General features: G+C 41.3%; 50 protein-coding genes and 1 riboswitch (2 of these 51 cut by a window edge). Of the genes, 15 read left to right on the forward strand and 35 right to left on the reverse strand.

The annotated features are described in order from the left end of the window. On the reverse strand, positions 1 to 46 hold the start of the coding sequence (locus tag N0M92_RS07235) for a hypothetical protein (protein WP_260285126.1). 410 nt of this gene lie to the left of the window's left edge; only the first 46 of its 456 coding nucleotides appear in the window; the start codon lies at positions 44 to 46; its stop codon lies beyond the left edge, outside the window. A 336-nt stretch (positions 47 to 382) separates the two neighbouring features. Between N0M92_RS07235 and brnQ the strand changes: the two genes are divergently transcribed. Then, positions 383 to 1,723 carry a branched-chain amino acid transport system II carrier protein gene (gene brnQ / locus N0M92_RS07240; RefSeq protein ID WP_260285127.1) on the forward strand — a complete coding sequence of 447 codons (1,341 nt, stop codon included), beginning with the start codon at positions 383 to 385 and terminating at the stop codon, positions 1,721 to 1,723. A gap of 158 nt (positions 1,724 to 1,881) precedes the next feature. Here brnQ and N0M92_RS07245 read toward each other — a convergent pair whose 3' ends face one another. From N0M92_RS07245 to N0M92_RS07285, 9 genes are all read right to left on the reverse strand, one after another. Then, positions 1,882 to 2,403: a DinB family protein gene (locus N0M92_RS07245; RefSeq protein WP_260285128.1), complete on the reverse strand. Its 522-nt coding sequence runs from the start codon at positions 2,401 to 2,403 to the stop codon at positions 1,882 to 1,884. A gap of 603 nt (positions 2,404 to 3,006) precedes the next feature. Continuing rightward, complete coding sequence (gene sdaAA, locus N0M92_RS07250; protein ID WP_260285129.1) at positions 3,007 to 3,882, reverse strand: L-serine ammonia-lyase, iron-sulfur-dependent, subunit alpha; 876 nt, start codon at positions 3,880 to 3,882, stop codon at positions 3,007 to 3,009. 40 nt (positions 3,883 to 3,922) lie between these two features. After that, the gene (gene sdaAB / locus N0M92_RS07255) at positions 3,923 to 4,585 is read right to left on the reverse strand and encodes an L-serine ammonia-lyase, iron-sulfur-dependent subunit beta (RefSeq protein ID WP_260285130.1); all 663 of its coding nucleotides are present in this window, start codon (positions 4,583 to 4,585) and stop codon (positions 3,923 to 3,925) included. Positions 4,586 to 4,631: 46 nt separating this feature from the next. Further along, the gene (locus N0M92_RS07260; protein WP_260285131.1) at positions 4,632 to 5,666 is read right to left on the reverse strand and encodes a PTS sugar transporter subunit IIC; all 1,035 of its coding nucleotides are present in this window, start codon (positions 5,664 to 5,666) and stop codon (positions 4,632 to 4,634) included. 416 nt (positions 5,667 to 6,082) lie between these two features. After that, positions 6,083 to 10,414 carry an endonuclease gene (locus N0M92_RS07265; protein ID WP_260285132.1) on the reverse strand — a complete coding sequence of 1,444 codons (4,332 nt, stop codon included), beginning with the start codon at positions 10,412 to 10,414 and terminating at the stop codon, positions 6,083 to 6,085. A gap of 54 nt (positions 10,415 to 10,468) precedes the next feature. Continuing rightward, positions 10,469 to 13,279: a bifunctional metallophosphatase/5'-nucleotidase gene (locus tag N0M92_RS07270; protein ID WP_260285133.1), complete on the reverse strand. Its 2,811-nt coding sequence runs from the start codon at positions 13,277 to 13,279 to the stop codon at positions 10,469 to 10,471. Between the two features lie 607 nt (positions 13,280 to 13,886). Next, positions 13,887 to 14,738 (reverse strand): pirin family protein, encoded by an 852-nt coding sequence (locus N0M92_RS07275; RefSeq protein ID WP_260285134.1) that lies wholly within the window; start codon positions 14,736 to 14,738, stop codon positions 13,887 to 13,889. Positions 14,739 to 14,800: 62 nt separating this feature from the next. Further along, positions 14,801 to 15,274 carry a MarR family winged helix-turn-helix transcriptional regulator gene (locus N0M92_RS07280; RefSeq protein WP_260285135.1) on the reverse strand — a complete coding sequence of 158 codons (474 nt, stop codon included), beginning with the start codon at positions 15,272 to 15,274 and terminating at the stop codon, positions 14,801 to 14,803. A gap of 185 nt (positions 15,275 to 15,459) precedes the next feature. Continuing rightward, a complete protein-coding gene (locus tag N0M92_RS07285; protein WP_214793534.1) occupies positions 15,460 to 16,014 on the reverse strand; it encodes a helix-turn-helix domain-containing protein in 555 nt (184 codons plus the stop codon). 103 nt (positions 16,015 to 16,117) lie between these two features. Here N0M92_RS07285 and N0M92_RS07290 point away from each other — a divergent pair, with 103 nt between their 5' ends. After that, positions 16,118 to 16,702, forward strand: a complete 585-nt coding sequence (locus N0M92_RS07290) for a LysE family transporter (RefSeq protein WP_260285136.1) — start codon at positions 16,118 to 16,120, stop codon at positions 16,700 to 16,702. A 227-nt stretch (positions 16,703 to 16,929) separates the two neighbouring features. Here N0M92_RS07290 and N0M92_RS07295 read toward each other — a convergent pair whose 3' ends face one another. The 3 genes from N0M92_RS07295 to N0M92_RS07305 form a co-directional block, all read right to left on the reverse strand. Beyond that, the gene (locus N0M92_RS07295; RefSeq protein WP_260285137.1) at positions 16,930 to 17,715 is read right to left on the reverse strand and encodes a PhzF family phenazine biosynthesis protein; all 786 of its coding nucleotides are present in this window, start codon (positions 17,713 to 17,715) and stop codon (positions 16,930 to 16,932) included. Between the two features lie 350 nt (positions 17,716 to 18,065). After that, entirely contained in the window at positions 18,066 to 19,478 is a 1,413-nt protein-coding gene (locus N0M92_RS07300) for a LysM peptidoglycan-binding domain-containing protein (protein WP_260285138.1), read from the reverse strand. A 355-nt stretch (positions 19,479 to 19,833) separates the two neighbouring features. Beyond that, positions 19,834 to 20,019, reverse strand: a complete 186-nt coding sequence (locus N0M92_RS07305; RefSeq protein WP_260285139.1) for a hypothetical protein — start codon at positions 20,017 to 20,019, stop codon at positions 19,834 to 19,836. A gap of 270 nt (positions 20,020 to 20,289) precedes the next feature. Here N0M92_RS07305 and N0M92_RS07310 point away from each other — a divergent pair, with 270 nt between their 5' ends. Continuing rightward, positions 20,290 to 21,042 (forward strand): sulfite exporter TauE/SafE family protein, encoded by a 753-nt coding sequence (locus tag N0M92_RS07310; protein ID WP_260285140.1) that lies wholly within the window; start codon positions 20,290 to 20,292, stop codon positions 21,040 to 21,042. 81 nt (positions 21,043 to 21,123) lie between these two features. Here N0M92_RS07310 and N0M92_RS07315 read toward each other — a convergent pair whose 3' ends face one another. Continuing rightward, positions 21,124 to 22,728, reverse strand: a complete 1,605-nt coding sequence (locus N0M92_RS07315) for an ABC transporter permease (protein WP_260285141.1) — start codon at positions 22,726 to 22,728, stop codon at positions 21,124 to 21,126. Then, entirely contained in the window at positions 22,728 to 23,645 is a 918-nt protein-coding gene (locus N0M92_RS07320; RefSeq protein WP_260285142.1) for an ABC transporter ATP-binding protein, read from the reverse strand. Before N0M92_RS07320 ends, N0M92_RS07315 begins: the two co-directional genes overlap by 1 nt. A gap of 165 nt (positions 23,646 to 23,810) precedes the next feature. On the opposite strand from N0M92_RS07320, the gene N0M92_RS07325 reads away from it, so the two are divergent. After that, a complete protein-coding gene (locus tag N0M92_RS07325) occupies positions 23,811 to 24,398 on the forward strand; it encodes a TetR/AcrR family transcriptional regulator (protein WP_260285143.1) in 588 nt (195 codons plus the stop codon). A 60-nt stretch (positions 24,399 to 24,458) separates the two neighbouring features. Here N0M92_RS07325 and N0M92_RS07330 read toward each other — a convergent pair whose 3' ends face one another. The 4 genes from N0M92_RS07330 to N0M92_RS07345 form a co-directional block, all read right to left on the reverse strand. After that, complete coding sequence (locus N0M92_RS07330; protein WP_260285144.1) at positions 24,459 to 25,157, reverse strand: GntR family transcriptional regulator; 699 nt, start codon at positions 25,155 to 25,157, stop codon at positions 24,459 to 24,461. Between the two features lie 791 nt (positions 25,158 to 25,948). Next, a complete protein-coding gene (locus N0M92_RS07335; RefSeq protein WP_260285145.1) occupies positions 25,949 to 27,415 on the reverse strand; it encodes an aminoacyl-histidine dipeptidase in 1,467 nt (488 codons plus the stop codon). 39 nt (positions 27,416 to 27,454) lie between these two features. Then, positions 27,455 to 28,063: a VanZ family protein gene (locus tag N0M92_RS07340; protein ID WP_260285146.1), complete on the reverse strand. Its 609-nt coding sequence runs from the start codon at positions 28,061 to 28,063 to the stop codon at positions 27,455 to 27,457. 216 nt (positions 28,064 to 28,279) lie between these two features. After that, positions 28,280 to 29,098 carry a MerR family transcriptional regulator gene (locus N0M92_RS07345; RefSeq protein WP_260285147.1) on the reverse strand — a complete coding sequence of 273 codons (819 nt, stop codon included), beginning with the start codon at positions 29,096 to 29,098 and terminating at the stop codon, positions 28,280 to 28,282. Positions 29,099 to 29,204: 106 nt separating this feature from the next. On the opposite strand from N0M92_RS07345, the gene N0M92_RS07350 reads away from it, so the two are divergent. Then, positions 29,205 to 29,654, forward strand: a complete 450-nt coding sequence (locus N0M92_RS07350) for a GNAT family N-acetyltransferase (protein WP_260285268.1) — start codon at positions 29,205 to 29,207, stop codon at positions 29,652 to 29,654. A 104-nt stretch (positions 29,655 to 29,758) separates the two neighbouring features. Here N0M92_RS07350 and N0M92_RS07355 read toward each other — a convergent pair whose 3' ends face one another. Together N0M92_RS07355 and N0M92_RS07360 are read right to left on the reverse strand one after the other, a co-directional pair. Next, positions 29,759 to 30,775, reverse strand: a complete 1,017-nt coding sequence (locus tag N0M92_RS07355) for an ABC transporter permease (protein ID WP_260285148.1) — start codon at positions 30,773 to 30,775, stop codon at positions 29,759 to 29,761. Further along, positions 30,772 to 31,497: an ABC transporter ATP-binding protein gene (locus tag N0M92_RS07360; protein WP_260285149.1), complete on the reverse strand. Its 726-nt coding sequence runs from the start codon at positions 31,495 to 31,497 to the stop codon at positions 30,772 to 30,774. Before N0M92_RS07360 ends, N0M92_RS07355 begins: the two co-directional genes overlap by 4 nt. Positions 31,498 to 31,615: 118 nt before the next feature. Here N0M92_RS07360 and N0M92_RS07365 point away from each other — a divergent pair, with 118 nt between their 5' ends. Next, entirely contained in the window at positions 31,616 to 32,215 is a 600-nt protein-coding gene (locus tag N0M92_RS07365) for a TetR/AcrR family transcriptional regulator (protein ID WP_260285150.1), read from the forward strand. Positions 32,216 to 32,441: 226 nt separating this feature from the next. Here the strand turns inward: N0M92_RS07365 and N0M92_RS07370 are convergent, their stop codons facing one another. Continuing rightward, positions 32,442 to 32,633, reverse strand: coding sequence for a hypothetical protein (locus tag N0M92_RS07370; protein WP_076370632.1), 192 nt, complete (start codon positions 32,631 to 32,633; stop codon positions 32,442 to 32,444). A gap of 332 nt (positions 32,634 to 32,965) precedes the next feature. Beyond that, positions 32,966 to 33,108: riboswitch (cyclic di-AMP (ydaO/yuaA leader) on the forward strand. A gap of 174 nt (positions 33,109 to 33,282) precedes the next feature. Here N0M92_RS07370 and N0M92_RS07375 point away from each other — a divergent pair. Beyond that, the gene (locus N0M92_RS07375) at positions 33,283 to 34,614 is read left to right on the forward strand and encodes a TrkH family potassium uptake protein (RefSeq protein ID WP_260285269.1); all 1,332 of its coding nucleotides are present in this window, start codon (positions 33,283 to 33,285) and stop codon (positions 34,612 to 34,614) included. A gap of 23 nt (positions 34,615 to 34,637) precedes the next feature. Then, a complete protein-coding gene (locus N0M92_RS07380) occupies positions 34,638 to 35,294 on the forward strand; it encodes a potassium channel family protein (protein WP_260285152.1) in 657 nt (218 codons plus the stop codon). 141 nt (positions 35,295 to 35,435) lie between these two features. Here the strand turns inward: N0M92_RS07380 and N0M92_RS07385 are convergent, their stop codons facing one another. The 4 genes from N0M92_RS07385 to N0M92_RS07400 all read right to left on the reverse strand — a co-directional run bounded on the left by N0M92_RS07385 (position 35,436) and on the right by N0M92_RS07400 (position 38,276). After that, complete coding sequence (locus N0M92_RS07385; protein ID WP_260285153.1) at positions 35,436 to 36,269, reverse strand: STAS domain-containing protein; 834 nt, start codon at positions 36,267 to 36,269, stop codon at positions 35,436 to 35,438. Between the two features lie 423 nt (positions 36,270 to 36,692). Beyond that, a complete protein-coding gene (locus tag N0M92_RS07390) occupies positions 36,693 to 37,397 on the reverse strand; it encodes a class I SAM-dependent methyltransferase (protein ID WP_260285154.1) in 705 nt (234 codons plus the stop codon). 36 nt (positions 37,398 to 37,433) lie between these two features. Beyond that, positions 37,434 to 37,562, reverse strand: a complete 129-nt coding sequence (locus tag N0M92_RS07395; protein ID WP_260285155.1) for a hypothetical protein — start codon at positions 37,560 to 37,562, stop codon at positions 37,434 to 37,436. Positions 37,563 to 37,655: 93 nt separating this feature from the next. After that, entirely contained in the window at positions 37,656 to 38,276 is a 621-nt protein-coding gene (locus tag N0M92_RS07400; RefSeq protein ID WP_260285156.1) for a class I SAM-dependent methyltransferase, read from the reverse strand. A 248-nt stretch (positions 38,277 to 38,524) separates the two neighbouring features. Between N0M92_RS07400 and N0M92_RS07405 the strand changes: the two genes are divergently transcribed. Both N0M92_RS07405 and N0M92_RS07410 read left to right on the forward strand, forming a co-directional pair. Beyond that, positions 38,525 to 38,803, forward strand: a complete 279-nt coding sequence (locus N0M92_RS07405) for a PadR family transcriptional regulator (protein WP_370662603.1) — start codon at positions 38,525 to 38,527, stop codon at positions 38,801 to 38,803. Positions 38,804 to 38,819: 16 nt separating this feature from the next. Further along, complete coding sequence (locus N0M92_RS07410) at positions 38,820 to 39,539, forward strand: pentapeptide repeat-containing protein (protein WP_260285157.1); 720 nt, start codon at positions 38,820 to 38,822, stop codon at positions 39,537 to 39,539. Between the two features lie 207 nt (positions 39,540 to 39,746). Here N0M92_RS07410 and N0M92_RS07415 read toward each other — a convergent pair whose 3' ends face one another. The 7 genes from N0M92_RS07415 to N0M92_RS07445 form a co-directional block, all read right to left on the reverse strand. After that, entirely contained in the window at positions 39,747 to 40,637 is an 891-nt protein-coding gene (locus N0M92_RS07415) for a PhzF family phenazine biosynthesis protein (protein ID WP_260285158.1), read from the reverse strand. Between the two features lie 441 nt (positions 40,638 to 41,078). Continuing rightward, positions 41,079 to 42,050 carry a UDP-glucose 4-epimerase GalE gene (gene galE, locus N0M92_RS07420; protein ID WP_260285159.1) on the reverse strand — a complete coding sequence of 324 codons (972 nt, stop codon included), beginning with the start codon at positions 42,048 to 42,050 and terminating at the stop codon, positions 41,079 to 41,081. A 103-nt stretch (positions 42,051 to 42,153) separates the two neighbouring features. Beyond that, positions 42,154 to 45,756: a CDP-glycerol glycerophosphotransferase family protein gene (locus N0M92_RS07425; protein ID WP_260285160.1), complete on the reverse strand. Its 3,603-nt coding sequence runs from the start codon at positions 45,754 to 45,756 to the stop codon at positions 42,154 to 42,156. Between the two features lie 133 nt (positions 45,757 to 45,889). Further along, a complete protein-coding gene (gene galU / locus N0M92_RS07430) occupies positions 45,890 to 46,777 on the reverse strand; it encodes a UTP--glucose-1-phosphate uridylyltransferase GalU (protein WP_260285161.1) in 888 nt (295 codons plus the stop codon). A 394-nt stretch (positions 46,778 to 47,171) separates the two neighbouring features. Continuing rightward, positions 47,172 to 47,813 (reverse strand): NAD(P)-dependent oxidoreductase, encoded by a 642-nt coding sequence (locus N0M92_RS07435; RefSeq protein ID WP_260285162.1) that lies wholly within the window; start codon positions 47,811 to 47,813, stop codon positions 47,172 to 47,174. 779 nt (positions 47,814 to 48,592) lie between these two features. Continuing rightward, on the reverse strand, positions 48,593 to 49,000 hold the full coding sequence (locus N0M92_RS07440; RefSeq protein ID WP_260285163.1) for a disulfide oxidoreductase: 408 nt from the start codon (positions 48,998 to 49,000) through the stop codon (positions 48,593 to 48,595). Positions 49,001 to 49,002: 2 nt separating this feature from the next. After that, positions 49,003 to 49,692, reverse strand: a complete 690-nt coding sequence (locus tag N0M92_RS07445; RefSeq protein ID WP_260285164.1) for a DsbA family protein — start codon at positions 49,690 to 49,692, stop codon at positions 49,003 to 49,005. A 312-nt stretch (positions 49,693 to 50,004) separates the two neighbouring features. Between N0M92_RS07445 and N0M92_RS07450 the strand changes: the two genes are divergently transcribed. Further along, positions 50,005 to 50,439: an Rrf2 family transcriptional regulator gene (locus N0M92_RS07450; RefSeq protein ID WP_260285165.1), complete on the forward strand. Its 435-nt coding sequence runs from the start codon at positions 50,005 to 50,007 to the stop codon at positions 50,437 to 50,439. 45 nt (positions 50,440 to 50,484) lie between these two features. Here the strand turns inward: N0M92_RS07450 and N0M92_RS07455 are convergent, their stop codons facing one another. Then, entirely contained in the window at positions 50,485 to 53,346 is a 2,862-nt protein-coding gene (locus N0M92_RS07455; protein WP_260285166.1) for an SH3 domain-containing protein, read from the reverse strand. Positions 53,347 to 53,933: 587 nt separating this feature from the next. Between N0M92_RS07455 and N0M92_RS07460 the strand changes: the two genes are divergently transcribed. The 4 genes from N0M92_RS07460 (at position 53,934) to N0M92_RS07475 (ending at position 55,941) form a co-directional block, all read left to right on the forward strand. Then, positions 53,934 to 54,539: a protein kinase family protein gene (locus tag N0M92_RS07460; protein WP_214790017.1), complete on the forward strand. Its 606-nt coding sequence runs from the start codon at positions 53,934 to 53,936 to the stop codon at positions 54,537 to 54,539. 34 nt (positions 54,540 to 54,573) lie between these two features. Then, the gene (locus N0M92_RS07465; protein WP_260285167.1) at positions 54,574 to 55,017 is read left to right on the forward strand and encodes a DUF6376 family protein; all 444 of its coding nucleotides are present in this window, start codon (positions 54,574 to 54,576) and stop codon (positions 55,015 to 55,017) included. A gap of 123 nt (positions 55,018 to 55,140) precedes the next feature. Next, positions 55,141 to 55,569, forward strand: coding sequence for an SRPBCC family protein (locus N0M92_RS07470; protein WP_260285168.1), 429 nt, complete (start codon positions 55,141 to 55,143; stop codon positions 55,567 to 55,569). Continuing rightward, positions 55,570 to 55,941, forward strand: coding sequence for an ArsR/SmtB family transcription factor (locus N0M92_RS07475; RefSeq protein WP_260285169.1), 372 nt, complete (start codon positions 55,570 to 55,572; stop codon positions 55,939 to 55,941). A gap of 46 nt (positions 55,942 to 55,987) precedes the next feature. Here the strand turns inward: N0M92_RS07475 and N0M92_RS07480 are convergent, their stop codons facing one another. Next, on the reverse strand, positions 55,988 to 57,671 hold the 3' portion of the coding sequence (locus N0M92_RS07480) for a YhgE/Pip domain-containing protein (protein ID WP_260285270.1). The gene runs 1,166 nt beyond the window's last position; 1,684 of the gene's 2,850 nt are visible here — the last part of the coding sequence; the start codon falls outside the window, past its right edge; the stop codon is at positions 55,988 to 55,990.

Here is a 57,671-nt window from a genome sequence, read left to right on the forward strand (position 1 = left end):
CCAATTTGACCGCCTTTCCCTCTTTAACAGGGCTCCTCCCTATCATTTCAACGTTTTCCTTGACCACTTCTTGTTACATGCACCTGCACTGAATAACAACAAAAAGCTAAGAATTTTTTGAATGTCAGCTCCCTCATTTCCTTTTACCATTCATTTGTTCAAAAATGAATTTCATTAGTATGACCAGCCTTTAAATGTTCAAAATAATGTTAGGGCGGACCACTGATCATCAGGGGAAATAATAAAAAACAAAAAATATATTGAAATATTAATTTAATTTAGATATAATACGATACGGTCTTGAAATTAGTCTGTGTATAATTTTTAGAAAATTTAATAATTTTCTAAAATAGCAAATTTTGGTTTTTTCGGAGGGTTTATTTTGTCTAATAAGGTACCATTTTCATTTATAGTAGTGATTGGGTTAATGTTATTTGCCCTTTTCTTCGGGGCAGGTAATTTAATTTTCCCGCCAATGCTTGGTCAATCAGCAGGTACGAATATCTGGTCAGCCAATGCAGGGTTTTTGGCCACAGGAGTAGGATTACCGTTACTTGGTGTGCTGGCACTCGGTTTTTCTGGAAAGGATGACTTACAATCATTAGCGAGCCGCGTCCATCCAGTCTTTGGTATTGTATTCACAACTGTTCTTTATTTAGCCATTGGTCCATTATTCGCAATGCCTAGAACAGGAAACGTTTCTTTTGAGATCGGTGTAAAACCTTTTTTACCTGAAGAGTCAGGTCCACTGCCTTTACTTATTTTCACCGTCATCTTTTTCACGGTTTCGTGTCTTCTTTCGCTCAATCCCGCGAAAATTGTCGAAATTGTGGGGAAAGTTTTGACACCCATCAAGTTGACATTCATTGGAATCCTGGTAGTTGTCGCTTTCGTTAATCCAATTGGAGATTTCCAAGCACCTGCCGAGCACTATATGGTTCAACCATTTTTCAATGGGTTTAGAGAGGGATATTTAACGATGGATACTCTTGCATCTTTTGTTTTTGGCATCATCATCATTAATGCCATTAAAGAAAAGGGTGCTAAAACAAAGAAACAAATAATGATCGTTTGTGGAAAAGCAACTGCGATTGCGGCTGTTATCCTAGCTACCATTTACACAGCTCTTTCTTACATGGGTGCTTCAAGCGTCGAGAAACTTGGACACTTGGATAATGGAGGCGTTGTTTTGGCAAAAGTCTCGGATTATTACTTTGGAGCATATGGCGGGCTATTATTAGGATTAATGATCACAGTAGCTTGTATAACGACAAGTGTAGGACTCATTACATCTTGCTCGACGTACTTCCATAAGCTATTTCCAAATCTGCCTTACAAAACAATTGCCATAAGTTTATCCATATTCAGTGCAATAATTGCCAATATTGGACTAACCCAGTTAATTGCCATATCTGTCCCGGTAATGACAGCCATTTATCCATTAGCCATTGTTTTGATCTTCTTAACTTTTCTTCACCCTTTATTTAAAGGTAGACCTGAAGTATATCAAGGCAGCTTACTTTTAACATTCATCGTCAGTTTATTCGATGGATTAAATGGAGCAGGTGTACACATTTCATTCATCAATGATTTCTTCACCACAATACTTCCTATGTATGAGGCAGGACTAGGATGGATCATCCCTGCCATTGTTGGAGGATTCATTGGGTATGCCAGCAGCGTCTTGCGTGCGAAATTCGGTCATAATCACCAAATACATTAAATGATATAAAACCGGTCCAGGCATATTAACTGTAGACAAATTCGAAGAAAAGCGAGTTTGCCTACAGTTTTTTTCTTTGCAAAACGTTTCACTGGATTTCCCCATTCCGCCGACTGTCTGCCAAGGCTTCTCTTCGCAAGCCAGTTATTCGGCAAGAGTCATTCATTCCGTAATTTCCTTAGCAATTGAAAAATCTGCCCCCTATGATGTGCTTCATGTTCAATCAAATGGTAAACGACCCATTCAGGTGTGACGTCATATTGTTCAAGTACCCTCGGTTTACGCCAATCCGTTAGGTCCATTGTACGAAAGTTTGAAAGAAATACTTCACGTACCTTATTGAGGCGGTAGATATGTTCTTCCAATGTTTGTCCTGCAATGTGGCTTAGGGAGTCATCTTCAGTACGGCATCCAAATGGAAACAATGCGCGTATTTCCGAATCCCATTCCGTAACAAGAACCTCTTCGTATAACCAATCCGCCTCTATCAACGCTATGTGATATAACAGCGAGCCAATCGTTTGCCTTTCATCGATTTTCGTATCTAGTGAGTTTTGGCTGATTCCAGTCAATCCCGAAATGAGAGTACGGCGAACATCTTCTAAGCACCATAACCATCGCCCAATTTCCTCTTCATATCCCGGTAATGCAGATACCAGTAATGCTCTTCTCTCCATCATGATCCTCCTCCTCTTCATGAACGTACATTCTATTTAAATGTGTTGTTTCCTTCTTTTAAATGGAAAAATTATCTTTTAGGGCAGAACAAAAAGAGCAATCTTTTAGATTGCCCTTTCGCTTGTTCCTGATTGTATCGTTTATGTCATCGATATCGTAGACCGAAATTAACTCCCCAAAAAGAGATTGGCTCTCATCTCCTCTGTTATACGCCTGCTTTGTAGATAATCCTGTTCCCGTTCTTGTTCAACCATCATGCGTTGCTCCAGTTTTTGAGCATATAGTGCATAGCCGATTCCATGAGCCTGAAACATCGCTTTTTCCATTGCCGACGTGTACGTTAATTCGAGAAAATTAATGAAGAATCAATCCTTCCCATAGTAAATTTCGTACTCATCTTATCATGGTTAGTGCTAACTCACAAAGTTGCTACAGCTCCATATTCACTGATAATTCAGAATTTTAAACAGCTGTTTCTATCTCCGTGTACAGAAACGCCAAATCCCTCCATCTTCCTCTAATTTCCTTTTTCCATTTGCAAAATGACCATGTTGAAACAAATTAAAAGTCCCATTAACAACAGGTTTGTTAATGGGACTGAATGTTTATTTATATGAACCGAAAATTTCCTTTGCCAATCTGCGCCCAGTAGGAGTCGCAGCCAGGCCGCCCTCTGCCGTTTCGCGAAGTGCAACCGGCATGGTCAATCCTATTTTATACATGGCATCGATCACTTCGTCACATGGAATGCGGCTCGTAATGCCTGCAAGCGCCATATCAGCTGCTGTTATCGCGTTGGATGCCCCCATTGCGTTACGTTTCACGCAAGGAACTTCGACCAATCCAGCCACTGGATCACAAACCAGTCCTAGCATATTTTTCAATGTGATCGCCATCGCTTCTGCAGCTTGGCTTGGCGTACCGCCGGCCAGTTCTACTATCGCAGCAGCGGCCATTCCACTTGCCGAGCCCACTTCTGCTTGGCAGCCACCAGCCGCTCCAGAAATGGAAGCATTGTTTGCAACCACGAAACCGAAGGCAGCGGAAGTGAAAAGAAATTCAATCATCTCTGCTCGGGTCGGGTTTAATTTTTCTTTCACGGCAAATAATGTACCGGGAACAACGCCTGCCGAACCTGCAGTCGGAGTCGCACAAATCATTCCCATTGCTGCATTCACTTCGTTCGTCGCAACAGCTTTACTTACCGCATCCAATAATAAATCGCCTGCGAGCGCCTTGCCCGACTTGATATAATTTTGCAAAAGAACGGCATCCCCGCCCGTTAGGCCTGTAACGGATTGCACACCTTTCAGGCCTCTTTCCACCGCTTGTTCCATCACTGTCAAATTCCTGTCCATCTTTTTAATGATCTGTTCTCTCGACAGGCCTGAGAATTCCATTTCTTGTAAAATCATGATTTCCGCGATTTTTACTTTTTTACTTTCAGCAAGTTCAACCAACTCTGCTACATTTCGGAACATGTTTTTACCTCCATATCTATGCCAACACTTTTAATGTTTATCATTCAACCATCCTTATGACTTGCGACACGTTTTCCAATCCTTCAATTTCCTTCATGATATCGCTCTTGATTTTCTGATCGACTTCAATCACCATGAGGGCCATCTGACCTTTTTCTTTTCGTGAAACTTCCATATGTCCAATGTTAATTTCATGGTTCGCCAATACTGTCGAAACGGAAGATATGATTCCAAACACATCGTTATGCACGACTAAAATAGCTGGGTTTTCACCCGACAATTTAAGCTTGAACGTATTCAATTCCGTTATTTCTATCGTTCCGCCGCCAATCGAGATCCCAACAAGTTCCAATTCTTTATCTTCGTCGAACAGTTTGATCTTGACTGTATTAGGATGATCCATCACAGTATCCTCGATTGTAAAGGTAACTTCCATGCCGGCTTCTTCCGCAATCGTTAAAGAGGCAGGGATTCGTTCATCATCCGTATCAAAATCCAATATCCCGCCTACGACAGCGACATCCGTACCGTGTCCCCTGTATGTTTTTGCAAAAGAACCATATAAAGAAATGATGGCTTTCTTCGGTTGCTTTCCGAATAATGTCCTTGCTACTCTGCCAATTCTGGCAGCTCCTGCTGTATGTGAGCTTGAAGGTCCAATCATGACGGGACCGATTATATCGAATGCAGATCTGTATTTCATCGTGTAATGCCCCTTTTCTGGCAAAAGTTTTGTTTAACCGTCTTCATTATGCCGCTTTTTGTTCTTCATTCACCCTTATTTCCGAAACGGTCCTGATCTTATAATTCTTGAATACGATCGAACCAAGGAAACCTACCGTTGCCCCAACAACTGCACATATCCCAGCAGTGATCGTCACTTTTACTGGATCATTGAAACCGTACATAACTGCCAACCCTGCGATCGGTGTTGCCGTCCCTGTTGCATTATTCACTAAACCAAACATGGCCACAACCACTCCAGCAGCCGCTCCGCCAATGAAATTGGTGGAATACACCGGAATGGGATTGGCAGATATGATATCCGCTTGTGTCAATGGTTCAATCGCAACCGCAATTGTAGTACTTTTGTCTCCAAATTTCAAGCGATCGAACAAAACAAAGTTCATGAAAGATGATCCGAATACTGCAAGTGCCCCAATTGCCATAGGAAGTCCTGTCAATCCAAGCATTGCTGTCAAAGCCATCGAGCTTAATGGTGCAGTGGCGACGACCGTTATGACCCCTCCAAGAATGATTCCCATCAAGATTGGATTACTGTTTGCCGTTTCCTTAATGATTCCACCGATATTCAAAAGCGTTGCATTGACCAAAGGCGTTAAATTCTCACCAATAAACCGAACGAGCGGTGCTGCAATGATGATTGTAACGATTAAATCCAATCCAGCAGGAACTTTTTTCTCGATCACTTTCACAAGGAAAGCAACAAGATACCCTGCGAAAAATCCAGGCAACAAACCTAAACCTGCACATGAAACACCAAGTAATAGAGCATATACGGGAGAAACCCCTAGTGCTAATGCAACAAGTGAAGCCGCCGCAACGCCTCCCATGCTTCCTGCCGCATCCCCTACTTCACCAAGGAATTTAATATTAAATAAATCCCCTCCGACATACCTCTGAAATGCTTCCACTAGAAAAGCGGCAACCGCTGCATTGGCAAGAGCACCCATTGCTTTCATCCCTTTTGGGGCTTTAAAACTGAATAATGAAAATAAACCAAGTACCAATAATAATAAGGCCGTTCCTTTTAAAATTTCCATTAACGCATCTCTCCTCTTAGTGATTAGTAAGTATACTTTGACCTAATATTTAAATCGAACTACTAATTCATCTGCAATTTTCCGATAAAAGAACACTCATCGGTCCTTTGTTTTTGTTTCGTAGTTGGCTGTGTCTAGTTCTTCAATCAATTAAGAATTTCTTACGAAAAATAAGGAATAGAATTAAATTCACTATTATTATTTTAAGATAGTTTTATTTCATCTAACAATGTAAACCCTTTCATTTATTTTCTCATATTAACACATATCAGTACGCATACATACAAATATTTTAAATTTTTAAAGCGGAATAAATGTTTGATTTTTCAGTATATTACAATAATTAATAAAATTACTTACAACAATTAAACATAAAAAAAGCAGCCACCAGGCTGCTTTCCCTTTTATCTCCGCTTTTAACTCGCCTTTTTCTCATCGATGGATTTAGCGGCACCCCAAATTTCGGATGCCCATTCAGGATGGTCGATGAATGGATTGCGGTTATTTTGCCAGTCATAAATGACATCATTGCGATGGCTTTCGAAATCGTCGACAGGATCGAGTTCATTCCATTTCAAAAGTGTCGATAGCTTTCCATGAAGCGGCTTCGGATACGTATTGACTGTATCGGATAATTCAAGATCCTGCTCGCCGTTTCCTTCATATCGGACAGCCATGTAAAATAACATCCTTGCTATATCGCCTTTAACATGATCTGGCGGCTCCCATGAATCTGAATCAAACTTACATTCACATCCACTATATGTTTGACCGCCCTCGTCGAAATCAAGGTGGCCCCGTTTACCATTCACTGTCACATCAGCGGGACGGAGGTGATGAAGGTCTGTCCCGGGACCTTTGCTTGTCCCAAAGTCACCGTGGGACTTTGCCCAAACATGTTCACGGTTCCATTGTCCGGCATTGCCCCCATTCGCGTTCTTCGAGATGGATTTTCCGGAGTAAAGCAAGATGACATTCTGTTTGTTCACCGGGTCTTCATCCGTTTCTTTAAGGGCATTCCACACTTGATCATAAGATAACATCGTGTGACCCTTAATGATCGAGTGCAGAACCGATTTCAATTCCGTTCCCGTTTTTCCAGCCGCCGTTTCGTAATAAGCTTCAAGCGGCATATCCTTCGATACGGTCAACGTAAAACGGGCAACCGCTTCCGATTGCTGGTCCTCGGCCTTGACTGCGACAAGGTATGTTCCAGCTTCATCTGCAGGAAGGGTTAATGTCGGGCCTGTGACTGTACCGATTGTGGATGAAAAGGTAAGTTCATCCCCATCTGGGTCTGAGAAGTGCTCACTCAAATCGATGGTAACCTTTGAACCGGCTTTCACTTGAAGATTTTCCAGTTTTTTCGTTACGACTGGTGCATGATTTTCTTTAGGGGCGAAAGGGGAAGCAATCGCTTCCCCCTTCGAATCGACAAACTTGATATTCGATGTGTCGACACCTTCTGTTACCGACCACTTCTGTACGTTTTCAGCGCCCCTGATTTCTTTTACATTGGCGTTATCGATGATGACTTCCTTCACCGCCATGCCTCCAAAATCAATGATTGCACCTTCCTTATCCGGTTTTATCGTCACAGCAGCATTCTTCAGCCCAAGGCCTTTGAGTACAGCATATGAACCTTTTAACCAGATACCTTCTTCGATGTTGGATGTGTCGTCAAGATTGATCAAAACACTAGGTGAAGCAATCGTAAGTCTTTTTGTTTTAACGTTTGTTACATTATACGTTTTTTCCGGAGCAGGAGTTTCGACTCCGCCTGATCCAGATAAAGAGGTTGAGATCAGTACAGGATCATGATCGCTGGCCCTTCCATGAGCTTCCATGAAGGATGAGTTAATATGGACAATATCGACTTTTGTCGCCGAGGCCATATTATTCGATACAAGGATATGGTCCAGTACTTGTGAATTGCCTTGATATGTGTAAGAATAACGTTTTTCAAAAGGGACCTTCTCGATCATATTGGTTAGATCATTGCCCTTTAATGTTTTAAGCGGTGCCGAAAATTCAAAATCATTAAAGTCTCCAAGCAAGACGACATTCGCTTTGGCATCCTGTGACTTGATATCACTGACAAACCGATTGACGATGGATGCAATTTGAAGCCTTTGCGTTTCACTTGATAGGACAGGAGGCTGGTTTTTGCCGAATAAAGGCTGGTCACCGCCCTTGGAATTAAAATGATTGGCGACCACCACTACGCTTTCGCCTTTAAATTCGAATTGAGCGGCTAAAGGCTTCCTGCTTGAAGTGAAGGCGGGATTGGCAGGCTCGATTCGACCAGGGTTCAAGGTAAGTTTTCCATCTTTAAAGGCAACGGACTGTGTTGCCGTTCCTTTCGTTCCTTCAGTCAATTTGACACGGTCGGCATTATATAAAAAGCCTACACGGATATTCCCGCCGGGTGCCCCGCCATCATGTTTATCTTCTGGAGCAATATCGATGTATTGATATTGCGGTCCGCCCAGCTCTTTTATTTTATCGGTTAACTTCTTGGCACTTTGAGCAGAATCCGTTGTCCCGCTATCCGTTGCCCCATCATTATCTTGCATTTCCGTTACGCCGATGATATCGGGTTGTTTAAGGTTGGTAATGATGGATGTTGCGATCGTTTCGACTTTAGAGTTAGCTGTTTGAGTGGAAAAATTCTCGATATTATAGGAAGCGATCGTTAGCTTATCAGCATCCTTCTCTAAGGATGTCACTTCCCGTGCCGTACCGCCATCCTTTAACGCAGGCAGCTGGGCTTTATCCGTCACTACCCTATAGTTGCTATATCCATAGCTGATGACACCCGTGACCGAGCCATCAAAGAAATCACCCGTTTTCGCTGCAAATGATTCATCATTTATATCCAGGGTAATTCTTTCAGGATTGAAATCCGTTTCCGTTATTTTGACGCCCCCAACTGCAGTCGTCGTTTCCATATTCCCTGGAATCACGACCAATTCACCATAGTCTTGAGGAGCGACCACTTTCGGGTTATATACTTGGACGAGCATTCCTTCCAGACTCTCGTAGAAATCGATGCCGTCTTCGCTCGGATTAAAATCTGTCAATCTATCATCATCGATGTTCTCGGACGGCGGAATGACATCTTTCCCAATGATGATCGGTTCTGGCATCGCTGCAGTGCCAAGCTTTTCAATCGTCGTATTGGTCAATTCAGTTGTCGGCAGATCCGTCGTTTTCATTTCAGCGTATCCTTCGATATACCACTCGGCGACTTTACCTGCCACTTTGACATGATCTCCCGCTTTCAGACCATGTGCTTTGTTGTACACAAGTATTCCCTCGGAAGTCGTTAAGTCCTTATCCGGGTTGGGATCTTGCATATAAAAATTATTCGCATCCTTTACATAAGTGACGACACCTTCCACACCTGAGACGAGTTGATTTTCATATGGAGAAAAATGATTCATCCCCTGAATGTCACGGATCTTCACCTCATTGGTTTTGGTAACCGTATAGGTAAAAGTGAAAACTTCCGATGTCTTATCGTTGACAGCGATTGCCTTGATGACAGTATCTTTCGTTAAAATGATCGGTTCTGTGTACAAAGCACTTGAAGACGTCGGTGCGGATCCATCAAGCGTATAATGGATTTTCGCTTCTTCCCAGCCAGATTCAAGTGATACTTTTGTATTTTCACTAACCATACCAGGGAAAATATCCGTGTAAACGGCTGGTTTGTTCACCAATTCATAATCTTCGATGCCACGCGGCTTCAACTGGTACGTGTCATTGAACCTCGACCCGATCCCGGTTACGGAAATGACATCCCCCACTTTAAAGTTCCTCACGAAATCTTCATAAGTCGAACCGGTCCGGTTATCATGGCGAACGATAACAGATTTCCCTTCAGTATCTTCCGCCTTGAATTCGAATGTTCCGGATGTTCCCGATGCCGCCAATTCTGTAATGGTCGCTTTTTCAATGGTGACCAGCTCACCTTGTGTTTCCTCATTGACGCCAGATGCATCAATTTTTTGGATTTCAGGAAGTTCATTCCCGGAAGAAACCACTTTAAGGGCGGTTGGTTGGATTTGCAATTCCTTATTATAAGCGGATACTTTTCCGATTAAAGTAACCTTATCTCCTTGCTTTACATCTGCAGGCCACGAAGAACCATAAACATATAGCCCGGCCGTTTCATCTTGGATGTAAAAGCCTTTCCCTCCCCAATAACCAAGTCCGGTGGTGACCACTCCATCGACCTGAACTACATCTTCAGTATTCGTGCGCGCCTCGGCAATGGAGTCAAGAACCTTCACATCAGGCTGTTCAGGAGTTGTTCCTCCATCAGTGATGATTGTGTAATCCGTTGCTGATTTCAGGCCGGGTACTGAAAAATATTTTTCCAGCTTCCCCGTTATCGTCACCTGAGCTTTAAGTAAATCCGGATGTTCGACCAAATTCAATGCCGTTCTGATATTTCCGGCTGGAAGCTGGACAGGCATGATTTTCTTAACATCTTTTTCATCCGGACTATCCGCAATACCTATGTTCGTACTTTCAGTAAAAGGCGATGTTTGCTGATAGCTTGTACCGCTTTTTGCTGTACCGACGATATATCCCTTCACCGTCGCCGTTCCGCTGTTATTATTTATCGCTTCCATTACCGATATTGTTCCTGCCGCTTTTGCAGCGGCTGCATTTGGCAAAACCGTTGACAGCACGATCAGCATGGCAAAGAAAAGCTTGCTTATCCCGTTCTTCTTCAAAATCTCAACCCCTCCAACTTTTTTTCACAGGCTCAGGAATCATTTGAATGCCGCTTAAAATATGGTTTCGCCATTCACCGTGACACCGCTCATGCTCACGGTCTTACCGTTAAGTCCCGATAAATCCAAATTACCCTCGACTGTAACCTGTGAAAAAGTAAAGTTATCCGGAGGAGTTCCTGTTAATGTAAGATTCCCTTTAACCACTGCATTTTCCAATGAAGCAATATCCGTGATGTCCACAACTACATGACCTTCATGCGTTTTTGGGGCATCAGCCGTTCCGCCAAAGTCTTTGGCCATTACGACAGTCGGGTCTGTATTGCTCCCGGCAACATCTTTGATGCGTCCTTCGATGCTTGGATCGACAGTTTTCAGCCCGCTTACATAATCCCGTAAATTCTCCCAATCAGCGAGGCCGATATCCGTCACCCTTCCTTCTTCATAAGCCTTCTTGAAAACGGTGAATCCATCTCCGCCCTTGGCTGTAAAAGCATTGGTCGCCACGACGTATTCCTTCGCTGCATCCAATTCGGAATATGTTCCATCTTGTCCAAGGACTTCAACCTTTGTGACACGATTGCCTGCTTCCTTCGAACTGTCGTAACTGAATTTCATTCCGGAAACATGCAGGAAGCCGCCATTTTCCTTAGGAGCGAGGCTTACACTATGCTCTAATGCTTCATTGATTTCTGCTCCCGTAAGCTTCATCGTCGCTAACGTATTCCCAAACGGTAAAACGGTCAGGATTTCGCCTAAAGTGATATCGCCTTGATCGATGCCAGCGCGGATGCCACCGCCATTTTGGAAGGCTATGACCGTATCCTTATTGAATTCTTTCGCTTTACTTAGCATTCCATCCGTAATTAAATTGCCCAGTTCCGTTTCATTTTTACGAACACTCGGCTTCGTTTCATCCCCTGCATCACGCGGCGATTCCAAGGCTTTCACAGCTGTTGCACCAGTCTTCGTTTCCTTCAGCTCCTTAATCTTCGAGGAGTAAGTTTCGAGCAATTTTGCCGCTTCGGCATCATCCTGTTTTTCAGAAAGCTTAATCAGCTTACCGGCTTGTCCGACAATCTTGCCATCCTTATCGAAATTCACATCGATCGTTCCTAAATAGTCGCTATACTGATATCCTTGAACGATGACAGTCGGCTCTTTCGTTTTCCCTTTATCATCTTTGTCCACAACAACGGGGGCGTCTAACTGCGTATGGCTATGTCCGCCCACGATCACGTCGATGCCCTTGACCTTGGCAGCCAATGTTAAATCATTGTCATAAGCCGCATTGTCATCGTAGCCGATATGGGACACGGCAACTATCTTATTGACTCCCATGCCTTCGAACGCCTTGACCGCTTTTTCGGCTTCTTCAAGATAGTTTTCGAATTCTATACTTCCAGGACTTGAAATATCTTTCGTCTCTTCAGTTGTAAGCCCGAAGAACCCTACCTTTTGGCCATCCACCTGTTTTACGATTCCATTGTATATCTTCCCTTGCTCTGGCTTACTTGAAATCAAGTCCGAGAATAGCCCCTTGAACTTATCATCTTTGGAGAAGTCCACATTCGAGCTGACAAATGGGAACTTTGCCCCTTTAATGAAGTCAGCCAAAGCTTGATGCCCTTCGGCGCTTGATCCCAAATCAAACTCATGATTCCCGAACGTCATGACGTCATATTTCATTAAATTCATGAAGCGAAGATCGGCTTGCCCTTTGAATTCATTGAAATAGAGAGTTCCCGAGAATACGTCACCAGCATCCACCAAAAGAGCTTGCGGCTTACTCTTGCGCACTTCCTTGACAGCCGTCACCCTTTTTGCCACATTGTCCAAGTGGGCATGCGTATCATTCGTATGCATCAAGGAAAGGGTGATCGCCTTCGCTGGATTTTTCAAGGCTTCTTCGGCTGCAGCAACTTTCTTATCCGCCAATGCCATCTTCGAAAGGAATTCATTTCGGTCCGACTCCTTGATTCCATTTAAATTAATGGCTGCTTTCGCCTTTTTAGCCGCGTTTATCTGTTCTTTCGTTTTAAGTTCCCCATTGGCAAGAGCTACATAGGCATTGACCCGTTTTGCCACTTCCTTTTTCTTTTCAGCATAGACCGCTTCATCATACTTACCTTTCACTTCTTTAACATAGGCGTGTATGGCTTTTCCGAGCTTGGATGTTTTGCTGACCTTTTTCAACTGCGAAGAAACGGTTTGCATCCGCTTGTCCGCGGTCTTTAAATCACCCTTCTTCACCAAGTAGTCAGCTTTTTCATAGTAGTACGGAACTTTCAGGTCACCGTTCAAAGCCGTTTTGGTCGATTTGGTGAATTTATCGTATAAGAGCTTTTCGATTTTCGCACCGTAAACGGTATCTTTAATATCTTTATCTGCCTTTTTCACGGCTTTATCCAGTGCCTCATATTGAGTTCTGATATCAATTGATTTCTTGGCAAGGATTGCATTCGTAAGGGCGCCAATCGATTTACCATGTGCAGCTTTTGCTTTCTCAGCCGCTTTAAATCCTTTTACATATCCTTCGGAACGAGTGATGTACTTATCATAAGCTTCAATTTCTTTATATTTGGCATCTTTTTCTTTTTTGCTTAACATTGATTTTTTTATGGTATTGTTGATGTCTTTTTTTGCTTGTTTTGCAGATTTGATTTGTTTTTCAACAGTGGACACTGAAGCGAGTTTAGAAGTGTAGAAATAGGTATCGAATGGTTTTTTGATGGCTGCCTTGGCCGTTTTGATTTTACTATTCAGGCTAGTGGCAGCATCAGAAGGTGCCGGCGCTACCGCTACGATCGTTGTCGCAGCCATTATGGTAGCTGATGCAATTTTTACGATTTTCTTTTTCCCCATTATAGTTAATCCCCCCATAAGTTATATACTGACATAACTTTCTGCTAACTTATCCATAGAATTTACACACTTTTCCGAAAAATGAATCCCGACATATTTACTTATCCATACACAAATCCACCCTACTTTTTTCCTCTAAAGATCCGTGTATCTCCTATATTACAACAAAATAATCCAGTATTAAAACAAATTTACAATACTACACGGAATATTAACAGAATATTATCATTATAATCACCCTAAAATACCTAGTGGCTAATTGATGATATATCAATAAAATCATTTAATGGTAAAATAGAATCAGTTTTAACTAAATCTAAAGTTAGACTTTATACCTAACTGCTGAAAAGCAAAAAAGGGAGAGATTTAAATCTCTCCCAGACTGCAGACAATGTCGAAGAAGTCTAGTTAGCCTCCCGTTTGTTCTTTAAAAAAGTCCAGTTGGGAAACCGGAGCTAATACCGGATACGTTCTTTTCTCGCATGAGAGAAGAATGTATTTGACCTTTCCAGCACTTTATACGACCTTCACCGTACTTTATTCGACCTTCACATTCTTATGGGAGGATTCAAAAAAAAGAGCATCAGTTACGATGCCCTTTTCCATCTTAATGCTTCAAGAAAGTGCCTTGCCGATACTCAAGATATGCCTGATCGATTTCCTCTTCAGTATTCATGACAAACGGTCCGCGGGCAACAACAGGTTCCATTAAAGGTTCTCCTGCATATAAAACAAGTCTTAAAGGTTCTGTCGCCGTTATATCAACTTCACTTTCCCCTGATTCTTTACAAGCACCCAGCCATAAGACCTGTCCCTTTGAGGCTCTCACTTCGTTGTTACCGAAGATTCCGCTTCCTTCTATTAAATAGATGATTCCGTTGTAGCTTCCTGGTAAATTCTGTGTGACCGATACTCCAGGCTCCAGGACCATCTCCACCATCGTCACGGGAACATGGTTTTTCGTTGTCGAGATAACATCCTTGGATGATCCGGAAAAGACGCGGATCAGGGCTCCGTTTTCTTTTCTTACCGGCATATCCTTTGCCATTAAGTTTTGGTATCTTGGTGTCGTCATCTTTTCACTCCGGGGAAGGTTGACCCAAAGTTGAAGGGAATGGGCAGTCACACCTTCGGAAGGCACCTCATTATGCACAACGCCGCTTCCTGCTGTCATCCATTGGACATCACCAGGTCCAAGTATCCCTCCATCCCCGGTATGGCTGTCATAGTGCTCGATCGTTCCGTCAATGACGAATGTAACGGTTTCGATTCCCCTGTGCGGGTGGATATCGAATGATCCCTTTTGAAATTTATCCTCCATCATTAAAAGGAACGGATCACTCTTTTCCCAGTTTCCTGGTTCTATGACTGGTCCGGCCGTATGAATCGGACTATACCTTTGAAGCTTCACATCTTTCACTTCGACAATATCTCGTTTAAGATTATATTCACTTTTCATTACTCCATTCCTCCCTTAAGTTACTAGTAAACTGATAGTCATTATGGCTGCCTGATCCAGTCTTAGGATTCGTCCTGGCTGGGATTAGGCACTTCCCTCTGTAAACTATGTCTATGAATCTTTATCATCATCTCATGCATGCGCTTCTTTTCTTCATCATCCAATACATCGAATAATGAAGCTTGGAAATCGGATTGAATAGGCATGACCTTTTCCATTAACTCTTTCCCTTTTTCCGTTAATGAAATATATTTAACCTTCCATTGTTGATTACGGACGATCAAGTTCTCTTTTTCCAGCCTTGTCAGCATATGTGATACGCCTCCACGGCTTATCGTTAGGTGCTCCGCTAATTCGATTTGTGAAACAGGCTGATGGATAAGCACTTGTGCCAACATATCGAATTGTGCAGCAGTGACGCCGAAATGCTGTAAGTGTTCATTCGAAAGCTGATTGCTTCTTTGATAAAAACGAACCATTCGCAGCCAAATCAGCAAACTCAATTTGTTCTCATCAGAAAATCCCCGTCTATCCATGTTAAGCTTACCTCCCATCTTTGGTGCACCATCAGTTTACTAGTAATTTGATAACAAGTCAAATCGTTGGGCCTTTAACTTGTTGAAGCAGTATCCCCAACAGGCAGACCATACCACCAGTCAATCTATAGGGGATATTTACTTTGCAAAGATATAATAAACAGAACTACAGTACTCCCTTTTTTTTAGGTTGGATAATATAAGATCATGCTTAATCGAGTTATTGTTTCCCCTGAATTATGGTAGGCATGCGGTCTGTCAGCCTTGAATCTGATAGAATCACCATTCCTTACTGTATATTCTTCGTTATTTACACGTACAGTCAGTTCCCCTTCAAAAACAGTTATGTACTCTTCCGTTCCTTCCCTATGCGAATCGGAACTTAAGAATCCACCTTTTTCTATCTCGACTGAATATACTTCAAAGCGCTTCTCATCTTCAAAGGGGAAGTGGGGATAAACTCGATATTTGCCGTTATCTTCAGATAAAGTTTGAATTTCACTTTTTAAAACGATTTTTGTATCCGGCTGCGGGCTATTTATTAATGAAGAAAATGAAATCTTCAATCCATTGGCTATTTTCCAAATGGTTGTAATCGTAGGGCTCGATCCTCCCCTTTCTATTTGTCCAATCATCGTTTTACTTACTCCAGTTAATTCTGCAACCTTTTCAAGACTTAATTTCTTACTTTCCCTGATGGCTTTTAAATTGTTAGCAATAATAAAATTTATTTCTTCCATAAAAATGCTCCTCATTTACAATATAACGTCGGCATTGTACAATAAAAAGGAAGTCGTTATAATGTCACTTTTGGTCATTATAGCATACAAAGGAGAGTCAACCATGCATTTACTATCTTTTTTGTTATTTGTTTTCGTTACAAGTTTCACTCCAGGTCCAAATAACATCATGGCAATGTTATTTGCAAACAAGTACGGGTTAAACAAGACGATTAAATTTTGTTTTGGGGTAGGTGCCGGTTTTTTTGTAATTATGTTATTGTGCAGTTATTTTAATGTTTTGCTTGAAAATTCCATCCCGAAAATTGAATTTATCATGACTATCCTAGGTGCAATCTATATGCTATATCTGGCCATAAAAATCATTTCAAGTTCAAATAAAGTTAAGGACGATAATGATGACAAGAACAACAGTTTTTTAGCGGGCATGCTTTTGCAATTCATAAATCCAAAAGGCATTCTTTATGGCATCACGGCCATATCGACCTTCATCCTGCCTTACCACTCTTCAAATTTCAGCTTACTATTCTTTTCATTATTTCTAGCTTTTGTCGGTTTTATGAGTACGTTCTGTTGGAGTATGTTCGGTTCGGTTTTCCAAACGTTTTTATCAAAGTATAGAAGTCAGTTTAATGTTGTCATGGCTTTGTTATTAGTGTATAGTGCCATTTCGATTCTTGTACACTAATTAAGAAGGAGCGCCGAATTGTAGCCAAAAGAGATTCCAACTAAGTCTTAAAACAAAGGTGATTGGAATGGAAGGTACGAGACTCCTGCGGGAAAAACGCGTCCAGGGGAGGCCCCGCGCATGCGCAAAGGCTAGCCGGTTATTCGGCAGGAGTGTCTCAAATTTCTTCAATCCATTGAGGGTTTGCAGTTGAAGGGATCGCTAGTTTTTTCATGCCTCCCCCTGCATTAAATGTTTAAGCTCCCTTCGAATATTGTCACGGCATGGCCGGAAAGTTTAACTGTGTCTGCCTTTACTTCAACCTTCAATCGTCCTCCTCTTTCCGATGCCTGATAGGCCATGAAAATACTTTTGTCCAGCTTTCTTTTCCAATATGTTCCCAGGCAACAATGGGCCGAACCCGTTACATGATCTTCGTCAAGGCCTTGGGCAGGGGAAAAGAAACGTGAAACGAAATCATATTCACCGCTATCCGATTGACTCGTTACAATGACACCCCGAATCGGCAATTGGGCAATGGAATCTATATCCGGCTTTATATTCCTTACGATTTCCTCTGATTGAACTTCGACTAGATAATCCCATTTGTTTTTTCCAACATACGCAGGCACAACCCCTAAAGCTTTTATCAGTAATTCAGGGGCAGCAGTCTCCTGCTCGATTAATGACGGGAACTCCAATTGAACCATTCCATCAACGAACCTTGCAGTGAGAAGCCCGCTTTTCGTCTGATAGACAATTGGTCGATCTCTTGGCACGTAACCTTTCCCCCACAAAAAGAAAGAACTTGCCAGCGTCCCATGTCCACAAATCGGGATTTCAATGGAAGGTGTGAACCAACGCAACTGCCATTCAGCTTTATGAAGGTGAATGAACGCAGTGACAGGCATATTAATCTCTTTAGCCATTCGCTGCATCCACTCACTGTCACTTTCCCCGGTAAGAAGGCAGACAGCAGCAGGGTTTCCTTTAAAAGGTTGATCTGTAAACGTATTAATGATGGTTAATTCCATTAAATGTGCCTCCAATAAGTAATATTCTAGTTTCCTAATTCCACAATGAGGAGCCCATTTCCTTTAGGGAATTATCATTCCCTTGTTTTTAAAGAGTTCTCTTTATCTCATTAAAATGAAAAAGACCACCATATGGCAGCCTTTTGGATTCTATCATTCATAAGTTTCAATATGGCACTCTTGATTAAACCCCTTTATCGACTCAGGTTCCAAATTATTTTTATCTTTGTTATAAAAAACCGGTAATTCTTGTAGTGCATTTCGAAATAACTAAAATAGGCAGCTTTATAAAAAAAGCCACCCCTCACTATATTAATTATGTGTGATCCACCTTGCTGTAAAAAAACATCCTACCGTTTCCGGACAATAAATGTATCCCCAAGCAGTTCCCAATTCTGGGGAAAAGGATAACCAAGTACCCAATAACTGAGACCCCTTGACCTATAAATCTTCACCAGGTCGAATTTTGCTTTAGCACTGCGTGCGTCCTCAAACCAAACTTCATGTGTGCGTCCCTGATTATCTTTGTACCTATAATAAGGTGATTGGGCTGTCTCGTCATATTTTATTTCTACATTATATTGGACGGCGCGCCTGATGGCTTCCTGCATGTCGAAAGTCTCTGCTTCCTGCCCCTCTTCATGAGGAATAAGCCAGTCCCGTGCATAAATTTGAAATCCTATGAAGATTTTATTTGTTGGTATAGCCGTTACGGCATAGTCAAGGACACGCTTTATTTCATTAATGGGAGAGATTGCCTGTGGCGGCCCTTTTCGGTAACCCCATTCATATGTCATCAGCACTACGAAGTCGAGCAGCCGTCCGTGAACTGGATAATCATGTGCCTCAACTAATAATCCCTTTTGATTGGCGCTAGTTTTTGGGGCAAGGGAGGATGATACAAAGTAGCCCTCAGGATGCAATCGATCCACAGCTCTTTGGAGAAAGCGATTATAGAAATCACGGTCCTCTGGTGCTACACTTTCAAAATCGATATTCAATCCACGGTATCCTTTATTTTTCATCGTTTTTATGACGGTGGTTAATAATTTTTCCACTAAACCTGAATCGGAAAGTATCGTATGCGCAAGCTGTGTTCCCGCTTCCGTGGCGGAAAAATTCGTTATGCACATCATGGGTATGACGCCAGTTGCCTGTGCCGCCCGTATCGTCGGGGTGTCATCCATGACTTCTAAGCTCCCATCTTTCCTCATTCTATAACCAAATGGACTTACGTAGGTCAAATCGTAGGCTACATCACGTACCTGCTCCGCCCCGGCTTGCCCGTAAACGTTTGTAAAACCATTTACCTCAATGATGGGCTTTGGTTTTTGGGGAATCCTTATTATCCGTCCGATATGAATATTGGACGGATCTGTAATCCGATTCATCTGCATAATGGCTTGAACGGTCGTTCCATAACGTCTTGCTATATCATAAAGAGTATCCCGTTCCCTTACGGTATGATAAATAACCGGAATGGTTAGTCTCTGCCCTGGATAGATAGCAGAAGGGTTTGTGATGCGATTCGATTGCATGATTTCCTGTACCGCAGTTCCAAACTGATTTGCGATTTCATTTAGAGTATCCCCTTGCTGAACCCTGTACTGAAGATAAGGTTCAGGAATCAAAAGTGCTAGGCCAATCACCAGCTTATCTGGATTTTCAAGGCCATTGACCCGAACAATCCGGTTGGTACTGACACCATATTGCTGGGAGATTCCCCACAAAGAATCCCCCCTATTCACCACATGGATTTTCACATGCACTGCCCCCCTTTCCTTCAAAATATTCCCTTCATTTTATTCCCTGGATGGCCCTAATATGTTTTTTGCGTTCAACATTCCAGTTTTCTTAGTTTTTCGCTATTATTGCTTATCATTTTTGTTCCCCATTATGGCCCGGATTCTTTATCTAGAAAAATAAGGGAGTACTTCAATAGAGGAAAAGAGGTAAACAAATCCCCAAAGACAGGAGAGATGTTACATGCAAAGCTGGTGATCATTGACTAAGGATAATCTAGTCTTGTTTTTAAAGAGTTCAAATGAAAAAGACTACCATATGGCAGCCTTTCTTATTTCAGTGGTTTACCATTCCCCCAACATTCCTTGTCCATATTTATTTCTTTATGAACTCTGATTCCAAACGATTGTTTACGTTTTTATAAAAGTCCGGTAATTCTTGTAGTGCATTCCGAAAAGTTAATAGGATCTTATCGATTCCGATCGCTTGAAGTTCCTGGATTTTGATTGCAACCGATTCGTAACTGCCGATTAGCCCTGTCCTGAATCCAGTAACAAACAATCCTTCGTTACCTCTATTAATCTGTTAGAAAACCCTCACATCAAAATAAATCAACATCTCAAAATATACACCCGTTATTTAAGCCTCATTCCTGACTCCTAAGAAACAAAGATAAGTAGTGTGTACCTCTCTATTAAAACACATATCAAACACGTCACAAATAGCTATAAAAGCCCGAAGTAACCCGTTTCAAGTCAAGGCTCCCCCAAACCAAAACCCGATTGGTATGGTATAATTACAGAAAGGTGAATTTTTGTTTCAGGAGGTTACATGATGACGATCAGCAGCATCTTATTGGTGGTTGGTGCAGTCTTTATCGGCGCCTTGATGCGGACGATGTTCGGGTTCGGTGAAGCGATAGTCAGCATGCCTCTGCTTGCCTTACTACACATTCCGCTTAATACTTCGGTTTCCCTGATTGGGTTGGCAGGTCTTACCGTTGCCTCACTAACCGTCGTTAGCGGATGGCGTCATATCGAACGTTCGGTAATAATCAGGCTCGCGCTTGCAACGGTCATCGGCATACCAGCCGGCCTCGCTTTGCTCCATTACGCACCTTCGATGATCATTACTTCTGCACTCGGTGTTTTTTTGATGGCATATGGAGGATACTCCCTTCTTAAGCAAAAGCTTTTCCAAGCTGTGGATAAACCGTTACTCACCTCGAAGGGCTGGGTATGGCCGTTCGGTTTCGCGTCGGGAGTCCTCGGCAGCGCCTATAACTTTAATGGAGTGCCGGTCGTCGTCTATGGAACTTTAAGAAGATGGAGTCCGGATCGATTCCGCGGAACATTGCAGGCCCATTTTCTTATATCCGGAATCCTTGTCGTGACGGGGCATGCGCTAGGCGGACTGTGGACAGCCGATTCATTAATTCTCTACGTTTATTCCATTCCAGCCATATTACTGGCGACAGGTCTCGGAATCTTCATGAATAAGCGAATTCCTGCGAAGAAATTCGAAAGCTATCTATTCTTTATCATCATTGCGCTAGGTGTACTATTATTGCTGCCCCATCGCTGAAAACCAATAAAAGCCTGAATTCTCATTGAAACATCGAGAAATCAGGCTTTTTGCAGGATTAATAGAATCATGGTTGAATCGTCAACCCCGGATGTCCCGCTTGTTATATCCGATAAAGCCAACAGTCAATAATACGATGGCCATGATGGTAAGTATGGATACTTTCATGAAGTCCATATCTTCAATAGGAAGTTTCGGAATATGGCCAAATGGTGTTAGTTTACCCATCCATTCCGGAAATTGTAGCATTCCCCCTAAATAAACGACTAAGATTGAGTATGTCAAGTAAAGCCAAGTCAAGCCAGATAATTTCGGTGCAAAGCCAATAAACAGCACACCGAGACCAATCATGATCCACATTGCAGGCAGGTAGACCATTGCTGCGCTATATAAAGTCCCGAAAGCAATCCCTTCATCCATCACCGAATTCCCGACTGCCCAAAGACCGATTGCAGCAAGCGTAATCATGAGAAAACCGGCCATGACGGAGATGATAAGATAGCTGCCCATAAGCCTTGTACGTGATACAGCGCGGCTCAGTAAATGTTCAGTATGATTCTTTTTTTCTTCCCCTTTAAGCTTTAACATCGCCATTAAAGGCGGAATGGTGCAAATCATGGAGATGACTGACATCAACATCGTCAAAAATTGTTCTGTCAGCGAATAGCCTTCAACAGGCGTCAATAGTTCGGCCATCATTTCATTTTTTGCAAAAAAGGATTCCAAATCACCTAAAACGGAACCGTAAGATGCTCCCAAAACGAACATCCCGGCTGCCCACGCAATTAATCCTATACGCTGAAGCCTTAGCGCAAGGCCAAGCGGACTTTTTAAAAACGATGAAGCATATTTCCTGCCTGGCTTAGCCGGTATGAATCCAGCTTCCAAATCCCTGATGGCATTTAAATATAGAGATAGGGCAACCAAAGTGATTGCCGCACCGATCGTAAGGATGATGGGCCACCAATAATTTTTCACATATACTTCTGAACCTAGAACCCAACCCAATGGAGAAAACCAGGAAAGGGTTTCATTGCTAACGTCCCCAATCGCCCGAATAAGATAGGAGAGAAGCAATACAGTGATGGAATAACCAATCGTACCTCGCGCACTCTCCGTAAGCTGGGCAAATAATGCCGTTATCGCCGAGAAGAAAATACCTGTTGCCCCTAAAGCTGCTCCATACATAAGGGAACCTTCCAAATCCATGCTTTCAATTCCCAGAGCATACAAACCGAAACCCATTATTATCGCGATTAATGCATTCGTTCCAAACGATACGGAAATGGTTGCATATAAATTGGCCAACCGGCCAGCCGGCAAAGAACGGATCATTTCAATACGGCCATCCTCTTCATCTGTGCGTGTATGGCGCGTAACAAGTAAAATACTCATTATCCCCACGGCCATAGCGGTTAACAGTAACATTTGATGCGCCATCATCGCTCCGTTTGTATAGTCATCCAGGCCGTAACCCTTCCCCACCATCGCAGTCATTGCAGGGTTCTTCATCGTTTCTGCAATGGTTTGCCTTTCTAGCCCAGTCGGGTACAGATCTGTGAAAGCCATCGCAACCATACATGAAAGGACGGATAAGGAAATTATCCAAACAGGGATCCGAATCCGATCTTGCCGTACGATGAATCGGGAGAGTCTTCCTGTATTATGATAGGACTGGTTCGCCATTATAACGCACCTCCCGCCCCAGAATCAGAAGTCTTCCTTACACCTTCATAATGGCGCATGAATAAATCCTCCAATGTAGGCGGCGCGCTTTCCAATTTAACAATCCCAAACTGGCTTAAATACTTCATGACATTATCCAATTCATCCGTATCCACTTGGAATGAAAGTGCTTGGTCTTTCATCACGATATCCCGAACTCCGTTTACATTCCCTAAAGCAGGAATAGGCTGCTTCGTTTCGACAAGCAAGCTTGTTCTCGTTAAATGACGTAACTCATCCAATGTCCCCGTTTCAATTATTTGCCCTTGCCGAATGATGCCCACTTTATCGCATAATCTTTCCACTTCAGAAAGAATATGACTGGAAAGCAATATGCTTTTCCCTTCATTTTTCGCGTCCATCACACATTCCTGGAAAACCCTTTCCATCAATGGATCTAGACCTGATGTTGGTTCATCCAATATATAAAGGTCGGCATCAGATGAGAAAGCAGCAATCAAAGCAACCTTTTGCCGGTTCCCTTTTGAATATGTCCCGCATTTCTTGGAAGGATCCAAATCGAATCTTTTCATAAGTTCTTCACGTCTGCTTTTATTGTTTGCCCCGCGTAATTCAACAAATAGGTCAATGACTTCCCCGCCTGTTAAGTTGGGCCATAGGTTTACATCTCCTGGAACATACGCGATCCGCTTGTGAATTTCAACGGCATCTTTCCATGCATCCATGCCAAAAATCTTCGCTTCCCCATCCGTCGCTTTTAAAATCCCGAGCAACACACGGATCGTTGTTGATTTTCCAGCACCATTAGGACCGATGAATCCAAACACCTCACCTTTATTCACTTCAATGTTCACCCCATTTAAAGCGGTAAACTTTCCAAACTTTTTCGTTAAATCCGTTGTTTTCAACACTGACATTCCTCATCCACCTCTTCCTCATTGGTTTAGATACGAAAGAATTATGAAATATTTTAATTGATTTAGTTCATAATATATAAAATAATAATTCCTGACAATAGTTTATGAACTTATTTTATTGTTCTATTACATATTTTTAATTAAACTAAAGTTGAGGTGAAATAAATGGACGGATTTCAACGCCGCAGGGAACAAAAAAAACTGAATATACTAGAGGCTGCCTTAGCTTTATTCATGGAGTACGGTGTCCAAAAGATTTCTATTGGAGAAATAGCAAAAAAAGCAAATGTATCTCAAGTAACGATATATAATTACTTCGAAAGTAAACATAACTTGATTCATGAGGTTTTTATTCATTATACAAATAAGGCCTTGGACGAATTTGAACAAATACTTACAAGCAACATTGCTTTCCCTGAAAAAATAAAGCAGCTGATGTTCACGAAGAATGAAACTGCGAAACACATTCATGAAGATTTTTATCAATATTTAATGAGGGAATATACTTCCGGAGTCAATTATATGGAAAAAATATATACAGAAAAGGCTCTGCCACGCTTCATTGATCTGTTTAACCAAGGGAAGGAACAAGGATATGTCGACCCGAATTTATCCAATGAAGCGATTTTATTTTATATAAAAGCGTTGAATGAATACATCCAACGGGAAGAGGTTTATCAAAGCATCCTGCCTTTGACTGAAGATATCATGAAGATTTTGTTTTATGGGATAGTTGGAAAAAATGAAAAATGAACCATAACCGCGGACTTAAAAAGGTGGTGTGAATTGATAACTCCAATTCACACCACCTTTTTAAGTCAATGTTAACAGTTTGGCAGTAGTATAATTATATTTCTCGATTGATAAATCAAAAACGGCTCCCGCTTTTAAAAAGACCGTACTTTCAACAATTAAGGTCGGATCTCCTGGCTGCAAGTCCAAAAGCTTGGCATCATCGTCATTTAGTTTTTCACACGAAATGATTTTATCTGCAAATCCGATATTCAACTTCAAATCCTCGACAATATATTCATAAATGGAACCATTTGCGATTTCTTTATTTAAGATGGGGATGATGTCTTTATTGAAAAAGGACTCTTCTATTACAATGGGTGCACCATTTAAGTATCTAACCCGTTTGAGGTTATAGATTTTGGTTTTTACCTGACATTTCATTTGTTTGGCCAATTTTTCATCAGCTTCTATCAGTTCTAACTTTAACACTTTACTTTTCATTTCATCATTCGGAAACACTTTGGTTAAGCCACTCATATCCCTCATCGAAATGCAGCCCGGTCTGGTAAATTCCCTTAGGAATATGCCGCTTCCTTGCACTTGATAGATATAGCCCTGCTCAACCAATATATTGATCGCTTTTCTAATCGTATTCCTGCTGACCTCGAACCTCTTCATCAACTCTTCTTCAGTAGGTAACTTAGTATTTAATGTATATTTTCCTTCTACTATTTCTTTCTCCATTTGTTCTACGACCATTCTATACTTTACATCCATATTTCCATATACCTTCCTCTATACATAATGATTTAGAACAATACTTTAGATTGAATGATAGGTTTTCTTTACAATAGATTATTTTATAACGATTGTAAAGAAACCTCTGTTTCTTTCAGAATGTATTTAGCCTGCATGTTTTTTATTTAACGTTCCGATTGATTTTCAAAAATCCGCTCCCTTTCCGCCGACTGTCTGCCAGCCTCATCAAAGCAAGCGCCTGTGGGGTCTCGGCTAGCCAGTAATTCGGCAGGAGTATCGCAAATTTCTTCAATCCATTGAGGGTTACAGTAAAAAAACATCAGGGATAACCTGGTCTAAAACTTGGTTCGGAAGAGACTAGCCTACGGTTTTCATTAAACAAACGTCTCTGTTGATTGGAATGGAAGGTACGAGACTCCTGCGGGAAATGCGAGTCCAGGGGAGACCCCACAGACGCAAAAGCGCCGAGGAGGCTCCCGGACCCCGCGGAAAGCGAGTGCCTGGAGAGGAAATCAACGACCCAGCCTTAATCATCGTCGGAATGAGACCATCCCGAACCCCGTTTTTAGACAAAAAGACTTCAATCTAATGTTTTAAACAAAGTTGATTGGAACGGAAGGCGCGAGACTCCTGCGGGAAATGCGCGTCCAGGGGAGACCCCGCAGGCGACGCCGAGGAGGCTCCCGGACCGCCCGCGGAAAGCGAGTGCCTGGAGAGGAAATCAACGGTCTATTCTTTATCAACTAAAAAAAAGACATCCTATCAATTAACGATAGGATGTCTCTAAATCTATTGAATTCAACTGTCCTTTATAAATCCTTCATTCTCTTTAATGTGTAAACAAAGTATTCCCAGTTGTTTATGGTCGACGGGATGCTTAAATGTTCTTCAGGTGTATGTACGGAAAACATATCCGGCCCGATTGAAACAGTATCCAACCCTGGTATCTTATCTATGAATACCCCACACTCGATCCCTGCATGCACAGCGATGATTTCAATATCTTCATGATATTTTTCTTTGTATGTCTCTTCAAATAATTTCTTGAGTTTCGAATCAGGATTATAGGGCCACTCGGGATAATCCGCGTCAACCAATAGCTCGCACCCAAGCATGTCGGCAATCGCCTTTGCTTGCGTGACCATATTATATTTGATGCTTTTGAGCGAACTCCTGATTTCACTTTCGAATATCATTTCCGCTTCATTTGTTGTAACGACCCCTAGATTCGTCGAACTTTCCACTAATCCTTCTATTCCCATGCTCATTCCTTGAACGCCATGCGGGATTACCAGTAAGGAAGTAATGGCTTTAGTCAACGTCTCTTTGGAAAAAACATTTGAAGAAACCGTTTCGATTTTTTCAAACCTGATCAATACCTCAGGGTCGGAAGATTGCAGTTCATTTTTAAAAGTATTCTCCCATTGTTGAAGTCTCTCCATTATCTTCTGAACATCTTCTGCATGAATCAGTACAGTCACCTCTGCTTCACGAGGAATGGCATTCCCTTTCAGCCCCCCGTTCATTTGCTGTATGTAGCAAGGGAAATCTGCCGTTAATTCATGTAATACTCTGCCCAAAAGTTTATTGGAGTTCCCTCTTTCCTTATGGATGGACATACCGGAGTGTCCGCCTTTCAGCCCTTTAATCCTGATGTTATAAGATACAGCATCAACAATTGAAGCCGATTCCCATCCGATTGGCAGGACCTGCCGCACGCGTATTCCTCCTGCAGAGCTGACCAGCAGCTTTCCATCTTCCTCCGAATCGATATTGATCATCATTTTCCCCTTGAAGTGAGCCGGATCCACTGCAAGTGCACCGTTCATTGTCGTTTCTTCTTCTGTCGTTATGACTATTTCAAGAGAGGGATGCGGAATATCATTTGCATCCAATAATGCCAAAGCATACGCAACAGCCACTCCATTATCCGCCCCCAATGTTGTGTCCGTCGCATACAACATGTCTCCCACAATCCTTAATTGAAGCGGATCTTTCTCGAAATCATGAAGCGTGCCCTTGTTCTTTTCGCAAACCATATCCATATGCCCCTGGATAATGACGGTAGGTGCACTTTCATATCCCATTGTGGCAGGCTTTTTGATAATCACATTCAGCGCTTCATCCTGGATCACCTCCAGGTTCCTATCCTTAGCGAAGTGAACCAAATAGTCACTGATCGCTTTTTCATTAGCCGATCCTCTCGGGATTTCGGATATCGCTGCAAAATAATGAAACACCGGATGGCTCGATAATTCTTCTAACGTACTATACATGAAAAAACATCCTTTCCTTTAAAATATTTGTACTGCCTCTCATCCCTTTACTTTTCCAGGACGGAACACTGCCACTCTCGTGAACAATGGATACAGAACGTACCCCAGATAAACACCAACCATATTCAAGATAAGGTCATCGACATCCAAGCTTCCGCGCCGAAAAACAAACTGACAGATTTCGATGGCCGAAATCGAAAGTAATGGATAAAGAAATTTCCTTTTTGCGGAGGGTTCTTTCCCTTCCCTCGACAACAAATACAGCCCGAATGGAATGAACAGCCCCACATTGGCGCTAAGGTTATAAAATGACACAAGCCCGTTCATATCGTTCGATAAATATAAAAGAATCGTAGAAAAGGGGACCAAATTATACGAATATACCTGCCCTTCTGGTCGAAAGAACAGCAAAACCAATAATGATAAACTGTAGCCAAAGAGTATTGCCTGCCACAAAAGGCGCGGTATTCGGACCGTTTCACCTCGAAAAAAAAGAACTGCAAACGAAACGAAAAGAAGTATACAAAACCAGACAACGATGATCACTAAAGGATTCAAATATAATCGGAGCTGAAGGAAAAAAGGCAAACCGCACAAAAACACTGCTTGCGACAGCAATAGGGAAAGCATGACCGATTTTAGAGACATATAGCTCCCCCTTCTATTTCTTACCAATCTTTGCATGTCCTTCTATCCTAGGACAACTTTAAGAACCCGTCAACAAACTGCAGAATATAAACCTGTCATTTAGAAAACTGCCAGTATATTCGTCAAGATGCAGCTTTTCAAGGCTAATGGATTGCTTGGAATGATTCATTCGCATGTTTTAGTCCTCGACCGAACTATGTGATTCTCTCCCAAGCCTCATTCCACTTCAACCATGATTTGCGTCAGGTAGTTTTCATACCCCTTTACCGCGACTTCATCCAAGATGTATTCTTCGTATGCAAACGATTTGAGGTTCAAGTTTTCACTCGCCATGAATTGTAATATTCTTTCGTACGTTTCGGAGATATTTTTATAACTGCCTTTATGATAGGCAATAACATAGAGTCCCTTCGGTTTTGAATAGAACGTGGGGGCTTTTCCCATGACTTTCGTGTACAAAAATGAATAGTCATCATGATTCCCGTCGATGATGTTTTCTTTACTAATCATGGCCCCGATAGGGAATCCTGTGTAAAATTCATTTTCATTACAGAAATCAATGAAGTCAGATGTAGATTTTAAGAATTCGGCATCAGAAGAGTTCAGGATGGATTCACTAAGGAAGAGCTGTTCTTCCTCCTGAAGTTTCAAGGTGATTTGAGAGTCATCCATACAAATCGCTTTTTCAGTGAGGTATATTTTCGTTTCAATGATTTTCTGCACTCTGTGAAGGTTCTTTATCTTTTTTTCTAATTCTATGGTCTTTTCTTTGAAAAGCTCAATTAGTTCCATAGGTGACCTGTTGGTAAGAAACCATTTGATCTCTTTCAAAGGCATATTGAATTCTTTTAAAAGCGTGATGACCGAAAAAACTTCGAATTGTTGATAAGAGTAATACCGATAGCCCTTTTCGTTTTTTAAATCAGGAGTAAGAAGCCCAATCTCATCATAATGAATGAGCGTTTGTTTTTTTACATTGCATAATTTGGCGAATTCGCCAGTAGTAAAATATTTGCCTACATTTCCATCGGACATCACGATCTCTCCTCTTGACTATATGGTAACCATATACCTTAGTGTATTAATATATCATGATAACAAAACGGATAACCAGGTGCGAAATGAGGAAGGAAAATAAATGATGAAAACCACTATACAAGAAGTCTCGAACGAAAATGTAATGGATATTTTGAAATTGCAAATAAATGAAAAGCAAAAGGCTTACATCGAAACGACTGAGCAATGTTTAAAAGACGCGAAGGAATGTAAATATTACAGACCGGTTGGGCTTTATTCGGATGATACCTTGGTTGGTTTTGCGATGTATGGTTTTTTCCCTGGGGAAGGCGAAAATGGCAGAGTGTGGTTAGACCGCTTTTTCATTGACGCTGAACATCAGGGATTCGGGCTTGGGAATATCTTGTTGGAGGCTTTAATAAAAAGATTAATAGAAGAATATGATTGTCCTGAAATCTATTTAAGCATAGTTGAAGATAATCAGGCCGCCCTTCATTTGTATAAGAAATACGGCTTTGCATTCAATGGCGAATCAGATTATAACAATGAAAAGGTCATGGTCAAAAAGGTATAGGCATGGTAATACCTAGTCCTTTTCAACTCAAAAGTATGTCCAGCAAAACAAAAAAAGCCGGTTCCCCTTGTTCCAGGAATCCGGCTTTTTTTAGATGGTTCATTTTAAAGTGCCCGGTACTTTTTTAAACTAATAATATTGATGGTGATAAAAACGGCTGCAAATGCAAGGAGAATGAGGAGGTCCAGTAATACCTCATTGAACGTGAAGCCTTTGTACATAATGCCGTTCATGGCATCCGATGCATAATAGAGAGGCATGATCTTGCCGATTTTTTGCAGCCAGTCCGACATGCCATCCAATGGGAAAATCCCTGTAAAGAAGACTTGCGGCACGATGACCAGCGGTATGAATTGTACCATTTGGAATTCGGATGCCGCGAAACTAGATAGTAATGTACCGAGCGATAATGCAACGAGCGCGACCAATATATTCGTCAGTAAAACGAGCCAAATGGAGCCAACAAGGACGATATCCAATACATTGACAGCATATAGGACGACAATTATGGTTTGAACGAGAGCAAATAAGCCATATCCGATCACATAGCCCGCTACGATTTCGTATCTTTTAATCGGGGTGGCAAGCAGCCGTTCCAGCGTACCACTTGTACGCTCTTTCAAAAGCGCGATTCCCGCTATTAAAAATACAAAGAAGAAGACGAAAAAGCTGACAAGCATCGGACTGAAAGTATCAAACCCCTTTGTGTCGGCATCCCCGTATACATATCGCTCCTCAATTGAAGGCGTGTTGTTTTCATTTCCTTGCAAAGCATGCAGCATTTGCATTTGAACAGCCTTTGCACGGGACGGTTCGTCGTTCAATAGTGTCAGTTTCATTTTGCCATTTTCAACTTGCAGCCAGCCATCCGTATCATTTTCAATCATTTTTTCCTGAGAAAATTCCTCAGCAGCCGTTACTTGAAAATCCGCTTGTTTCAATGCTTTGACCATGGTTTCATCACTGCCTGTAACAACGAGTTTCAAATCACTTGCTTCTGTATCGAAAATAAAATTCATGAGCGTTAAAATGAGCAATGGAGCCAGGAAAAATAAAGCGAGTGTCCTTCGATCCCTGCGCAGCTGCTGGGTAATTCGAGTAACTAGAGAGGCCATTCTCACTTTAGGCCACCTCCAATCCTTAAAAAAACATCATCAAGCGTTTCCGCGGCAAATTGTGTTTTTAAAGCTGCCGGGGTTCCTGCCGCGATGATTTCACCTTCACGCAGCATCGCCAGTTTATCGCATCTTTCCGCTTCATCCATCACATGCGTCGTGATGATGATCGTCTTATGATCTTCGTTTCTTAAACGCTCAAGTTCCTGCCAAATCGATTGTTTCAGCAAAGGGTCTATTCCTACTGTCGGTTCATCCAAAATGAGAATCGCCGGATTTTGGATGAGTGCCGCCGCCAGTGACAGACGGCGTTTCATTCCCCCGGAATAATGCGCAACCCGAACATTCAAGTCATTCGTCAACTGTACGATTTCAGCTGCATATTGAATGCGTTCCCTTCGTTCCTTTTTCGAAAAACGGTATAGCTTCGCAAAAAATTCGAGATTTTCAGCTCCGGTCAGTTCTGTATATAAAGCATCGGACTGTGCCATATAGCCGACATCCATTAACAGTGCTTGATTTGGCACTTCATGATCCAGAACCGTGACTTTACCCGCATCGGGCTTAATCAATCCGACAATCATTTTAATCAAGGTCGTCTTTCCGCATCCGGATGGACCTAGCAAGCCAAAAATCCCGTTTTTTTCAATACTCAGGCTCAATGGCTGAATGACCTTTTTCTGATGAAAACCTTTGGCAATTCCTTCAATGGAAATCGCGTTTTCCAATGTACACACATCCTCCCTCTTTAATTAACACGGTGTTGAGTGTATCATCATTCTAAGGCAGCATTTGGTCTAATACAATCAACACATTTGGAAAAATGTTCAGTGAAGGAGACATTCCATGGCATCGATTCATGAGGATATGGTACAAAAGACGAAAATGCAGATACATTATCATTTCATTGCACTCGTAGAAGCAGAAGGGTTCTCACATGTATCAGTAAAGAAAATTGCAGAGCGCGCCAACATTAATCGGGGCACATTCTATTTGCATTACACAGATAAATATGAATTGATGGATCACTTACAGCAGGAATTGTTAAAAGAACTTCAAACTCGCATTACTGCCATTTTGCCGAAAGAGGCTTTTATGGCTCTTCATCAACAGCAGCTTTACCCGCCCTTCGTAGAGATTTTTCAATTCATCAGTGAACATGCCCACGCATTGAGGGCCATTCTTGGTGATCAGGGCGATCCTTCTTTTGCAAAAAAAATAAAGCGAGTATTCGGTGAAGTACTGTTGGAGCGTTTGATCAGCCAGCATCCAGCAGCTAAAGATGAAGCATTCCGCATGTATATGCACGCCTTCCTGACATCTGCGATTTTAGGGGTGATTACTGAGTGGCTGGAAAATTGTGAAGAGCAGACGGCGGAAGAAATGGCGAAAATCCATTTTCAAATCTTGAACTTCATCAGCCAATTGCGTACATTCATACAATGAACGAATCATCAAAGGCATGTTCCATCAACATGCCTTTAAACCTGAATAAATTGGCCTCCGCTCTATATTTCCAACGGAAGAGGTTTTCATAGCAAAAAAACTCATTTTTAAATAAATGAGTTTAAAAGCAAAACAAGATATGGATTTTTCGCTCAGCGTTCCCGGATAGTACACAGGGATTTCATAATTGAATAATACCGCTAATGATGTTGGGATTTTAGTTGATTTACCTTAGGGAAAACAATTTTAAAAACGGATTCTTTTTCTTATCCGTTATCCTTAACTCATCCATGATGATTTGATCCTCATGATCGGCTATCCATTTCCTTAGTGCATCTTTATCCTGGCATTGTGTTAAATATGTCTGGCCACCCTTGCCTGTAGCATTAATAACATATCTATTGAACGTTTTCTCCATAATTGCCCGCCTTTTTAGTAAAATGTCTTGAATCTTTAAATACGAATGCAATGCTTTTTCCTTTATCATTTACAAAAGAAACATAATATATATATATTAGAAATTTTGATTGGCAATAGCGTGTTCCGCTTGAAAGTATTGAATAAAGTACATCGGTGCCGGTTATCATAATCGTTTAATCGAACCTATCATAATGTGCTAACTAATATTTGTCAATACGTTTTTAAAATGTAAATGAAACGTAAATTTTCAGTCTTGTTAAAGAAATATTTTTTTACGATTTAGGGGTTTACAACTGCTAAATGATGGGAGTAGAATACGTTTATCAATTTAATGCATTTCGGCCTAAACTCAAGGGAATTGAGTACGGAGGACCCAATCAATTGGGGTTAATTCTGCCTTGCAGAAGGGATGAGATCAGCTCTTTCGCCATCCTACCCGTCAGCTAACTTCGTCGGCTAAAGCGAAGGAGGTCATAAGACCGCCTATTTCGGGAGTTTTTTTCACGCTTTTTGTGGCAAAAGAACTGTTCGAAGTTTTCGCTGGTCTTTTTATTATGCCTTTAAAAAGATTCTGAAAGCAGATTGATGATTAAAACATCATACAGTTTTACACAATTTTTTTATAGGTAGGGATGATTTATTTGAGAATGACAAAAAATTTATTGGATCCGCCAAAAATACTTGTACTCGGCTTTGCCATCCTGATACTTATTGGGGCCTATTTATTAACCCTGCCGATTTCCACTGAAAATGGCAATGGTCTTTCTTTTCTGGATGCTTTATTCACCGCAACCTCCGCTACTTGTGTAACAGGACTTGTCGTAGTGGATACGGGATCGACCTTCACCACTTTTGGTGAGTTGCTCATCTTAACACTGATTCAGATAGGCGGCTTAGGGTTTATGACATTTGCGACGTTTTTCTTTTTATTAGTAGGCAAAAAGATTTCTTTAAAAGGCAGGCTAGTTCTGCAAGAGTCTTTAAATAATCTATCCATGTCGGGTGTAGTCAGATTAGTGAAACGGCTTTTAATTTTCACGGCCATCATTGAGGGCATGGGTGCCCTCATTCTATCGATTCGCTTTTCTTTTGACATGCCAATCGGAAAGGCAATCTATTACGGGGTTTTTCATTCCATATCGAATTTCAATAATGCCGGCTTTGATTTAATGGGGGAATTCAAGAGTTTGACCCCTTATGTATCGGATCCATTCGTAACCCTTACGGTCGTCTTCCTCATCACGTTTGGCGGAATAGGTTTTATCGTGATGAATGAACTATACGAATACCGTGATACCCATCGTTTATCCATACATACGAAGGTTGTTCTGACGACTAGCTTGGCACTTACGATTGTCGGCGCAATTTTAATCTTTTTATTCGAGTTAGGTAATGCCAAGACATTGCAGCCTTTATCTTTCATGGGTAAAACGCTGTCCTCATTATTTCAATCGGTTACACCTAGGACGGCAGGCTCCAATACGTTGAATATCCCTGATTTAACTCAACCTACATTACTGCTCATCATTTTCTTGATGTTCGTCGGGGCTTCGCCCGGATCGACTGGCGGCGGAATTAAAACTACGACATTAGCAACGCTTGTCGGAACGGTTTGGTCACAGATTAAAGGAAAGGGTGATGTGGTATTATTCCGTCATCGCATTGTGAGTGAAACGATCTTTAAAGCATTATCCGTTACATTCATTGGCGTATTCATGGTTTCAATCATCTCCATTCTGCTGACCATCACTGAAAGCGGAACTGATTTCTTGATGATTTTGTTTGAAGCCACTTCAGCATTCGCCACCGTGGGACTTTCAATGGGGTTGACCCCCGAATTATCACCGGTTGGCCGGATGCTCATCATTTTCACGATGTTTGCAGGCCGTGTGGGTCCTTTGACTTTGGCCTTTGCCATCGCTATGAGGCGCAAACCAGATCCGTTCCGACGTCCAAAAGGGAAAATCATGATTGGTTAAACATAAATGAAGGAGTGTAATAGATGGGAAAACGACAATATGCCGTGATCGGTTTAGGCAGGTTCGGAACCAGTGTGGCCCATAGATTATATACGGCTGGCCAAGAGGTATTGGGTGTTGATGTCAACGAGGAAAGAGTAGAGAATGCGGAACTGAGCGTTACCCATGCGATCATGGCGGATACGACAGAAGAAGAGACTTTGAGGTCAATCGGAATCCGGAATTTCGATTGTGTCATCGTAGCCATCGGAAATGACATGCAATCGAGCATTTTAACTACCTTGCTTTTAAAAGAGCTTGGGGTCGATAAAGTCATTGCCAAAGCACTTAATAAAAATCACGGTCAGGTGCTCACTAAAGTCGGAGCCGACTGGGTTATCTATCCTGAGAGGGATATGGGGGAACGGGTCGCGAATCAGCTCCTGTCCCCTAACATGCTGAACTATATAGAGCTCTCTAAAGAATACAATATCGAGGAAATCATCCTGCCCATGAGCATGAAGGGAAAAAGCCTCAGGGAGCTTGATCTACGGGCAAAATATAATATCAGCGTCATTGCCATAGTGAGTAATGGAGAAATCATCATAGCCCCCTCACCAGATCAGGATATCCATGAAAATGATATGCTTTTAGTGGTTGGCAATAAAGTAGATCTAGCCGTCTTTGCCAATATTGAATAATCCAACAGGTTCCGGCTTTTGCTTTATGGGCCCTATACCTATTTTGAATGCAGCATCACTTATACATGCGAGAAGACCCCCATATGGAGGTCTTCTCGATGAAGTTTATAGCGAGCATCCCATGCCCTGGATATGTATGTATTATTTGATCGTACTGATTGCCTGGGCAAGAGTGGACTTTATCGTCACTTTATCAAAAGGAAGTTGAAGCTTAACGGCAGTCACGGCTATTTCCGGCCGAAGTCCTGAAAGGGTTGTTTCAATACCGATCAAATGTAAGGATTCAATCAATTGCGACAGCTGGTGGGCGGATGCACCATCTATTGTATGAACGCCCGATAGGTCAATGAAAAGCCTTGTGACATTTTTTTCAACGCACTTTTGTAAGGTGTTTTCAAGCAAGGTCATGCCCCTTGTCGTGTCAATATTGCCTATCAAGGGAAGCAACGCCATGTTATCTTTAAGGGAAATGATGGGCGTGCTCAATTCATCGATCGTTGCCTGTTGGGCTTTCATGATTTTATTGGCATATCGATGATTCGCTTCAGTAAACCTCTCCATCACTTCACTGAACACCTTCACCACTATCCGGTACCAGGAATTAATTTCTTCCTGTGGATATTGGTCACCATGCAATTCCACAAACCTGTCAATATAATCAAGGTATTGATCTTGCGTTCGAAAAAACTCCCTCAATATAAAATAGATCGGTGTATTTAAATGCTGCTCATCCTGACCGATATCTTCAATCCAATCACCAAGCCGATTAAAGAATTCCCTCTCCTCCGTAACGAAGACCTGAAAGAAACGCAAATGGAATTCATTATTTTGCTGCTTAAGTTTTTTAATCACTTTGGGATCGGATGAGCTATACACACCCGCTTTATCGCTTTTATTCAATGTTGCGTACCAATCATCAGTCAATTGTGCTGCCACGTCCAATAAAAAGGAATATAATTCTTTATTTCTATGCATAAGTTTCTCCACCTATTTTTTATAAAATAGCATTCCAATTGGTCTCAGTAATCAATAAATCGAATGCACTACATACAGAAATCAGCAATGTCAGGCATTGAAAGTTAAACGTTTCATCAGCTAAGGAAAAGCATTGAATATAACTTCTTCAATACATGGATTGTCATGGCCTGATGCCCAATGGCCCCCTCTTTCCATATACCTTCCCAGCTGTTTTTGAAACCATGCAACCACTGTTTTTCAAAAAAAATTTGCAGGAACCTACATCTATTATTCTGGTATATCTACGTTCACCCAAAAGCATTTCATTATTAAAGTTTACCATTTTTATATTTTGTTAACAAATCCCCCCTTTTCTTCATAACAAAAAAGGACCTGTTCCCAGATCCTCCGTTTAAAACCATCGTATCCCGCCATTTCACCTTACTTTTTCATAAATAAGGCCGTCCATAAACCTTCCACCCCAAACGTTTCATCCGATTGTTTCATTCTCCTCATTTTACGTATTTCCATCACTTCAAATTCCTTGAAAATCATTCTGAGTTTTTCTTCAGTAAAACCTAATCCGCCTTTAAGGCTCCTTTGCCTGTATACCTCCCAATCTGAAAGTTCTGCACCACCCAATGTGCCGCCTTCGACAAAACAAGTAATTGAATACAATCCCTTAGGCCTTAGCGCCTTTTTCACCATCTCTAAATAATTGATCCTTCGATGTGGCGCAATATGGTGAAAACAACCTGAATCATACACGAAGTCATACTGCCCTTCCTCAATATCCAAATCAAATATATTCCTTTGAATGAAGTTCACGTGCACTTTCTTTTCTGCCGCTCGTTCTTTTCCCCATTCCAGTCCTGCCTTCGAAAGATCCACCGCATCAACGGAACAGCCCTTTTGAGCAAGGTAAACGGCATTTCTCCCAGGTCCGCACCCAAGCTCAAGAACCTTTCCTGGCCCAATTGACCCTCCATCAAAATATGTAACCAAATTCTCATCAGGGAAATTTTCGAAAAAGGGACCCCCCTTTTCACGGTCTTCATAAAAATCATTCCAGAATGCAGTTGGCTCACGCAATAACGAGTCCAGCATATTCAATAGATCTTCATAGGTTGTAATCGTCTCCGACAATACCATCACCCCTTCCCATCGTAACCCGCCATTTAATTATACTGGTTTCAGCCAGATGCCCCTATTCTTTCTCATCGCTACTTTGACCATCTCTTCTATAATGTCGACACCGTACCTTTTGCCAAGAATGTTCAGTTGAGCCAATTTGGATAATGTGGCGTCCATTCCATTAAGACTTCCAGAATGGCATCATTTCCATTACTATTCAATTGGGATAGCGGTCCTTTCGAATTCTCCATAGACTCCCTAACCAATCCATCAAATCCGCTTACTGATGATTATCTTCCTATACATTCCATTCAGCATGATCGGTCGATCCTCTTCAATTTTCATATTCTTATCATGTCTACTGAACAAGTCTTCAAACCGCAAGCCAATATCCGTTCCTAAAAATCTAATGATGGGCCGCAGAAGCTTTTTGGGTAGTGATAGCACTTCATCTTTAGAAATAAACTTATCGAATAGGATGATTTTCCCCTCGCCTTTTAAAACCCTGATCATCTCCCGAAGGCATTCATCGGCATCAGGTACGACGGAAAGAATCAAACTTCCCACTATATAGTCAAACGATTCATTATCGAATTCCATATGCTGTGCATCCATCTCGAGAAAATTGATCGATGTATTATCAAATTTCTCCATCGCTTTATTTAGCATATCGGCTGACAGGTCTATCGCCGTTATCTCCAGGTCAAGGTTCTTGAGCAACTCCAAATCGGCCCCAGTACCTACGCCCACAAACAGAACCTTTGCATGATCTTGGAAATGCATCTCTTCAAATATTCTTTTCCTGGCATCCAAAAAGAGATGAGAATTGAAGATTTTGTCATAAATTGGCGACCAAGCCTTATAAATCACTTTATTCCACGAATTATTCAACATCCCTCCCCCCTTGCTTACTTTTTCTATAAAGCATTAAAAATCCCTTCCAAGCGGATATCATATCTGGCTAATTAGTAAGAATGATCTCCATGCGGCGCTTAAATGTAGACATTATACCTGCGCGATTCATTTTAAATATATTACCTTGACTGTCATAGTAATATACCTTAAGATATACCAAAGGAGGTGAGGATTTGGTTCAACGACAACTATCCTCTGACTTGCTTCGAGGACATGTAGATACAATGATTCTAAAACTCCTGCAAAGTGGCGATAAATATGGTTATGAAATCAGCAAACTGATATATATGGATTCGGATGAGCAATATGAAATTAAGGAAGCGACGATGTATTCCAGCTTAAAGCGACTGGAAAAGGACGGATGCATCATCTCTTATTGGGGAGATGCCACACAAGGCGGGAGAAGGAAATATTACAAAATCACCCCGATTGGGGAAGACACATATATCCAAAATAAAAATGACTGGGAGCAGGCCAAGCGAATACTTGAGCGCCTCTTGTAAGAAAGGAAGATGAAATGTGATTGAAAAATTGAATACACATGTTCATAACATTTTTGCTCCGTACAAAAGTGCAAAAACAGCAAATGAATTGGAAGAAGAACTGCTGCAAAACTTACTGGAAAAATACAATGACCATAGAAGGAATGGTACGAGCGAGCAGGAAGCGTATAAGCTGACTGTGGATTCGATTGGGGAAGTATCAGAGCTCATGGAATCGCTCAATCTGCAATACAATGTGCTTGAGCAGGCGATAAGCATGGACTATTCCAGACAACGCTTATTGGATTCCGACTTCCGCTCGGTTTCGGTGCATGATGGAAAATTTAATTCCTGCGATTTAAGCCGTTCTGATTTCAGCCATTCCGATCTGACGAACAGCACATTTAAAAGCACTAACTTAAATAATTGCATCTTTGAAAACGCCAATTTAACCAGTACCCTATTTAAAAGCGCAAATTTAAAAGGAGTTACTTTCAAGAACTGCATTTATAATAAAACCCATTTTAAAGGCTGTAATTTATCTGGTCTTATTTTTGATAAAGAAACATTCAAACAAACCATTTTCGAGGGTTCTTCATTGAAAAAGGCATCATTCCGCGATGCCACACTCATCAATGTTCAATTTCGGATGTCCGATTTAAAGAAAATCGACTTTACTGGAGCTTCGATGGATAAACTCACTTACAACTTTTTACATGGAGCTAAGGTTGATCTTAGCGGCGTGACCATCATCTAAAGGAGGACTTTACAATGACTTTACCAATAGCGATTGTCGTATCCACCTCAATCATTTGCGTGACCGTGTTTCTGACTGCGGTCGTTTTAAAAGGAATGAGCATGGGAGAATGATTCAACAAGAACCCTGTGCTAAGACACGAAAAGTCTTAGCACAGGGTTTTTATATGCTTATCATCCAACCGCCCATCCCCCTCTGCATGAATCTTTAGACTTCCACTTCAAATTCTTTAACGTAGATAGCATTCCCTGTGATTTCAATATCGTATGTATCATGGTTTTTGGCAGCCGTAACGCGGACTCTGCCATCCTTCCCGATTTCATGTCCCTGTTCGATTAATAGATGCACCTCATCTTCAAGACCATCCTTTATGTATTTTGCATAATAAGCGCCCATTACACCTGAAGCCGTTCCTGTTACTGGGTCTTCAAGCGTACCTGAAAATGGCGAGGAAAAATGCCGGGCATGCATATGGGCATCACTATCATACGTTTCCAGGCAAAAGGGATGAACTGAAGCTCTTGGCATTTCCTTTAATAATTGCGGAAACAGTTTATTGTTCGCCTTCATCCTTTTGAATGAATCGCGTTCCTTTACCGGAACCAGTAAAGTCCATAAACCTGTACTTCCATAAACGATAGGTAATTCATTTTCAAGATCATCTATATCAAGTCCGAGGGAACTGGCCAAGCTACCCTTATCTCCGCTAAACGCTTCAAACTGTGGCGCGGCCTGCTTCATCGTGATGTATACCTCTTGATCCGCGGTCGTATGGATCTTGATTGGCAATATACCCGCTCCTGTTTCAATCATCAGCTCATCCTTATCCAGCAATCCCCTTGTCTTCAGCGCATGGATGGTAGCCATTGTCGCGTGACCGCAGAGATTCATTTCATGTCCTGGTGTAAAATAACGGATTCTAAGATCCGCAATATCGGACTCCATGGGAAAAGAGGTCTCATTAAACCCCACCTTCAGCGCTATATCCTGCATTTCCTTTTCCGTCAGTCCATCCGCATCTAAAACGACACCTGCCGGATTTCCTTTATTCGGTATACTACTGAACGCATCGTAATGAAAAACCTTTACCATCTTCAAATCTAACATCTCCTATTAAATGAATGGTGCTTCTCTTTAGTAATTCTATATCTCCATCAAAATCCCTTTTTCGTCCTATACTCAGTGAAATGGCCATTGATTTTATTTCCCGCCAGAAGATTCCCTCTTTAAGCGTGTGAAGGGCAGATGAAGGGCGGTTGGCCTAAGCCAAAGTATTCTTTTGAGTAGGCTGGTCTCATCCCGAATCATGTTTAAGACCCGCTTATGCATGGAAGAAATTTGCGACACTCCTGCCAATGACTGGCTAGCCGAGATCCCACAGACGCTTGCTTTAATGAGGCTTGGCAGAAATCCGGCGGAAAGGGAGCGGATTTTTGAAATAAGCTGGAATGTTTTTCAACTAAAAAAACTGCAGGCAAACTCGTATTTCTTAGAGTTTTCCTGCAGTCTGAAAAACGACTATCGAGTCCCAAGGGACCATTAATTCATTTGAGATTTATGCCATTTCCACGCACTTTCAATGATTTCTTCCAAATCTATCGATGCTTTCCAACCAAGCTCTTCATATATCTTATTGGCCGAAGCAACCAGGCGGGCGGGATCTCCAGGGCGACGGTCTGCATACTCGATGGTCGGTTTCACTCCCGTGACTTTTTCACAAGTGTCGATTACATCCTTAACCGAAAATCCTTTTCCATTCCCAAGATTGTAGGTGGCCGTATCCTTCTTCCCTGATAATAGGGCTTGAAGCGCGATTATATGAGCTTGGGCTAAATCCGTTACATGGATATAATCACGGATGCAAGTGCCATCTTCTGTGTCATAGTCCGTACCAAACACGGAAATCTTCTCACGTTGCCCTAATAAATGCTGTAAAATGATCGGAATCAAGTGTGTTTCCGGGTCATGGCTTTCACCGATTTCTGCCGATGCATGTGCTCCGGCCGCATTAAAGTAACGCAAGACAACATAATGAAGTCCATATGCTTTTGCGAAGTCTCCTAAGATCTGCTCTACCATCAATTTCGAGCGGCCATATGGATTAATCGGATTGGTTGGCTGATTCTCATCAATCATATCAACATTCGGTATCCCGTATGTAGCTGCCGTTGATGAAAAAATGAAATTCTTAACATCATGCTTGAGCATGGTATTCAACAATGTAAGAGTTGCACCTACATTATTTTCATAGTATTTATAAGGATCTTGGACAGACTCCCCAACCAAGCTATTTGCAGCAAAGTGCATAACGGCTTTAATGGGATACTTAAGGAAAATATCATTCAAGACCGCTTCGTCCCCTAAATTTCCTTCCACCAGGATGGCCTTCGAATCGACCAGCGAACGAAAACCGGTTGATAGATTATCCAGAATGACAACCTCTTCAGTATTCACTAACTCTTTTACAAGATGACTTCCAATATATCCAGCACCGCCAACGACCAAAATCATATAGAATTTCCCCTTTTACTTTAAGCTTAAATGAATCATTGCCAAATCTCGCAACCTATATATGTCATTAGTGGGAGGTTTAATGATAAGAACCTCCCTCATTTTATAAGCATTTGTTGAAGGTTTCCATGGCCAATCCATTATATTGGGTGTAATCAAACTTCGCTAGTTTAGGATTATCCTTACTAACCATGGTAGATAGGCCCTTTTCCAGTCCATCTATGCTATTTTCGACAAGTAAACCATATTTGCCGTTTTCCAAAACGGTTCGGTTAGCCACTATATCAGTAGCCATGATTTTCATTCCTAAAGTCATCGCCTCCAATAGAACCATAGGCTGCCCTTCATAATGTGAGGAAAGAACGAAGCAGTCACATTTTTCCATGAACGAAAATGGATTTTCTAGCTGGCCCAAAAGATGAATGGAATGATTTAAGTCCAGCTCATCAACGATTGCCTGCAAATCTTCCTTTAAAGGGCCTTGTCCTAAAATATACAGTTTACTATTTTTGTGTTTTTCATGAAAGCCTGCGAAAGCACGAATCAAATTATCTTGACCTTTTTCAGGTGATAATCTTCCCATATTGACAAAGTTAAAATCATTTTTATCAGGATATGGAACGAATTGATTATTCACTTCCAATCCATGGACCTCTTGCACGCATAACGCCTGTTTATCAATCCAGCCTATAGATATCCCATCCAATGATATATGGGCATAAGTACCAAGTTGGGTAACCGCTTCTTTATCGAATTCCACGATCCGGCCATTGAAGCTTGGCCCATTTTCCAAGACCATGGCATCTTGCAGCCCATAAGGCTTATCCCAAATATTATAATCGCCCAAGTTAATTTCGGCAGTGCCGCGCACTTCCCGTTCTTTTAACAGGATTGGCTCCTCTATCACTTCAAATGCTCTTGTATTTAACCAGCCGATTTTCTTATTATCGATTTCGAAAAGGTAATAGCCGCCTTTGTTGGTTCTGTTATACTTTATGATTCTGACGATTTGCCCTTCAAAATCGATTGCCCTGCTCACTCTTTTGGCCTTGTAGTTCGGATAAGCCTTTGTCCAGATTGTATGGTCCTCCGGATTGGTTATTTTTCCGTATTTCTGATTACCCGTGTTTATTTCCTTCAACGTCCTATTTTCAATCTTATCAATGAATTTTTTATTGTTTTTATAGTTTCTGGATATTATATACTTTCTTTTCATCATGATTTGCAGCTTGTCATTTAAGCTCATGTCTTCATTGATTGTACAATGTTCAAGCATGGATAAAGCCGAATTATCTATCCAGCCTATCATTTTATCTTTTACAGATATTCTGCTATAAATCGAATGCTGGGTTTTTGCTTCCTTATCGACTTTTACAATGATCCCTTTAAAATCATGACTGCCAGAGATTTTGTACGTGCCTTCAACCTTATACGGCAACGACCAAATATAATTCGATCGAGGTCTTACTAACCTTGCAATCTTATCCACTTCTTTTTCATAAATGATGCTGTCCGGCAACAGCTCAACAGCTTCTTCACTAATCCAGCCAATGATTTGATTGTTATGGCTGAATTTGTAAAAAGTGTTCTGTTCGGCATGGGCCTTTCTTGAAATCACGATTTCAGCACCTTCAAATCGTACTTCCAGTGGAAATTGGGTGGCATTCGAAATTCCCGGAAGCGCATTCCAAACATGATTATCCTTAACATCCCTTAATATCGCCCTTGCTTTGAAGTTTTCTGTGATCAATGCCTTTTCATCATTTTTGATAACCTCAGATTCATCTGGCTCGATTTGAAGGATTTTATCCGGGTTGATCGAATTCATTACATAATCAAACTTATCGTAGTCTGCATACTCCAATAGATTCTTTCGGTTTAATTCCATCGTTCCCTCAGAAACACTTACAAGCTTATCAAATCGATTGTATACGGAAAACAGTCCCCTTAGATTGATACGGTGAGGTCTCTTTCCATTAAAAGTTTTCTCACTTTCGGAAAGCAAATCATTATGCATATAACAAACTTTCTTTTTTGCATCTGCCGCCAGCAGATATTTAGCCCAATAATGGCTATAACCGCTAAAGTCGATCACAAAATCAAACTTCGTTTTTCCGAATAAACGTGCATGCTCTCTAATATAGGCATCTTCCGGGTAAAGCTTCTTCCCTAAGAATCCTCTTTCCCCTCTGTTATGGATGAATTTATCTTTGTAGACTTCCAAAATTTTATACACAGGCAAGCCAGGTTTGAATAGAAAACGCACATTCTTATTCACCTTGCCAAGATTCTTTAGGGCTTCATGAGAATGAGGAGTGGCAGTAAAACAGCTGACATCATATTTCTCATAATCAATATTATTCATTAAGTTAAGGAAAGAGGAAGTAATTCCGTTATCCCTCATTCCGCCCGGATAAATCAATATTTTTTCCTTTGCGGAATCGAGGCCAGTAATTGTGTTCAGTTGTTTCGTAGATTTATTGAAAATATTTTTGACTATTCTCTCTGTTACTTTTCCATCCTCATGGTTCGTGAATTTCTCCTGCATTTTTTTATATTTATCGGAATATCCCAATTTCACATTTTTAATATCTTTAATGGCCAGTGCCAATTCTTTTGAGTTAAAAAGCATCGGCCCCGGGAGTTCATCATTTTGGAGATATTGACCCCTTTGCTCAGCATAAACGTCCGTATCCCATGTGTAGAATAGAATTGGCTTATCGGTAACAAGGTAATCAAAGAAGATGCTGGAATAGTCCGTGATAAGTAAATCGACTGCAGCAAGCAATTCATTTGTATCCACATGATCAGGTATTAGTCGATCCTTGATTTCCAAATGCTTAGTGGCTTCTTTATAAAGATAAGGGTGCACCTTAATCAATATATTATATTGTTCACCGACTTGACTTTGTAGATCATTCATATCTGCAATAATTTGCAAAAGATCGTTATCCACTTTGGCCAGATTCGTCCCCTTCCAAGTCGGGGCATATAAAATACTTTCCTTGGCATCGCTGATTTTCAAACCTAGAGTCCTTAAATAACCCTTATACTCTCCCGGATTCGTGTTCAGCGTCAAATCGATCCTCGGGTATCCTTCTTCTATAATTTCACCTTTATACAAGCCATTCAGTTTATAGCTTTTTGTAAACATATTAGTAGTATGGGCATTAGGGCTCAAGATGAAATCCGCACTCAAGAAGTTCCTGACAACGTTTTGAGAATGCGAAGGGTTACCGGGTATATCAAAGCCCATATTCTTAAGGGGCGTTCCATGCCAGGTATTGATGTAAATTTGCTCGCTTTTAGGGATGAAGAAAGACTGGAATGTGGAGTTATTGATTAAATACTCACTTGTTGCCAGCCATTTTAAATATTCCTTTGAATTGCGTTGAACGAATTGAACATTCGGCATATCCTTATACTTCGCCATTACACCTGAAAGGACATTGAAATCCTGGATGGACCAAATGTGCATGAAATCTTGATAGTCCTGATTTTCCAGCATATATTTAAACATCGCGTATGGACTGTCAGTCATACTGTTTCCATCACGACTCTCATATAGAATGGTGTTTTTTTGCACGCTTAATTTCTCATAATACTTTGCATATTTATTTACACGCTGATGATTTTCCTTTAATAAGAAATTGGCGATAGGCTGTTTAAGGAAATCGGCTTTTCTTTTTATTACCTTCTTATTCACTGAATTGGCATCCCCTTTTATCGATTTATTCACCATTCAAAATTATGTTTGCCGTTCATTAACCCAAAATAACAACTATGAATGATCAATAGTTGGAGATTTTTTAAAATGATTACTCTATTAAATTAAAAGTTTATTTGTCCACTGCCTTATGCAGGTCGAGGATATTTTCCATTATTTTTATGATATCGTCCCTTAGATCAGGACGTTGCAGGGCAAATTCAATGGTCGTTTTCACAAAACCATCAACAACACCAACATCAAAGCGTTTTCCATCAAAATCGTAAGCGAAGACTTTTTGGATTTCATTCAGTTTTTGGATGGCATCCGTTAATTGGATTTCACCGCCGGCTCCTGTTTCCTGCTTGGCCAGGAAATCGAATATTTCCGGAGTCAGGATGTATCTTCCCATGATGGCTAAATTGGATGGTGCCGTTCCTTGTTTTGGTTTTTCGACGAAACGGTTCACTTCGTATCTTCTGCCTTCTTGCGTAAGCGGGTCAATGATGCCGTATCTATGTGTTTCGTTCTCATTTACCGGCTGCACTCCAATGATCGACGAACCTGTCGCATCATATTCGTTGATTAATTGACGTATGGAGGGCACATCGCTTTCCACGATATCATCGCCTAAAAGGACGGCAAAAGGCTCATCACCAATAAAATTACGTGCACACCAAACAGCATGTCCGAGGCCTCTCGGTTCTTTTTGCCTAATGTAGTGGATATTAGCTAAATTGGATGGGTATCGCACCTTCTCCAATAAATCGAATTTCCCTTTTTCACTCAAGTTATTCTCAAGTTCATATGCATGATCAAAATGGTCTTCTATCGCTCGCTTATTCTTTCCTGTGACGATGATTATATCTTCAATTCCCGCTTTCACGGCTTCTTCTATAATATATTGAATAGTTGGTTTATCGACTATTGGCAGCATTTCTTTAGGCATTGCCTTCGTTGCGGGCAAAAATCTAGTCCCCAATCCCGCTGCAGGAATAATCGCCTTTTTAACTTTTTTCATACTTTGTAACTCCTTCACATTAAGATAAATCTACAAAAAACACCATTTTTTTCTGAATCATCCTTTTTATAGTAACATAGACTCGTTTATTGTAAATATATTAACAATAAAAATACCCTTCTTTTGTAAAAACAACCATAATTTTAACTACCATTCCATGCAATATCCCGCTTTCTTCTTGAAAAAAATAAGGCCATTCCTCGATATTTCAGGAAAAGGTCTTATTTTTTTTCACTATATGACTAACAGGTCCAAGGACCTGATTATTTAGTTCCACTTATCATTTCATTCGTTTTTAACAAGTTCGGATCTGTTGGAATCAACAGCCTGCCATAATTCATCCATTTCAACGTAAAAAAAATGGACGTCACCACAAGGAGCGACGTCCACTAAATTATTCAGCTTCGGCAACAACGGTAAAGCGTTGGTTGATGTGCTGCGGGTTTTCAATTTCATCAAGTACCGCAAGGGCAAAATCGGCATAACTTACATAGCTTTCACCCTTTGAGTTTACAAGAAGGTTGTCTTTGCCCAATGTATACCTACCTGTTCTATTTCCTTGAGGATCAAAGAAAGCGGAAGGACTGATGAACGTCCATTGGATGCCAGTGGCATTTTGTAGATCGCCAAGGTTCTTGGATTGATTATAGGCTGTTGCATAGTACTCTTTAGGGAACTCAGGCGTATCCAATACGCGGATCGTTTTTGCCTCGTCAACGAAAAGGCTTCCAGCTCCGCCAACAACGATCAGTTTAGTTTGAGGAGCCCCTTTCATGGCCTCAATCAAGATTTTTCCTGCCTCGACATGCAGATGTTCTTTCCCTGGAGCTGCGCCAAATGCATTCACTACCACATCGAATCCACTAATATCTTCAGCTTTCAGATCGAATACGTCTTTTTCCAGTACGGATGCTCCTTGATTTTGGACTTTAGCTTCATCCCTGACAATGGCCGTAACATCATGTCCCCTAGTCAATGCTTCCTTTAAAATCAGACTTCCAGCTTTTCCGCTCGCACCAATAATACCGATTTTCATTTTAAATTCCTCCTATATATTGTTTTGGAACTTTAATTGTAACTCAATCACTTACATGCAATAATATAAGTTACAGGTTGCCGTTTTGTCAACTTTATTATTTAGAGGAATTCGGAGATCTATTCAGCTTCGGAGATATATCCTGGTTTTTTCGTCGATATATCGCAGATTTCGGAGATCTATCACGGTTTTTCGTCGAAATATCGCAGGTTTCGGAGATATATCCTGGTTTTTCGTCGATATTTTGCAGGTTTCGGAGATCTATCCTGGTTTTTCGTCGATATATTGTAGATTTCGGAGATATATCCTGGTTTTTCGTCGATATATCGCAGATTTCGGAGATATATCACGGTTTTTCGTCGATATATTGCTATTTTCGAAAATATATCCTGGTTTTTCGTCGATATATTGCTATTTTCGAAAATATATCCTGGTTTTTTCGTCGATATATCCGCAGGTTCCGGAGATCTATTTTAGTTTTTCGGAGATATATCGCAGCTTCCGGAGATATATCCTGGTTTTTCGTAAAGATATTGCAGGTTTCGAAGATATATTCTGGTTTTTCGTCGATATATCGCGGATTTCAAAGATATATTCTGGTTTTTCGTCGAGATATCGCAGATTTCAAAGATAAATCCTGGTTTTTCCGTCGATATTTTGCTATTTCCTGAGAAATATTCGATTTTTTCGTCAAGATATTGCAGGTTCCGGAGATATATCCTGATTTTTCGTCGATATATATAAAAAAGCACCATTCCTTTTAGAATGGTGCGCTTAAATTAGCTGTTTTTCTTTTTCATTAGCAGTCCCATGCAGATAGTGATGAGAGTAAACGCGATAAAGGCCAAAAACGGGATCGTGATGAACCCTAGCCAATTTATATATTCACCTGAGCAGGGAACACCGCTTTGACACATTTCGAACTGCTTTAATGCTGGGATTTTTTGCAGACTATAGTGATATCCTGACACCAACATGCCCAAAATCGATAATGGGAGGATGTATCGGTAAACTTTCAGGTCTTGCTCATAAAAGGCACGTCCCAATAAAATAATGAGCGGGTACATCAAGATCCTTTGATACCAACAAAAGGTACAGGGGACATAATGGAGAATCTCACTAAAGTAGAGACTTCCAGCAGTGGCGATGATCGATAGGATCCAAGAAAATAATAGTGGCTTGTTCATCACTATTTCTCCTTCGCTGCATCATCAACCATTTTCTCTAAATCATCAATTGTATTTCCTTCAAACTTCTTGCCATTGACAAATAAGGAAGGAGTTCCGGTAACGCCCAATTCGTCGGCCAAATCCATATCCTTTTTCCATTGGTCCTCGGAATTGCCTGCTTTAAAAGCGGAAACGACTTTTTTCACATCTTTGGCATTTGCGATTTCTTTCAATGTTTCTTCTAGGAATTTGTCCGTAAACACATCTTCCTTTTCATATTTCAGGTCCTCTGGCTGTTTATCGTACAGAAGCTCATGGAATTTCCAAAAGGTATCATTTCCTAATTCCTTATAAACACTTTCCGCAAATTTAGCGGATCTGGTTGAATCGACGTTAATGAACGAATAATTCATGAAATAAAATTGCGCTTTTCCTGTATCAATCAATTCGCTTTGTATGGAAGGAAAGAATTGCTCCTCGAATGTCTTACATACTGGACATTTATAGTCACCAAATTCAACTATTTGGACAGGTGCTGATTTTTCACCCAAATAAGGCTGTGATTTATAATCGATTTCTTTAACGGCTGTATCTTCGTCCTTCCCATTTGCCAAAAATATAAAGCCAATAATGATTACAGCAATTAACCCTATCATCCAAAACGTGAATGCAGAAGATTGTTTTTGATTACCCTTTTTTTTATTAGCCATCATATACCTCCATCACTTGTAGTTGTGTCGATATTTCTTCTCAGCCATAGCGGCCGATTTCGGTTCCCCCCTCCTGTTGCTTTCACCTGTAACTGATTCATTTACACGTTATAATATAAGTTTCACCATGCTGGTTTGTCAATTACACATACTTTTTATTTTTGCCTTTGCAGAAACGGCGTTACTTGACAAGGATACGGTTAATGGATAAATATTATTCTTGCAGGCCATTATAACTTGTAACCACTTGAATTACATGTTAAATAATTTATACTATATAAGAATAGAGATTTTAAAGGAGAGAAAAAAGAGATGTCCATCAGTACCCGCTTTTCCGTAGGAATCCATATATTATCTCTTTTAGAAATAAACAAAGAAGGCGTTAACACTTCTGATTTTATTGCAAAAAGTGTAAACACCAACCCAGCCTTAATCAGAAAAATCACCGGCATGCTAAAGAATGCAGGTTTAGTGAACGTTCGTCCGGGTATCGCCGGAGCAACTTTGGCCAAGGAATTGTCGGATATCACTTTGCTTGATGTTTATCAGGCTGTCAACGTTGCCTCGGATAAAGAATTATTTGGAATCCATGAAAATCCTAATCCAGCATGCACTGTTGGAAGAAATATACAAAACACAATAGAGCCCATCTTTTCAGTTGCGGAGCTTGCCTTGGAAAAGGCATTGGGAGTGGTAACGATCGAGGATGTCGTTAGGGGTATTCTGGAAAAGGATAAAACCAAATAGCAAAAAAAAACACATGAGTCGGACTCATGTGTTTTTTTACCATTATTATTTATACTTAGGAACTTCAATGGTCAATTTATAGGAATCTAGTAAACTATACAAATTATAAATCTGTTTCACTTGTTTTGTTGCCCAGCCAATATCAGTCGCATACTGGTGTGAAGCATATCCATATTTCTCTGCAGCTGTAGGATTCCATCTCATTTTGTAAAGCGTGTCCTGTCCAGCAGAGATATATCCTTTGGCGATGAATTCGGCCCCGCCTATGATGGCCGCCTCCGGAGTGAACCAGCCAGCATTATAGGCGTATTGAGCGCCGCTGCTTAGCGCCGTTCCGTCAAAGGCTCCCACTCCATACATATTATAGACCGTTTTCCCGTTAACCTTTACGCCAGTCGCCAACGGTGATGTGCCATTACCGGTCTCCAGCAAAGCATGTGAAATCAGGTAGATTTCATTGACCCCATATTTCTCCCCTGCCGCAGTGAAGGTTGCAGCTTGTCCTTGCAGAATCCCTTTTCCTGAAAGGATTCTATTATTCACTTCAGAAACGTCCATGTTGGTGACTTGAGAGAGCTTGACGAATTGGAATGATTTGATTGGATCATCCACAAAATTATTGGGGTTAAGATTATATTCTATATCTTCCGGACTGGCATTTACCCATGTCTTGTTATAGTCCACCTCATACCAATAGTATCCGTCGGAGCCCTTTACTTTTGATTTAATATTCAATGATTGATTATTGCTGACAGGGCCGACTACCCAATAATTAGAGCCAGCTCCGCCCCTGACACGCCAGCCGGTTCCTTTAACCGTACCTTTTGTAGAATTGATTAAAGTTAATCCATCTTCGCGTATGTAGGTTTTATAATTTTTATCCGTTTGGCCATTTACGGCCATTTGAATTTCAACCATCTTTTCCATCGTAAGATCATATTCTTTATCGATTCTGATTATCGATCCATTCGAACTTCCTGGACCTTCCGGTGCTTTGACCGTTAAATATTGCGTACTGACATATCCCGTTTTTCCATTGGCCGTAACTCTTGACCAGCCATTGGATTCTGAATACACCGTCACGGCCGTATTGTTTACAAGCTTGGTTATAATAGAAGCGGAAGCTGATGCTTGTGACCGCATATTCAGACTGGAGCCATCATTCACATTTACATATTTAACTAACGTGTTTTCTTCTCCGTCCGGATTCTGCTCCGGTAAAGAACTAGGCTTCGTTGCTGATAGATATTGCGAATTGACATAACCTTCTCCGCCATACGCTTTAACTTTTGACCAGCCATTTGATTCCGAGATGACTTCTACCTCTACTCCCCTTGCCAATTTCACAATGACGGAAGCACTTTCTGACGGCTTATTCCGCATATTCAGGGAACCCGAGCTGACATTTACATATTTCGTTGTCGTTTTTTCAGGTATGGATGGTTTGGAGTCCATTTCAGGTTTCGTCGTTGAAAGAAAGTCAGCACTGACATACCCTTCAATCCCATCGGCCTTGATCTTCGCCCAACCTTTGGATTCCGAATAGACCGTCACTTCCGTTCCTTTTGACAGCTTTGCGACTATACTCGCGCTTTCCGACCCGCTTTTTCTCATATTGAGCGTTCCAGAGCTGACATTTACATATTTCGTCGTCGTTTTTTCAGGCGTTACTGCCGTTGATCCCGTTCCTGGTTTTGTTGTCGATAGATATTTGGCACTGACATGGCCGTCTTTTCCATTTGCTTTGACTTTGGCCCAGCCATTTGATTCCGAATAGACCGTCACTTTCGTTCCTTTTGAAAGCTTTGCGACTATGTTCGCACTTTCCGATCCGCTTTTTCTCATATTGAGCGTTCCAGAGCTTACGTTTACATATTTCGTCGTCGTTTTTTCAGGCGTTACTGTCGTTGATCCCGCTCCTGGCTTTGCCGTCGATAGATATTTGGTGCTGACATATCCGTCCTTTCCATTGGCTTTGACTTTCGCCCAGCCATTGGATTCCGAATACACCGTCACTTTCGTTCCTTTTGAAAGGATGGCGACTATGCTAGCGGTAGCTTTTCCACTTTTTCGCATATTGAGGGAACCCGTGACATATTTCGTTGTCGTTTTTTCAGGTGTGGCTGACGTTGATCCCGTTCCTGGCTTTGAAGAAGACAGATATTTGGCGCTGACATATCCATCCTTTCCATTGGCTTTGACTTTCGCCCAGCCATTAGCTTCCGAATAGACCGTCACTTTCGTCCCTTTTGAAAGGATGGCGACTATGCTTGCGGTAGCTTTTCCACTTTTTCGCATATTCAGTGAACCCGTGCTCACATTCACATATTTCGTTGCCGTTTTAGCCGTTACCTCAGCTTTGGTCACCGTTCCTGGTTTCGTTGATGATAGATACTTTGCACTGACATATCCTTCTTTTCCATTGGCTTTGATCTTCGCCCAGCCTTTGGACTCCGAATACACCGTTACCTGTGTGCCTCTTGTCAGCTTTGCGACTATGCTGGCACTATCTATCCCGCTTTTCCTCATATTCAGTGAACCTGTGCTCACATTCACATATTTTGTCGTCGTTTTATTCGTTACCGCTGTTTTCGTTAAAGTCCCTGGCTTCTTTGCCGATAAATACTTCGTACTGACATATCCTTCTTTTCCATTGGCTTTGATCTTCGCCCAGCCTTTGGACTCCGAATACACCGTTACCTGTGTGCCATTTGCCAGCTTTGCAACTATGCTTGCATCCTCCGCCCCGTTTTTTCTCATATTGAGCGAACCGGAACTTACATGTACAAACATGACGTCTCCTATATTCGCCTGTTCCGCATGTAGTGGAGCTGCAGATATTTTTTCTTCGAAAGCAACCGTAGACAACACTGCAAAACAGAAAGTTGGTATAATTAATTTCTTCATCTCATTCTCCCTACTAAAGAATTATATTTCTAACATTTATTTAAATATCGGTTAAAATAAGTATAATAATATAGGCATATATGCTCATTCGTCTAAAATATATCATATTCCGTTAGAACTATAGGGAGATAAAGGAGATTGTAACATAATAGTAAACTAAGAAACTTTTAAGTAATAAAATAGAAATATTTGCAACGAGGGGTATCTGGCAAACAAATGATCAACATAAAGTATATTGATATAGTTACTGACCACTCAAATTAATGCTTTTGAGACGAGCATCTTTCTGCCTTTACTGAATATATATAAAGGGTGGGCACACGCCCTTATATTTGACGGATCGAGGCAATAACCTATATAATTACTGTATATAACTTATAAGAATCCTTTTGTTAAGGGGAGTAGCTATACAATAAAGTCGTCAGTACAGGATTGAATCCTCGGCTTTATTGGCAACTGATTTTAGTTGTTTGCAAGACCTTGCCGATTATTTGGTGAGGTCTTTTTATTTTTCAAAGACGGTATGACCAATAATCGGTTATACCGTCTTTTTTGATTCGAAAAATTGCACAATAGAGGTGAAAAGTATGCAGAACTATAATGAGTTAGCTCAAAGCGTTAAGATTTCCGATGATAAAAAGCATATATTGCTTGATGCCGACCCCTCTTTATCACTTATCGGAAAAGGCCGAAGCGCATATGTATTCAAAATACATTCCACCAATAAGGCACTTAAAGTGTTTTTCCCGGATCATACTCACACAGCTAAAGTTGAAGCTGAAATATACAAAACCGTCCAATCCATCGAATACTATCCTACCCTATATGATGCGGGGGTAAATTACCTGGTTATAGATCACATTGAAGGCAACACTCTTTTTGAATGCTTAACATTGGGAATCCCGATAACGGAAGAAAACATCGCGGAGATAGACCATGCCCTGCAATTGGCAAGGAAAGAAGGATTGAACCCTTCGGATATCCATTTACGAAACATCTTCATCACCTCCGAAAAAAAGGTGAAGATCATTGACGTTGCAAGGTTTAAGCAAGTGAAATCCTGCAATCAGTGGCACGACTTGAAAAGTGCATTTCACCTTTTCTATTCGAAGTCATTTTTTCCGAAGAAGATCCCCAGCTTCATACTGAATTCCATTGCAGCGATTTATAAAAAGAGATTTCTACCCATCTGATCCTTACCATAAAAAAATCACATTGGAGGCATAGATGAAAAAAATAATGACCATTGCTCTACTGTCGATACTTACATTAAGCGGATGCTCAGCTTTAGAAGAAGTCCATTCATCATTGGAGTATGCAGATCATGCGACGGAGTATGTAAATACCGTAAAGGAATTTGCCAATGAGGTGCCTGCATTGTCACAGGACGCCGTAACGAATGGCGAAGCAAGAGCAAATCTTGAAAAAGAACTGGAATTGATGAAAACGGAAATTGAAGAATTCAATGCAATGGAACCACCCCAAATCGCTGAAGGCATCCATGAAAAGATCGTCAGCTCGAATCAACAGCTTTCAGATGGAATTGAATTATATCTGAATAATATTGAAAATGGCCAAATTGACCCTAAGGCATTGGAAGATTCAGAGATAATGAATTCAATCGATACTATAACAGGATTGGCAAAACAAATTGAAGAATTGGGGAATTAAGCATCTGCAATGAATAAAAAAGAATCACTTGAAACAAATTATTGACATGAAACCAAAAGGTTTTATATAATCAACAAAGCGAAACCAATTGGTTTCATATCTAAGTTAAAAAGGAGAATCAGTATGGAAAATCAACATACACTACAGGACATCAAGAAGACAGTTATTCTTGAAGCCCCTATCCAACAAGTTTGGGATACAGTTTCGACTGCAGAGGGCATAGCTTCATGGTTCATGCCAAATGATTTTCAACCGAAAGTGGGACATGAGTTCCATATGCAATCACCTTTTGGTCCATCTCCTTGTAAGGTGACGGAGTTAGATGCTCCTCATCGTCTTTCATTCAGTTGGGATACGGACGGTTGGTTCATTTCCTTCATTTTAAAAGAACTGGACGGCAAAACGGAGTTCACCCTTATTCATGGTGGCTGGAAAGAGCCTGAAACGATTCTTCCGAAACCGAATGAAAAAAGCTCAGTGATTCGCGAGAGAATGGATCATGGCTGGGAACAGATTGTTCATGCAAAACTTAAAAAGGTTGTTGAGGGCTAAGTGTCTGCAGCAGAAAAACATGATGTATTTCAGGCTATCGCCGACCCAACCCGCCGAAAGGTCCTGCAATTGCTTGCTGAAGGGGATTTACCCATTTCAGAAATCACTTCTCACTTTTCCATGAGCCGTACAGCGATTGCCAAGCATCTTCATATCCTTTCTGAAGCTGAATTGGTCAGTGGCCGGAAGGTAGGCAGAGAGAAACGCTTTCGGCTTCAGCCAGAACCTTTAGCGGAATTGAAACAGTGGCTTTCTTTTTACGATCAATTCTGGGATAACAAATTATCCATCCTTAAACATGTGATTGAACATTCAGGGGAAAATGGATTGAAAGTCATCGATAAAGAAAAGGACGCGGATGAACCATCATAATGAAGAAAAACCCCCGGCGCATTGCACCGGGGGTTTTTTCATTAGTTTATGCTTCCATCTCCACTTTGTGTGCTTTGCGCTTCTTGATGACCATCGTTAGCAATAGCAGTAGATTGAAGACAATGATGCATCCAGTAAGGAACACTATACTCGTTGTCAATGCATCCGCTCCAAGGCTCGTGCTCATCGCCTGACGGAAGCCCATGACAGAGTATGTCATTGGTATGAACGGGTGAACATGACTGAAGAAGTTATTGGTCAGTTCCACAGGGAACATTCCTCCGCTTGCACCTAGCTGTAATACAAGGAATATCATCGCCAATAAACGACCCGGATTTCCAAATCCTACGGTCAAGAAGGTGACGATGAACATGAAGGTAAGGGAAGTCAGTATGGAAACCCCAATGAATGGCCCCATGTTCTCGACCTGTAAATCCATTCCCCAAATCATGATCGCATCCAACACTAATGCTGAAAGCGTCGCTTGGATAAACAGGACCGTAAATTTACTGAACCACCATGCCACTCCTGAAGTAGGCCTTGTGGAAGGCAAGCCTGTCGGGAATCCCATATTGAAAGCAATCGCTCCTACAAATAAGCCAAGAGACAATACATAAGGAGCCAGTGCATGACCATAATTCGGCACGTCACTGCTTTTTTGTTCTTTAACCTGTGTCGGTTCGGCAATCATGCTGTAATTATCATCGGTTGTTTTGTTTTCACTTATTTCTTCTGCTCCATCACCGAGTTTTTCCGAAAGTTCGACCGTTCCATCTTTAAGTGAGGATATGCCATCACCCAATTTTCCGGATCCTTCAGCAAGTGCCGAGGAACCTTCATTGATCTTACCTGCCCCATCGGCAAGCTGGATGACTCCATTGCTTAAAGTAGGCAGATTGCCTGCCAATTGTTCAGTGCCCTTAACAAGTGCTGATGAGCCATCATTCAAGGCAGCTGAGTTGGCATTCAGTTCATTGGCCCCGCTAGCAAGTTTGCTTGCTCCTTCGCCAACTTGGCTAACACCGAACGCATATTTCTCAAGACCATCCCCAAAGGAGGTTGACCCTGCTTGAAGTTGTGAAACTCCATCTACCAACTGACCAGATCCCTCAGTTAGTTTTGATAGACCATTATTCAACGAGGAACCGCCTTGTGCTAGCTGGTTGATCCCCTTCACTAATTCTGGTGTCCGTTCATTTAAACTTTGTGTTGCCGCCGTTAATTGATTGCTGCCTTCTACAGCCTCATTCAAGCCGCCATTTAATTGGGTTGCACCAGGAATCAATTGTTCTTCAAGTGCGTTCTTTATTGCCGTATATCCGTTTAACGCTGAAACGGCGTTTGGATTGACTTTATTCACCGCATTATTTAAATTGGCCACTTGTTCTGGAAGCTGGCCTAATCCATTCAATACAGGCATTACATTATCCTTCAATTGCGTTGATAAGTCGGATACACTTCCAGCAAGAGTCGAGGCGATTCGTTTTTGTGCCTCCGCTTGGGTTTGAAGTTCATTTTGAATGGCTCCGATTAATTCGGATTGTTGTTCACTTGTCATGCCTTTGAATGCTTCCGTGTTTTGAACGGCATTGATCGTGCTCTGACCATTATTCGCAATGGTTGATTGAAGTTCCGTTAAGGCCGCTTGACTGTTATTGAGGTCTTCAGTAATGCCAGATACGGTACCGGACGCGCTGCTTCCTGCAGGAATCGCTTCTTGCAATTGATTT

Origin of the sequence: Peribacillus aracenensis (genome assembly GCF_025175645.1) — a bacterium.
GTDB lineage: Bacteria > Bacillota > Bacilli > Bacillales > DSM-1321 > Peribacillus > Peribacillus aracenensis.

Excerpts from the sequence above, each read along its gene's own strand:
- N0M92_RS07245 (WP_260285128.1), bottom strand. The coding sequence starts at position 2,403 with ATGATGGAGAGAAGAGCATTACTGGTATCTGCATTACCGGGATATGAA.
- sdaAA (WP_260285129.1), bottom strand. The coding sequence starts at position 3,882 with ATGTTCCGAAATGTAGCAGAGTTGGTTGAACTTGCTGAAAGTAAAAAA.
- sdaAB (WP_260285130.1), bottom strand. The coding sequence starts at position 4,585 with ATGAAATACAGATCTGCATTCGATATAATCGGTCCCGTCATGATTGGA.
- N0M92_RS07260 (WP_260285131.1), bottom strand. The coding sequence starts at position 5,666 with ATGGAAATTTTAAAAGGAACGGCCTTATTATTATTGGTACTTGGTTTA.
- N0M92_RS07270 (WP_260285133.1), bottom strand. The coding sequence starts at position 13,279 with ATGGGGAAAAAGAAAATCGTAAAAATTGCATCAGCTACCATAATGGCT.
- N0M92_RS07275 (WP_260285134.1), bottom strand. The coding sequence starts at position 14,738 with ATGAAAAGTGAATATAATCTTAAACGAGATATTGTCGAAGTGAAAGAT.
- N0M92_RS07280 (WP_260285135.1), bottom strand. The coding sequence starts at position 15,274 with ATGGATAGACGGGGATTTTCTGATGAGAACAAATTGAGTTTGCTGATT.
- N0M92_RS07285 (WP_214793534.1), bottom strand. The coding sequence starts at position 16,014 with ATGGAAGAAATAAATTTTATTATTGCTAACAATTTAAAAGCCATCAGG.
- N0M92_RS07290 (WP_260285136.1), top strand. The coding sequence starts at position 16,118 with ATGCATTTACTATCTTTTTTGTTATTTGTTTTCGTTACAAGTTTCACT.
- N0M92_RS07295 (WP_260285137.1), bottom strand. The coding sequence starts at position 17,715 with ATGGAATTAACCATCATTAATACGTTTACAGATCAACCTTTTAAAGGA.
- N0M92_RS07310 (WP_260285140.1), top strand. The coding sequence starts at position 20,290 with ATGATGACGATCAGCAGCATCTTATTGGTGGTTGGTGCAGTCTTTATC.
- N0M92_RS07315 (WP_260285141.1), bottom strand. The coding sequence starts at position 22,728 with ATGGCGAACCAGTCCTATCATAATACAGGAAGACTCTCCCGATTCATC.
- N0M92_RS07320 (WP_260285142.1), bottom strand. The coding sequence starts at position 23,645 with ATGTCAGTGTTGAAAACAACGGATTTAACGAAAAAGTTTGGAAAGTTT.
- N0M92_RS07325 (WP_260285143.1), top strand. The coding sequence starts at position 23,811 with ATGGACGGATTTCAACGCCGCAGGGAACAAAAAAAACTGAATATACTA.
- N0M92_RS07330 (WP_260285144.1), bottom strand. The coding sequence starts at position 25,157 with ATGGATGTAAAGTATAGAATGGTCGTAGAACAAATGGAGAAAGAAATA.
- N0M92_RS07335 (WP_260285145.1), bottom strand. The coding sequence starts at position 27,415 with ATGTATAGTACGTTAGAAGAATTATCGAGCCATCCGGTGTTTCATTAT.
- N0M92_RS07340 (WP_260285146.1), bottom strand. The coding sequence starts at position 28,063 with ATGTCTCTAAAATCGGTCATGCTTTCCCTATTGCTGTCGCAAGCAGTG.
- N0M92_RS07345 (WP_260285147.1), bottom strand. The coding sequence starts at position 29,098 with ATGTCCGATGGAAATGTAGGCAAATATTTTACTACTGGCGAATTCGCC.
- N0M92_RS07350 (WP_260285268.1), top strand. The coding sequence starts at position 29,205 with ATGAAAACCACTATACAAGAAGTCTCGAACGAAAATGTAATGGATATT.
- N0M92_RS07365 (WP_260285150.1), top strand. The coding sequence starts at position 31,616 with ATGGCATCGATTCATGAGGATATGGTACAAAAGACGAAAATGCAGATA.
- N0M92_RS07370 (WP_076370632.1), bottom strand. The coding sequence starts at position 32,633 with ATGGAGAAAACGTTCAATAGATATGTTATTAATGCTACAGGCAAGGGT.
- N0M92_RS07375 (WP_260285269.1), top strand. The coding sequence starts at position 33,283 with ATGACAAAAAATTTATTGGATCCGCCAAAAATACTTGTACTCGGCTTT.
- N0M92_RS07380 (WP_260285152.1), top strand. The coding sequence starts at position 34,638 with ATGGGAAAACGACAATATGCCGTGATCGGTTTAGGCAGGTTCGGAACC.
- N0M92_RS07385 (WP_260285153.1), bottom strand. The coding sequence starts at position 36,269 with ATGCATAGAAATAAAGAATTATATTCCTTTTTATTGGACGTGGCAGCA.
- N0M92_RS07395 (WP_260285155.1), bottom strand. The coding sequence starts at position 37,562 with ATGGACGCCACATTATCCAAATTGGCTCAACTGAACATTCTTGGCAAA.
- N0M92_RS07405 (WP_370662603.1), top strand. The coding sequence starts at position 38,525 with ATGATTCTAAAACTCCTGCAAAGTGGCGATAAATATGGTTATGAAATC.
- galE (WP_260285159.1), bottom strand. The coding sequence starts at position 42,050 with ATGATTTTGGTCGTTGGCGGTGCTGGATATATTGGAAGTCATCTTGTA.
- galU (WP_260285161.1), bottom strand. The coding sequence starts at position 46,777 with ATGAAAAAAGTTAAAAAGGCGATTATTCCTGCAGCGGGATTGGGGACT.
- N0M92_RS07435 (WP_260285162.1), bottom strand. The coding sequence starts at position 47,813 with ATGAAAATCGGTATTATTGGTGCGAGCGGAAAAGCTGGAAGTCTGATT.
- N0M92_RS07440 (WP_260285163.1), bottom strand. The coding sequence starts at position 49,000 with ATGAACAAGCCACTATTATTTTCTTGGATCCTATCGATCATCGCCACT.
- N0M92_RS07445 (WP_260285164.1), bottom strand. The coding sequence starts at position 49,692 with ATGGCTAATAAAAAAAAGGGTAATCAAAAACAATCTTCTGCATTCACG.
- N0M92_RS07450 (WP_260285165.1), top strand. The coding sequence starts at position 50,005 with ATGTCCATCAGTACCCGCTTTTCCGTAGGAATCCATATATTATCTCTT.
- N0M92_RS07455 (WP_260285166.1), bottom strand. The coding sequence starts at position 53,346 with ATGAAGAAATTAATTATACCAACTTTCTGTTTTGCAGTGTTGTCTACG.
- N0M92_RS07460 (WP_214790017.1), top strand. The coding sequence starts at position 53,934 with ATGCAGAACTATAATGAGTTAGCTCAAAGCGTTAAGATTTCCGATGAT.
- N0M92_RS07465 (WP_260285167.1), top strand. The coding sequence starts at position 54,574 with ATGAAAAAAATAATGACCATTGCTCTACTGTCGATACTTACATTAAGC.
- N0M92_RS07470 (WP_260285168.1), top strand. The coding sequence starts at position 55,141 with ATGGAAAATCAACATACACTACAGGACATCAAGAAGACAGTTATTCTT.